At 31.2% G+C, this 57671-nt stretch carries 52 protein-coding genes, 2 pseudogenes and 1 riboswitch (1 of these 55 running past the window's edge); of the genes and pseudogenes, 33 read left to right on the top strand and 21 right to left on the bottom strand.

The window, feature by feature from the left end; translation table 11 throughout:
* From LQ598_RS11070 to LQ598_RS11085, 4 genes and pseudogenes are all read right to left on the bottom strand, one after another.
* Positions 1-2737, bottom strand: a pseudogene (locus LQ598_RS11070) (hypothetical protein); the annotation flags it as partial.
* A 116-nt stretch (positions 2738-2853) separates the two neighbouring features.
* Positions 2854-3279 carry a GNAT family N-acetyltransferase gene (locus LQ598_RS11075; protein WP_016911292.1) on the bottom strand — a complete coding sequence of 142 codons (426 nt, stop codon included), beginning with the start codon at positions 3277-3279 and terminating at the stop codon, positions 2854-2856.
* A gap of 191 nt (positions 3280-3470) precedes the next feature.
* Positions 3471-3947, bottom strand: coding sequence for a DUF2538 family protein (locus LQ598_RS11080; protein WP_239745527.1), 477 nt, complete (start codon positions 3945-3947; stop codon positions 3471-3473).
* Positions 3948-3965: 18 nt separating this feature from the next.
* Positions 3966-5192, bottom strand: a complete 1227-nt coding sequence (locus LQ598_RS11085) for an LCP family protein (protein WP_233709572.1) — start codon at positions 5190-5192, stop codon at positions 3966-3968.
* Positions 5193-5437: 245 nt separating this feature from the next.
* On the opposite strand from LQ598_RS11085, the gene LQ598_RS11090 reads away from it, so the two are divergent.
* The 5 genes from LQ598_RS11090 (at position 5438) to LQ598_RS11110 (ending at position 9511) form a co-directional block, all read left to right on the top strand.
* Entirely contained in the window at positions 5438-6286 is an 849-nt protein-coding gene (locus tag LQ598_RS11090; RefSeq protein ID WP_016911289.1) for a WecB/TagA/CpsF family glycosyltransferase, read from the top strand.
* 121 nt (positions 6287-6407) lie between these two features.
* Positions 6408-7781 carry an AMP-binding protein gene (locus LQ598_RS11095; RefSeq protein ID WP_192978296.1) on the top strand — a complete coding sequence of 458 codons (1374 nt, stop codon included), beginning with the start codon at positions 6408-6410 and terminating at the stop codon, positions 7779-7781.
* Positions 7763-8911: a thiolase family protein gene (locus LQ598_RS11100; RefSeq protein WP_192978295.1), complete on the top strand. Its 1149-nt coding sequence runs from the start codon at positions 7763-7765 to the stop codon at positions 8909-8911. The genes LQ598_RS11095 and LQ598_RS11100 overlap by 19 nt, the downstream gene beginning before the upstream one ends.
* On the top strand, positions 8874-9236 hold the full coding sequence (locus tag LQ598_RS11105; RefSeq protein ID WP_204197853.1) for a protein vraC: 363 nt from the start codon (positions 8874-8876) through the stop codon (positions 9234-9236). The genes LQ598_RS11100 and LQ598_RS11105 overlap by 38 nt, the downstream gene beginning before the upstream one ends.
* 8 nt (positions 9237-9244) lie before the next feature.
* Entirely contained in the window at positions 9245-9511 is a 267-nt protein-coding gene (locus LQ598_RS11110) for a hypothetical protein (RefSeq protein WP_239745508.1), read from the top strand.
* A 21-nt stretch (positions 9512-9532) separates the two neighbouring features.
* Here LQ598_RS11110 and tagH read toward each other — a convergent pair whose 3' ends face one another.
* Positions 9533-10327: a teichoic acids export ABC transporter ATP-binding subunit TagH gene (gene tagH, locus LQ598_RS11115; protein WP_016911284.1), complete on the bottom strand. Its 795-nt coding sequence runs from the start codon at positions 10325-10327 to the stop codon at positions 9533-9535.
* Between the two features lie 207 nt (positions 10328-10534).
* Between tagH and LQ598_RS11120 the strand changes: the two genes are divergently transcribed.
* From LQ598_RS11120 to LQ598_RS11130, 3 genes are all read left to right on the top strand, one after another.
* Complete coding sequence (locus tag LQ598_RS11120; protein ID WP_016911283.1) at positions 10535-11338, top strand: ABC transporter permease; 804 nt, start codon at positions 10535-10537, stop codon at positions 11336-11338.
* An 84-nt stretch (positions 11339-11422) separates the two neighbouring features.
* On the top strand, positions 11423-12478 hold the full coding sequence (locus LQ598_RS11125) for a CDP-glycerol glycerophosphotransferase family protein (RefSeq protein WP_239745509.1): 1056 nt from the start codon (positions 11423-11425) through the stop codon (positions 12476-12478).
* Positions 12479-12482: 4 nt separating this feature from the next.
* The gene (locus LQ598_RS11130) at positions 12483-13535 is read left to right on the top strand and encodes a glycosyltransferase family 2 protein (protein ID WP_239745510.1); all 1053 of its coding nucleotides are present in this window, start codon (positions 12483-12485) and stop codon (positions 13533-13535) included.
* A gap of 50 nt (positions 13536-13585) precedes the next feature.
* On the opposite strand, the gene LQ598_RS11135 is transcribed toward LQ598_RS11130, so the two are convergent.
* From LQ598_RS11135 to tagD, 3 genes are all read right to left on the bottom strand, one after another.
* Positions 13586-14473, bottom strand: coding sequence for a serine hydrolase domain-containing protein (locus tag LQ598_RS11135; protein ID WP_239745511.1), 888 nt, complete (start codon positions 14471-14473; stop codon positions 13586-13588).
* Positions 14474-14517: 44 nt separating this feature from the next.
* Complete coding sequence (locus LQ598_RS11140) at positions 14518-14739, bottom strand: hypothetical protein (protein ID WP_239745512.1); 222 nt, start codon at positions 14737-14739, stop codon at positions 14518-14520.
* 89 nt (positions 14740-14828) lie between these two features.
* Complete coding sequence (gene tagD, locus LQ598_RS11145) at positions 14829-15221, bottom strand: glycerol-3-phosphate cytidylyltransferase (RefSeq protein ID WP_016911279.1); 393 nt, start codon at positions 15219-15221, stop codon at positions 14829-14831.
* Positions 15222-15575: 354 nt separating this feature from the next.
* Between tagD and LQ598_RS11150 the strand changes: the two genes are divergently transcribed.
* The 12 genes from LQ598_RS11150 to LQ598_RS11205 all read left to right on the top strand — a co-directional run bounded on the left by LQ598_RS11150 (position 15576) and on the right by LQ598_RS11205 (position 32245).
* Complete coding sequence (locus LQ598_RS11150; RefSeq protein ID WP_239745513.1) at positions 15576-17249, top strand: CDP-glycerol glycerophosphotransferase family protein; 1674 nt, start codon at positions 15576-15578, stop codon at positions 17247-17249.
* A 14-nt stretch (positions 17250-17263) separates the two neighbouring features.
* Positions 17264-18430: a glycosyltransferase gene (locus LQ598_RS11155; RefSeq protein WP_239745514.1), complete on the top strand. Its 1167-nt coding sequence runs from the start codon at positions 17264-17266 to the stop codon at positions 18428-18430.
* Positions 18431-18627: 197 nt separating this feature from the next.
* Positions 18628-20613, top strand: coding sequence for an acyltransferase family protein (locus LQ598_RS11160; RefSeq protein WP_107559490.1), 1986 nt, complete (start codon positions 18628-18630; stop codon positions 20611-20613).
* A gap of 170 nt (positions 20614-20783) precedes the next feature.
* Positions 20784-22067 carry a nucleotide sugar dehydrogenase gene (locus LQ598_RS11165; RefSeq protein WP_192978030.1) on the top strand — a complete coding sequence of 428 codons (1284 nt, stop codon included), beginning with the start codon at positions 20784-20786 and terminating at the stop codon, positions 22065-22067.
* Between the two features lie 18 nt (positions 22068-22085).
* Complete coding sequence (locus tag LQ598_RS11170) at positions 22086-23030, top strand: hypothetical protein (protein ID WP_107592991.1); 945 nt, start codon at positions 22086-22088, stop codon at positions 23028-23030.
* Positions 23030-25660 carry a glycosyltransferase gene (locus tag LQ598_RS11175; RefSeq protein WP_107559552.1) on the top strand — a complete coding sequence of 877 codons (2631 nt, stop codon included), beginning with the start codon at positions 23030-23032 and terminating at the stop codon, positions 25658-25660. Before LQ598_RS11170 ends, LQ598_RS11175 begins: the two co-directional genes overlap by 1 nt.
* Before the next feature lie 33 nt (positions 25661-25693).
* Entirely contained in the window at positions 25694-27523 is a 1830-nt protein-coding gene (locus LQ598_RS11180) for a hypothetical protein (protein ID WP_239745515.1), read from the top strand.
* A 29-nt stretch (positions 27524-27552) separates the two neighbouring features.
* Entirely contained in the window at positions 27553-28365 is an 813-nt protein-coding gene (locus tag LQ598_RS11185) for an ABC transporter permease (RefSeq protein ID WP_239745516.1), read from the top strand.
* 12 nt (positions 28366-28377) lie between these two features.
* Positions 28378-29595, top strand: coding sequence for a glycosyltransferase family 4 protein (locus LQ598_RS11190; protein WP_107558990.1), 1218 nt, complete (start codon positions 28378-28380; stop codon positions 29593-29595).
* A gap of 52 nt (positions 29596-29647) precedes the next feature.
* Positions 29648-30490 (top strand): ABC transporter ATP-binding protein, encoded by an 843-nt coding sequence (locus LQ598_RS11195; RefSeq protein ID WP_371868269.1) that lies wholly within the window; start codon positions 29648-29650, stop codon positions 30488-30490.
* Between the two features lie 23 nt (positions 30491-30513).
* Positions 30514-31839 (top strand): glycosyltransferase, encoded by a 1326-nt coding sequence (locus LQ598_RS11200; RefSeq protein ID WP_239745518.1) that lies wholly within the window; start codon positions 30514-30516, stop codon positions 31837-31839.
* Positions 31840-31963: 124 nt separating this feature from the next.
* Positions 31964-32245 (top strand): hypothetical protein, encoded by a 282-nt coding sequence (locus LQ598_RS11205; protein WP_107558992.1) that lies wholly within the window; start codon positions 31964-31966, stop codon positions 32243-32245.
* 143 nt (positions 32246-32388) lie between these two features.
* Here the strand turns inward: LQ598_RS11205 and qoxD are convergent, their stop codons facing one another.
* The 8 genes and pseudogenes from qoxD to LQ598_RS11245 form a co-directional block, all read right to left on the bottom strand.
* A complete protein-coding gene (gene qoxD / locus LQ598_RS11210; RefSeq protein ID WP_016911266.1) occupies positions 32389-32682 on the bottom strand; it encodes a cytochrome aa3 quinol oxidase subunit IV in 294 nt (97 codons plus the stop codon).
* On the bottom strand, positions 32679-33287 hold the full coding sequence (gene qoxC, locus LQ598_RS11215; protein ID WP_016911265.1) for a cytochrome aa3 quinol oxidase subunit III: 609 nt from the start codon (positions 33285-33287) through the stop codon (positions 32679-32681). The genes qoxD and qoxC overlap by 4 nt, the downstream gene beginning before the upstream one ends.
* Positions 33280-35274 (bottom strand): cytochrome aa3 quinol oxidase subunit I, encoded by a 1995-nt coding sequence (gene qoxB, locus LQ598_RS11220; protein WP_016911264.1) that lies wholly within the window; start codon positions 35272-35274, stop codon positions 33280-33282. Before qoxB ends, qoxC begins: the two co-directional genes overlap by 8 nt.
* Entirely contained in the window at positions 35274-36389 is a 1116-nt protein-coding gene (qoxA, locus tag LQ598_RS11225; protein ID WP_107558993.1) for a cytochrome aa3 quinol oxidase subunit II, read from the bottom strand. Before qoxA ends, qoxB begins: the two co-directional genes overlap by 1 nt.
* A 282-nt stretch (positions 36390-36671) precedes the next feature.
* Positions 36672-38351 (bottom strand): IS1182 family transposase, encoded by a 1680-nt coding sequence (locus LQ598_RS11230; RefSeq protein ID WP_239745519.1) that lies wholly within the window; start codon positions 38349-38351, stop codon positions 36672-36674.
* 279 nt (positions 38352-38630) lie between these two features.
* Positions 38631-39101 carry an immunoglobulin-like domain-containing protein gene (locus tag LQ598_RS11235; RefSeq protein ID WP_226908915.1) on the bottom strand — a complete coding sequence of 157 codons (471 nt, stop codon included), beginning with the start codon at positions 39099-39101 and terminating at the stop codon, positions 38631-38633.
* Positions 39102-39215: 114 nt separating this feature from the next.
* Positions 39216-39527, bottom strand: a pseudogene (locus LQ598_RS11240) (immunoglobulin-like domain-containing protein); the annotation flags it as partial.
* Positions 39528-39657: 130 nt separating this feature from the next.
* The gene (locus LQ598_RS11245; protein WP_107556817.1) at positions 39658-40086 is read right to left on the bottom strand and encodes an RrF2 family transcriptional regulator; all 429 of its coding nucleotides are present in this window, start codon (positions 40084-40086) and stop codon (positions 39658-39660) included.
* A gap of 184 nt (positions 40087-40270) precedes the next feature.
* Between LQ598_RS11245 and LQ598_RS11250 the strand changes: the two genes are divergently transcribed.
* Positions 40271-41428 (top strand): globin domain-containing protein, encoded by a 1158-nt coding sequence (locus LQ598_RS11250; protein ID WP_239745520.1) that lies wholly within the window; start codon positions 40271-40273, stop codon positions 41426-41428.
* A gap of 157 nt (positions 41429-41585) precedes the next feature.
* Here LQ598_RS11250 and folD read toward each other — a convergent pair whose 3' ends face one another.
* Positions 41586-42443: a bifunctional methylenetetrahydrofolate dehydrogenase/methenyltetrahydrofolate cyclohydrolase FolD gene (folD, locus tag LQ598_RS11255; protein ID WP_239745521.1), complete on the bottom strand. Its 858-nt coding sequence runs from the start codon at positions 42441-42443 to the stop codon at positions 41586-41588.
* A gap of 208 nt (positions 42444-42651) precedes the next feature.
* On the opposite strand from folD, the gene purE reads away from it, so the two are divergent.
* Genes purE through purD form a run of 11 tightly spaced genes read left to right on the top strand, consistent with a single transcriptional unit; the run spans position 42652 to position 53875 of the window.
* A complete protein-coding gene (gene purE / locus LQ598_RS11260) occupies positions 42652-43134 on the top strand; it encodes a 5-(carboxyamino)imidazole ribonucleotide mutase (RefSeq protein ID WP_026023237.1) in 483 nt (160 codons plus the stop codon).
* Entirely contained in the window at positions 43121-44248 is a 1128-nt protein-coding gene (gene purK, locus LQ598_RS11265) for a 5-(carboxyamino)imidazole ribonucleotide synthase (protein ID WP_239745522.1), read from the top strand. The genes purE and purK overlap by 14 nt, the downstream gene beginning before the upstream one ends.
* A 1-nt stretch (position 44249) precedes the next feature.
* On the top strand, positions 44250-44951 hold the full coding sequence (gene purC, locus LQ598_RS11270) for a phosphoribosylaminoimidazolesuccinocarboxamide synthase (protein WP_107558998.1): 702 nt from the start codon (positions 44250-44252) through the stop codon (positions 44949-44951).
* Positions 44952-45212, top strand: coding sequence for a phosphoribosylformylglycinamidine synthase subunit PurS (purS, locus tag LQ598_RS11275; protein WP_016912086.1), 261 nt, complete (start codon positions 44952-44954; stop codon positions 45210-45212). It abuts the gene before it with no gap.
* Positions 45212-45883, top strand: a complete 672-nt coding sequence (gene purQ / locus LQ598_RS11280) for a phosphoribosylformylglycinamidine synthase subunit PurQ (protein ID WP_016912087.1) — start codon at positions 45212-45214, stop codon at positions 45881-45883. The genes purS and purQ overlap by 1 nt, the downstream gene beginning before the upstream one ends.
* Complete coding sequence (gene purL / locus LQ598_RS11285) at positions 45876-48065, top strand: phosphoribosylformylglycinamidine synthase subunit PurL (protein WP_016912088.1); 2190 nt, start codon at positions 45876-45878, stop codon at positions 48063-48065. Before purQ ends, purL begins: the two co-directional genes overlap by 8 nt.
* Positions 48044-49540 carry an amidophosphoribosyltransferase gene (purF, locus tag LQ598_RS11290; RefSeq protein ID WP_016912089.1) on the top strand — a complete coding sequence of 499 codons (1497 nt, stop codon included), beginning with the start codon at positions 48044-48046 and terminating at the stop codon, positions 49538-49540. The genes purL and purF overlap by 22 nt, the downstream gene beginning before the upstream one ends.
* Complete coding sequence (gene purM, locus LQ598_RS11295) at positions 49524-50558, top strand: phosphoribosylformylglycinamidine cyclo-ligase (protein ID WP_107536840.1); 1035 nt, start codon at positions 49524-49526, stop codon at positions 50556-50558. The genes purF and purM overlap by 17 nt, the downstream gene beginning before the upstream one ends.
* Positions 50555-51121 (top strand): phosphoribosylglycinamide formyltransferase, encoded by a 567-nt coding sequence (gene purN, locus LQ598_RS11300; RefSeq protein ID WP_016912091.1) that lies wholly within the window; start codon positions 50555-50557, stop codon positions 51119-51121. Before purM ends, purN begins: the two co-directional genes overlap by 4 nt.
* 15 nt (positions 51122-51136) lie before the next feature.
* Positions 51137-52615: a bifunctional phosphoribosylaminoimidazolecarboxamide formyltransferase/IMP cyclohydrolase gene (gene purH, locus LQ598_RS11305; RefSeq protein ID WP_239745523.1), complete on the top strand. Its 1479-nt coding sequence runs from the start codon at positions 51137-51139 to the stop codon at positions 52613-52615.
* Between the two features lie 9 nt (positions 52616-52624).
* A complete protein-coding gene (purD, locus tag LQ598_RS11310) occupies positions 52625-53875 on the top strand; it encodes a phosphoribosylamine--glycine ligase (protein ID WP_107536841.1) in 1251 nt (416 codons plus the stop codon).
* Positions 53876-53980: 105 nt separating this feature from the next.
* Here the strand turns inward: purD and LQ598_RS11315 are convergent, their stop codons facing one another.
* The 4 genes from LQ598_RS11315 to LQ598_RS13820 all read right to left on the bottom strand — a co-directional run bounded on the left by LQ598_RS11315 (position 53981) and on the right by LQ598_RS13820 (position 57245).
* Positions 53981-54772, bottom strand: coding sequence for an energy-coupling factor transporter transmembrane component T family protein (locus LQ598_RS11315; protein ID WP_103323335.1), 792 nt, complete (start codon positions 54770-54772; stop codon positions 53981-53983).
* Positions 54762-56165: an ABC transporter ATP-binding protein gene (locus LQ598_RS11320; protein WP_016912094.1), complete on the bottom strand. Its 1404-nt coding sequence runs from the start codon at positions 56163-56165 to the stop codon at positions 54762-54764. Before LQ598_RS11320 ends, LQ598_RS11315 begins: the two co-directional genes overlap by 11 nt.
* 11 nt (positions 56166-56176) lie before the next feature.
* Positions 56177-56752, bottom strand: coding sequence for an ECF transporter S component (locus LQ598_RS11325; RefSeq protein WP_239745524.1), 576 nt, complete (start codon positions 56750-56752; stop codon positions 56177-56179).
* 91 nt (positions 56753-56843) lie between these two features.
* Positions 56844-56948: riboswitch (TPP riboswitch) on the bottom strand.
* A gap of 171 nt (positions 56949-57119) precedes the next feature.
* On the bottom strand, positions 57120-57245 hold the full coding sequence (locus LQ598_RS13820) for a hypothetical protein (RefSeq protein ID WP_016912096.1): 126 nt from the start codon (positions 57243-57245) through the stop codon (positions 57120-57122).
* 147 nt (positions 57246-57392) lie between these two features.
* On the opposite strand from LQ598_RS13820, the gene auxA reads away from it, so the two are divergent.
* Positions 57393-57671 carry the 5' portion of a lipoteichoic acid stability factor AuxA gene (auxA, locus tag LQ598_RS11330; RefSeq protein WP_103323336.1) on the top strand. The gene runs 1020 nt beyond the window's last position, so 279 of the gene's 1299 nt are visible here — the first part of the coding sequence; the start codon lies at positions 57393-57395; its stop codon lies off the right edge, out of view.

Raw genomic sequence — 57671 nt, forward strand, 5'->3', positions numbered from 1 at the left:
GCTTAGCTACTGGTTTAGGCTTCACTGTATTAGAAGCAGCAGGCTTCGCCACAGGTTTAGGTTTCACTGTATTAGAAGCGGCAGGCTTAGCTACTGGTTTAGGCTTCACTGTATTAGAAGCAGCAGGCTTCGCCACAGGTTTAGGTTTCACTGTATTAGAAGCGGCAGGCTTAGCACTAGTTTGCAATTGAACGTCGCTAGATTTAACCCAACCTAATGGCGTACCGTTACTATCTTGTAATAAATAGAACACTTGATTATTATAAGTTGATTGTTTTCCTATATTGAATGTTTTACCAGCTTTATTAGTCGCTGATTTAGTTGTTGTATCATACACAGAACTGTAAACACCTGAAATATTTGGATTAACTGTACCTTTATAGTTAACGGCTACAGTTTTAGCTGGACTACTAACAGGTTTAGTTGGTTTAGTCACAACAGGCTTAGTCGGTTTAGGTTGAGACACAACAGTTTTAGTTGGTTTAGGTTTACTTACTACTGGTTTAGTAGGTGTAGTTGGTTTAGGTTTACTTACTACTGGTTTAGTAGGTGTAGCTGGTTTAGGATTAGATACAACAGGTTTAGATGGTGCAGTTAAATGACCTGTTTTATATGAATATTTCTCACGAACTAAATCAATAAGTTCGTTAAAAGTATAGTTATTTTCAGCAAACCATCCATAAGGATCACTATGATCAGTACCGCCTAAATATCTTGAAACAGCATCATGAGACCATAAAGTACCAGTACCATCATTTTCAGCGCTATCTAATGGCAAGCCATAATAAGCCAAGTTAGTGGCAATATAATCAGCATAGTTATTAATAGAACGTGCGAAACGATCACCACCATAAACACGAACAAGTTCTACATGTATGAAACGTTGGTTAGCAACACCACCAGCACCCCATGCAAGATAGTCAGTAGGCGCAACCTCAATAATGTTTTTGTCATCTACAAAAGAATGAACAAAGGCACTTTGATAGTTGTTTTTCATATATGCAATTTCACCTTGAATAGTTGAGTTAGGATTTGCCGTTTCATGTGCAATGATACCTTCAGGCTTACCAACACCATGACGATAAGGAATTTTAGGAATATGACTAGAAAAGTCCTCTACATATCTAGGAACCGCATAATTGTTACTTCTAATTTGGCTGTTTGTTCTTGAACTTACAGTTGGATTGTACGTTCTCGTAGTCGCAGCAGCTCTTCTAAAAGTAGGCGCACCACTAACAGATCTAAACGCAAAAGTACTAACTTGAGGTTTTTCATTAGTTGTTTCTAATTCAACATCTTTATTGCCGTCTTGTTCAGTTACATTATTAGTAGTTGTATCTTCATTAGTAGTTGTATCTTCTGAATCAGCAACGTTAGAAGTATCTTCAGTAGAATTATTTTCCACGTTTTTATTGTCATCTTGATCAGCTACGTTATTAGTAGTTGTATCTTCAGAATTAGCAACATTAGAAGTGTCTTCAGTAGTGTTATTTTTAACATCTTTATTGCTTTCTTGATCAGCTACGTTATTAGTAGTTGTATCTTCAGAATCCACAGTGTTAGAAGTGTCTTCAGTAGTATTATTTTTAACATCTTTATTGCCGTCTTGTTCAGCTACGTTGTTAGTAGGTGTATCTTCAGAATCCACAGCGTTAGAAGTATCTTCAGTAGAGTTATGTTCAATATCTTTATTGCTTTCTTGATCAGCTACTTTATTAGAAGTTGTATCTTCAGAATCAATAACATTAGAAGTGTCTTCAGTAGTGCTATTCTCAACATCTTTATTGTCGTCTTGTTCAGTTACGTTATTAGAAGTTGTATCTTCAGAATCAACAACATTAGAAGTGTCTTCAGTAGTACTGTTCTCAACATCTTTATTGTTGTCTTGTTCAGCTACGTTATTAGAAGCTGGTTCTTCCGAATTAGCAACGTTAGAAGTGTCTTCAGTAGTACTGTTCTCAACATCTTTATTGTTGTCTTGTTCAGCTACGTTATTAGAATCTGGTTCTTCCGAATTAGCAACGTTAGAAGTATCTTCAGTAGTACTGTTCTCAACATCTTTATTGCTTTCTTGATCAGCTACGTTATTAGAAGTTGTATCTACAGAATCCACAGTGTTAGAAGTGTCTTTAGTAGTGTTATTTTCAACATCTTTATTGTTGTCTTGTTCAGCTACGTTGTTAGAAGTTGTATCTACAGAATCCACAGCGTTAGAAGTGTCTACAGTAGTGCTATTTTCAACATCTTTATTGCTGTCTTGATCAGCTACGTTATTAGAAGTTGTATCTACAGAATCCACAGTGTTAGAAGTGTCTTCAGTAGTATTATTCTCAACATCTTTATTACTGTCTTGTTCAGCTACATTTTTAGAAGCTGGTTCTTCTGAATTAGCAACATTAGAAGTGTCTTGAGTAGCGTTGAGTTCAGTATCTTGTGCATTTTCAGTGCTGGCTAAATCTAATGTTGAGTCATTAGATTTAGTTGTATCTTCATTTTTACTTGGCTCATCTATAATAGATGGGTCTTTATACGCTTTGCTACCTGAAACGCTTAAAGATTGGTTTTTTAATTCCTTTTGCTCACCTTGAATTTGACTAGCATTGTTATGTTGCTCAATGATGTTTTTGTTATCATTGTTAGTTGTTTGTTCTGCATTCACTTGATGAGAAACAAGTGTCGTACCTGCTAGAGTCATTGCAACAAGTGCGGGGGTTTTGTAATAGAATTTTTTATCCATAAACAATCTCCTTTGAATAGGTATTTTATTTAATAACAGTATAAGGCTTTTTATCTATGAAGAACGAAAATTGTCTGATTTGTAATGTAAGTTTAATATTTGAGATATATAATATTTTAGTCAAAAGATAATGTCATATGATAGTGGGGGATGTTTTCTTCTAAGAATTCTGCACCTTCAGCTACATATCCTAATTTTTCATAAAATCCTTTTGCATGAGATTGTCCATTTAAAACAGTACCTAAATATCCATCTTCTTTAGCTTTAAGATTTATAAAATTCATCACTTTTTTGCCATACCCATATTTTCTATAGGGCTTTAACACTGCTACGCGTTCAACTTTTGCGTAGCCATTATTATATGTTCTATATCGTCCAACTGCAGCTGGTTCTGAATCATGATATAGAATGATATGTTTAGAAATATCTTCATATTCATCTATTTCAGCATCTAATGGCACACCTTGTTCTTCTACGAAAACAGTTTTTCTAATACTAAATGCATCTTGTTTTTCTATATCATTTTCAACTATTTTTATCATTGTGATACCTCCATAAAATTGATTCATTTTATTATACATTAATATGATTATTAATGGCGTAAGTAAGAATTAAACCGCTTCACATAAGTAATGAAAAGTATAAGCACAAGTGGTTTATATACGTCTCATTATAAAAAAACTGTCACAAAGGTAATTTCATAACTTTGTGACAGTCTATAGTCGTGCGTATTTTAATTTTGAATGGCTTCTCTTCTAACAATTGCTGTATATTGCCAAAATAATCTAAGTTGGTGAAGATTCCAATTTGTGATTCCCATTGTATAACCGCTTGGTGTAAATATTTGAATTTGACTTGTTTCTAATGCAGCGGCAACGAGATATTGTAAGTGGACACTTAATGATTTCATTTCTTCTGTTAGTCCTGTTTCTGTGTATACCCACGAGAATGGTAGGGGATTATCGAAAATATTAATAGCATTGAATATTTCTGGTATTGCTATGATATAACATGCACCATCTACTATTGGATCATGGTTTGCTTGATTATAGTAAAGAAACAACGCTTCGTAATTTTCATGATGTTCATGATTTACATAATATAAATTTTTTCTAAAGTTAGATAAATCTCCAGAATGGATGATTTGATTTTCTAAAGCATCAAACATCGTATTGATTTGTTCATACTTTTCATAAGTTTTACGTTCAATCATATTATCCCTCCTTCACTAGTATACTTCTGGACTTGGTTGCTGTGTATTAGGATCTACGCCTTGGTTATATTGTTCAGGAGCTTGTTGTGGTGCTTCTTGTGGTATTTCCTGAGATGGCACTTCCTCTGAAGGAGCTTGTTCTACAGGAGCCTGTTCACTAGGTTGTTCTACAGGTTGTTCTACCGATTCTTCTGTATCAGGTTCTATTGCTGGCTCAACTGTTTCAGCGGAATCGTCAGGATTAGCTGGATTACCACTTTTCAGACTTTTTTTCGAAACTTCAACATAAGGCATTAAATCTCCATACGCTTGAGTCATAAGGTAATTCATCATTTCTGTTTTCTTAGTTTGTGGTAATTTTAAATCTTTTCTAAGTTTGTTAGACAACTCTAATAAGTTATCTAAATCTGGATTGAAGAAATAAACACCATTATAATTAGCATCTGTACCAGATAATTGCTCTGTTTTAATTTTGACTTTACTAGAAGAGTACGTAGTCGCTAAATTTTGAATATCTTCAAATGAGAAATTATGTTTAGCATTTTTACCTACAATTTTAACTAAATCATCTAGCTTATTAATTGAATTCGTTTTTTGTGCTTTTTTGATAATCGCTTTTATCATTTCCATTTGTCTCTTACCACGCTCTAAATCTGAATCTTGTTTTCTTGAACGTACAACGGCAAGTGCTTCATCACCAGTTAAATTCTGTTTACCTTTTTTAACTTTAATTCTGCCCTTATCTTCTGTGTTAGGTTCATTTAAGTTGAATGGAACATCATATTCAATGCCACCCAGTTCATCAACTACTTCAACAAAAGCTTCCATATTGATACGTGCATAGTAGTCAACTGGAACATTTAATGTAGATTCAACACTTTCCATTGAACCTTCTGGACCATCTATTGCATGAGCATGTGTAATCTTGTCATAGTATTTAACGGCAGGTATATAGCTTAATGTATCTCTTGGAATACTTACCATACGGATTTGCTTTTTATCTCTATTAAATGTTGTGTAAATCATTGCATCTGTACGAGATTGGTCAGCTTTTTGGCCGCCTTCACGTCTCGACTTGCTATCATCTACACCTAAGAATAGGACTGATATATGATCCAAACTCGGATCTACAGGTCTATCCCTTAAAGATGATTTGCTTTTTTTAGAATCAAGAAAAGAATCATTTATAGCACCTTTAGTTTCAAGATAAAGCATAAGACCAAATACTACGGGTAGAATCATGAGAATTATTGACATCAAAAGTAAACCGATCTTTGAGAATCTTTTCATATTTTATATTTACCCTTCTATTCGTATTGTGATTTTAAATATCTATTTTTGCATATTATACATCATATATGATTATACAAGTAAAATTCAACAATTTAAATGAATTACGTTTATGGATTAATAAATGTATAATGTAAATTTCTTGTAAAATTTATGGAAATGGTGTAAATTATAGTGAAGAATGTGAGGTGAAACAAATGGCAAAAGTACTAGAAAAAGATTTGAATAGCATAAGTGAACAAATTGAATTGAATAGAGAGAATTCGTTTGATGTCATTAAGCCACAGACAATTAATGTACTAGGTTTGCCATTTGCAAACTTAACAGCATATGAGATGGTTGAGCGAATTAAATATTTTGTCAATCAAGAAACGAATGATAATTTATTTATCGTAACCGCAAATCCTGAAATAGCACATTATGCTTATAACAATAATCATTACCAAAGACGTATTAAGCATGCAGATTATATTGTACCAGATGGTATTGGTATCGTTAAAGCAGCTAAATATTTGAATACACCTTTGAAAGAACGTATTCCTGGTATAGAGTTGATGGAAGAAATGTTGAACATTGCGAATGCTAGTAGTAAAAGAGTCTTCTTGTTAGGTTCATCTAAAGAAGGCGTGAAAGCTACTAGAAAAATTTTAGAAGCGCAATATCCTAATATCACATTCGACCATAAACATGGTTATAAGCATGTTCTGGATTATAAAGTCACTAAGAAGATTAAAAAATTCGATCCTGACTTTATTTTTGCAGCAATGGGATTTCCTAAACAAGAAGACTGGATTTACTATAACCGACATCACTTTAAACATACCGTGATGATGGGTGTAGGTGGATCATTTGATGTAATAAGCGGAAATGTTAAACGTGCACCTAAAATGTTTATTAAACTTAACTTAGAATGGTTATATAGAATTATAACAGATTTAAAACGTGTTAATCGTGCATTTAAGATTCCAATGTTTTTAAAAGAAGTACAGTTTCAAAAATCAAGCAGACCTAAAAAGAATAAATATGATTATATGAAAAATAGATAATTTTTAATAGAGCATCTTGTTATTGTGGGCTATGGCTTACATCAACAAGATGCTTTTTTATTAATTTTATTGTTAACTAAATGATATTATAGAGTTAACAATAAAAGTAGGTGAACAATTTATGGAAATATTAGATTTAATTAAAGAACAAGTAAGTTTAAAACAAACAGAGAACGCAATTTTTATAGAAGACGAGCCAATCTCATATAAAGAATTGTGGGAGGAATCTGAAATTTTAGCGAATAAGTTAAGTTATTATCCTGAGAAAGTGATGATAGGTATTGCGATTCATCATCCACTACAATTTATAAAATGGTATATTGCGGCATTAATGAATAAGCAAATTCCATGTGTAGTCGATGCTAATCTAACAAATGAAAAATTAAATGAATTGGCACATATTTATAGTATACAAGTATTTGTAAATGATGCTAATGACATCACATATATGAAACATTCTAAACTTAATAATGTTCCTGATGATATTTTACATATTGGTTTTACTTCAGGTACTACAGGTACTCCAAAAGCTTATATGCGTAATCATGATTCTTGGATTAAGTCTTTTGAGTATAATGAACAGTTAATGAACGCTTATAGCCAAATTATAGTAGCGCCTGGTCCTCATGCGCATTCTTTATCTTTGTATGCTCTCATTTTTGCTTTAAGTAGCGGGCGAGGATTTATAGGTCAACGTAATTTTAATGCGCAATCACTTGAAAAAGTGATGAACAATATCAACCAGCCTAAAGCACTGTTTATTGTGCCGACGATATTATATAGTTTGATAAATTATAAAGTGAATTTAAACAATGTTAATAGCATATTCTCATCAGGTGCCAAATTATCTCCTAATATATTTCAAACATTTAAAAATCAATATCCATATGTAGATATTATTGAATTTTTTGGTAGTTCAGAAGCGAGCTTTATTAGCTATAATATTAATGGAGATGCACCATGTGGTTCAGTTGGTAAACTATTTCCAAGTGTTAAAGTTAAAATAGAAGACCAAGATAAAGATAATGTTGGAAGATTGTATGTTAAAAGTGACATGACCTTCAGTGGTTATTTAAATGAGGAAATGAGAGAAGATTGGATTAAAATAGGTGATTGGGCTTCCATCACAGAACAAAATGAATTGTATTTATATGGTAGAGAAAGTGACCGATTAATTATAGGCGGCAAAAACATTTATCCTGAAATCATTGAACAAAATCTGTTGAAATGTGATGAAATTGAAGAGTTGATCATCATAAGTGAAAAACATGAAAAATTTGGTGAAATAGCTGTCTTAATTTACAAAGGACAAGTAGAACTAACGTATTTAAAAGTCAAAAATTTCTTGTTGAATTGTGGTTTAAGTCGTTATGAAATACCATCTAAATTAATAAAAGTTAACAAAATGTTATATACATCTAGTGGAAAGATAGCTAGGCATAAGATGAAATCTACATACGATTTAGGAGGAGAACGATGGAACCAGTTATTGTAGCTGCAAAAAGAACACCATTTGGTAAATATGGTGGGATATTTAAACATTTAGAACCTGAAATGTTATTAAATCCTTTATATGAATATTTATTGAATGAACATAGTGATGCTTTAGAAAATTTATCAGAAGTCGTGTTAGGGAATGTCGTAGGAAATGGTGGAAATATAGCAAGAAAGTCATTGTTAGAATCTAAATTATCCAAACATATACCTGGTGTAACAATTGATAGACAGTGCGGTTCTGGACTTGAAGCTGTTACGTATGCTTGCAGAATGATACAAGCAAACGCTGGAGAGATCTATATTGCAGGTGGTGTAGAAAGTACGAGCAGATCACCATGGAAAATAAAAAGACCACAGTCAGTTTATGAATCCGATGTTCCAAACCTTTTTGAAAGGGCTTCTTTTGCACCTGATGGAGAAGATCCATCAATGATTGAAGCGGCTGAAAATGTTGCTCAAGTTTATCAAGTTTCAAGAGAAGCTCAAGATGAGTTTGCATATTCTAGTCATCAAAAAACGATAGCTGCTATAGAACAAGGGCATATATCTCATGAAATATTACCAGTTAAAGTGAGGAATGAGTGGATTGATCGTGATGAAAGCATTAAACCAAGGTTGAATTTAAAGACATTGTCTCGCTTAAAGCCATTAATTAAAGATGGCACTGTGACTGTCGGTAATAGTTGTATGAAAAATGATGGTGCAGTTTTACTTTTGATTATGAGTAAAGAAAAAGCCGTTTCATTAGGATATGATGAAGGTTTAGAATTTGTAGATAGTGTTGTGAAAGGTGTAGATCCAAATATATTAGGTATCGGTCCTGTGCCCGCAATTGAGCAATTGTTAAAAAAGCGTGATTTAAGTATTAACCAAATTGATGGTATTGAATTTAACGAAGCGTTCAGCTCACAAGTATTAGCATCTAAAGAGATGTTAAACATCCCTGATGATAAGTTTAATATTTATGGAGGTGCATTAGCTATAGGTCATCCATACAGTGCAAGTGGCGCTCAGCTTATAACGCGATTATTTCATATGAAGCATATCGACACATCGATCGCTACAATGGGAATAGGAGGAGGAATGGGGCATGCAGCACTATTCAAAAGATGGAATGGAAGTCATTAATATACTTTTTAATAAAGAAGAAGTAGATGCATATAAAACGATCGTGCAAACGAATGATCAATCTGAATTTATTCCTGTTCTATTTTTAGCAAGTGTATGGTCGAAATTTCAAATATTCGAGCATTTTCTCAAAAAAGAAATATATTTAAGAGAAACTTCTGTCGATAAGTTAAAAGATTTAAGTGTAGATACAACGTACGAAGCGGTTTTAAGAAAAGAAAAACAATATAAAATAAAATCATACAACATTTATCAATTTAGTCTAACAATAAAAAAAGATTCGATAACATATGTAACAATTAAACAAATGTTTATAGAAAAGTGAGGTAAGGTATGAAATTCGATAAAGAAGTCGTTGAAACATATTTAAAAATAATTAATGACAATAATCCTATTCATAGTGAAATTGTACCAGGCCAGCTCGTATGTGAATGGTTATTAAATGAAGTTAGCTGGCGAAAATATACAGTGCAATATAAGAAACCCATATATATAAACGAATTTTTGAAAAAAGAAATTACGAAAGACAAGATATACTGTACCAATGAACATGGAATCGTGAAAATAGTAGTAAAAAAAGAAAAGGTTGAAACAAATTAATTGTCTCAACCTGAAATGCTATTATTTAATATAAAAACGTGTAGCATCTAATTCATCTTTAAACGCTTTTTTATCATTAGCAGACTTTTTATTAAATTCTTTTAAGAATGATTGGTATTTCGGTAATACTTCATCAGTAGAACCAAAATCTTTTAGCTTTCCGCCTTCAATCCAAGCTATTTTAGTACAAAAATCTTTAACTTGACCGATGTTATGGCTGACAAAGAATATTGTTTTTCCTGCCTCTTTAAATTGATTCATTTTATCTAAACTTTTTTTAGTGAAAGTTTGATCGCCTACAGATAAGGCTTCATCAATAACTAGGATATCCGGATTTACAGTAACATTAATTGCAAAGCCTAATTTCGATTTCATACCACTAGAATATTTTTTAACTGGTTGATATATGAATTCTCCTAACTCTGAGAATTCTATAATTTCAGGTGTTAGTTCTTTAATTTGTTTTTTATTAAATCCTAAAAGAAGCATCTTATATTCAATATTATCTATACCGTTTAATTGTGTATTTAATCCAGTATTAATTGCTATAACATTCACGTCACCATGACGTTCTATTTCGCCGCTCGTAGGTTGTAAAGAACCACCTATAATATTGCTTAATGTAGATTTACCAGACCCGTTTATACCAACTAGGCCAATAATGTCTCCTTCATAAGCAGAGAAAGTAATATCTTGTAAGGCAGAAAATCGTTTAGACTTATGCTTCGGTATAAATACATCCTTTAATCTTTCTTTATTGCTACGGAAAATTTTATATTCTTTTGTTAGATTATTAATGATAACTGATTCATTCATATGTACTTCATTCCTTATAATTATTAACAACTCTATTATGCATTATTTTTTGAGTTTAGTAAATTTATTGTAAATTTTGTGAGAATCATGTAAATTAAATATGTTCTGTATTTATGAGAATAACCTAAAGATAAATATATCATCTAATGGCAATTGATGCTATATTATTGATTAAGTAATAAATGTCTAAGCGAGAGAGTGATATTCATGCATGCTGTATTTACAGTGATAAAAGAACACGTTAAAAACTTTTATTTAATACAACGATTAGCACAATTTCAATTGAAAATTTCCAATCATGACAACTATCTAGGACTAGTGTGGGAATTAATTAATCCTATCCTACAAATATTTGTTTATTGGTTTGCATTTGGATTTGGTATTCGACAGAATGGTCCAGTTGATGGTGTACCATTTATCTTATATTTATTAGTCGGTATTAGTATGTGGTTCTTCGTGAACCAAGGTATACTTGAAGGAACAAAATCAATAGGCTCAAGGTTCAATCAAGTAGCAAAAATGAACTTTCCGTTATCAGCAATTCCGGCATATATTTTAACAAGTAAATTTTATGGTCATATAATCTTAGTTGCTGTAATAGTCTTACTTTGTATTCCAGCGGGAATAGTTCCTTCTATATACATTTTACAACTATTTATATATTTACCTTTAGTTTATTTATTTGCATTTTCAGTATCATTGCTGACTTCAACATTAGGTGTGCTTATACGTGATACTCAAATGGCGATGCAAGCTATATTAAGAATGTTATTCTATATGTCACCGATATTATGGATACCAGATAAAGGGTCTGTTATCGAAATGATTATGAAATTTAACCCAGTGTTTTTCTTTGCAGAAGGCTATAGAGCTGCAATTCTTTATGATAATTGGTACTTAATAGAACATTGGCAACTAGCACTTTATAACATATGTGTAACGCTATTATTCTTTGTTGTAGGTGCAATTTTACATGTTAAATTCAGACAAAGGTTTGCTGATTTTATTTAAAATATTAATAATTAAAATAAGGATTGCTCATAAGAGTAATCCTTATTTTATAAAGTTACTTAATAAATGTTAGGAAGTGTCAACGTGATTAGAAGTGTGATTAAACAAATTTATCTTTCAGCATTACTTATATTTAATCGATTTTTTAAACATAATATAAAAAGTAGAAATGCTGTCGTGTTTATGACATTTAAAGAAGACGTGCTGCCAATAATTGAAGCATTAAAAAATGAAAATTATCATATTACTATAATTGCCCATCCACAATGGATAGAATTTGCAAATAACTTAGAAGTTGATAAAGTGATAAACTTAAGAAACAAATATGTATTGCAACAATTAAAGGCTATTAAAAATAGTAAGACGATTATTATCGATACATATTATTTATTACTAGGCAGAATAAGTAAATCAGCTGAACAAAATGTTTTTCAAACTTGGCATGCTGCTGGAGCATTGAAAAAATTTGGGCTTGAAGATAATAGTATTAATAAAAAAAATAAGCAGTTAATTAAAAATTATTTAGCGGTTTATCATTTTACTGATTATTATCTTGTAAGTTCAGACATTATGAAAGAAGTGTTTATAAAAAGTTTAGATGCTAAAGCAGAACAGATGTTACCATTTGGATTACCAAGATTAGATCACTATAAAAACAAACATATAAGTCATGAGCATTCTAAAAAAATGGCTTTATATGTGCCAACATATAGAGACTATACGACTGACATCCATACAATAGATAAAAATGAATTTGAACAGATGTGTCCTAACTATGAACTTATAACTAAATTACATCCGAGCATTAAAAACTATGATTCAGACGAAAGAGATATACAAGAATTGGTTGAAATGGCAGATGTTATTATTACAGATTATAGTTCACTAAGTATTGAAGCTTCTATATTAAATAAACCGATTGTATTTTATTGTTATGATGAAGAAAAGTATGATGAAATGAGAGGTTTAAATAAACATTATTATGAAATGACAAAAGAGAATAAAGCATATGATCTAGACACACTTTATAAACTGGTCAATCAAAGTAAGCTTAATAATGAAATTAAACCGATGTGGCATCAATATACGAACTTTGATGCTACAAAAAAACTAATTGATTTTATAAACAAAGGAGCTTAACCCTATGGAAGTAAGTGTCATTATACCCATTTATAACGCCGAAAAAACAATAGAAGAAACAATTCATTCTATAAAAAGTAACTATGAACATGAAATCATTTGTATTAATGATGGCTCTAAAGACAAAAGTGCAGATGTTATTAGTAAAATAGATAATCCTAATATCGTTTTAGTAAACAGAGAGAATAAAGGCGCAGCAGCAACGAGAAATGAAGGAATTAGCATTGCTAAAGGCAAGTACATTATGTTTTGTGATGCTGATGATAAATTAGGCGATGGAATAATTGATAAAATGGTAGATGCGATAAAAGAAAACAACACAGATATCGTTGTAGGGAAAGTATTACATTTAATTGGTGAAGAAGTTCGACCAATTAAAACTTATAACGAACTATCAGCTATCGAACATACTTCATTAAATAGGACACCTGAGATTACTCAGTCAATAGGACCATATGGTAAATTATATAAAAATGAAATTATAAGAGATATTAGATTTGATGAAGATATAACTTTTTGTGAAGAACATACATTTAATTTAAAAGCGTGGTCAAACAGTAAAATTACAATAATAGACGACCAAGCATATTTATATAATATTGGTATTGAAGATTCGATTGTTGCAACAAGCTATAAACATATTGAAAAGTATTTAAATGATGCAACAGAAGTAAGAAAGAGAACTTTGGATATTTTGAGTGGTTTAAAAGAAAAGGTGAGTAATTATTATAGCTATAGAATGGACTATTTAATAATTTACTTTTTAATCCGCAATAATTTCATGAAAGTAGACGATCTAAATCACTTATTAAATCCAGCCGTCAATTATTTGAATGTTGTTGAGACGATTGAAACGGATAGTGTTCATGACTTAAAAGAATTGGTTTTAACAATTTCTACTGGTGCTCATTACAATAAGTATGTAGAAGTATCGAAAGGATTGAAAGTAAACTTTGACAAGAAAACTTATAGAAATTACCAAATGAAACTTTTAAAACTTAAAACGAAAATGAATTTAAGAAATATAAGAAATAAAAGTAAAAAAATAGCTCATTAAATATATGTAAAAAGTATTTAAAAAAGTAGAGACAATCATCACGATTGTCTCTACTTTTTCTTTATTAATTTTTGCTTAAGAATGTCATTACAAATATGCTTTAATGCTTTTTCAGTTTCTTGATGATAAGGTTCGTTTAGCTTATTGCTTGCTATAGATACAATGTATCGATCATTTGAATAAGAAATAATATCATTTTGATAAAATATACCTCTATATCTCTGATAATTTAAATAACTATAAAAGCCATATCTATAGCTACCTGGATAGATATTCTTATTACCAGTTGATAGCAAGTTTGCAGTGGATGAACTAGAAAGCATTTGTCCCGATTTAAATTTATTGATGAGTTTAGCCATATCATCTGTAGAGGTATATATATTGCCGGCTCCATCATATTTATCTAAATTCTTTGGTTGAGTATATATGTAGAGATTATTGATAGATTTATATCCATTAACCATATATTTACTATGTTTAGCTGATGTATATCTAGCTGTATATTTTAAATGGGCTTTCTTAATAATCAGTTCATTAAGGTTTTCTTCAAAAGATTTTTTAGTAGCTTTTTCTATTACCTTAGCTATTGTTATGTAATTGGCATCACTGTAGTGATATTGATGATAATGACTAGGTACAACGCCTCTTAATTTAATACTTTCAATAGCGCCATCTAAACCATTGTAGTATGGAATTAAATTAACTTTAGCTAATCCACTACGGTGTAACATTAAATCTTTAATAGTTATTGGGTATTTATTTTGAAAGTTAGGTATATATTTATTTACATTATCATTTAAATTGATTATTCCTTTTTCTTCTAATTGTCTTAACATTAAACCAGTGATGAATTTATTAGCAGAACCTATTAAATACATGGACTTAGAGTCATTTTTTATGCCATTATCAAAATCTCTATACCCGTAGCCATTGCTCATAACTAACTTATTATCTTTATATACTGAGATATTTCCATTGAAATTTATTTTTTTAAATATCGATCAATATCTTTATATTTAGAAAAAGATTTTGTATGTTGTTTATCAATAGCTTGCTTATTTATAGGCTTTTGGCCTTTATAAGACTGGTTGTTTTCTTTTGTTGTAGTACCTTTCTTATCATGTAAATTTTTAAGTTGCGTTATACCAAATATAATGACAAATCCTACTATAATACATATCAAATATTTATATGATTTTTTCATCTGTCTCTCCTGATGTTTTTTTACTCTATATTACCATAATTGCTAAAAATTGACATTTATTGTTATAAAAAAGAACACAGCCAAGTGTTCTATTCGTTACCATATAACTCTTTTTTAATTTGAGTTGTTGAGATGCCTTCAGTTCTTTTAAGGTAAATAACTTCACAATGATCTTTTAAGAAGTCAAATTCACCTTCCCAATCATGTCCCATTAAGAATGTATCAACTTTGTAATTTAAAACGTCATCTGTTTTTTGTTCCCAGTTGTTTTCAGGTACTACAAGGTCTACATATCTAATTGATTCTAACATCATTTTTCTTTGTTCATAATTATAATATGATTTTTTATTTTTCAGCTTATTAAATTCATCCGTCGAAAGTGCTACGATTAAATAGTCACCATGTTGTTTTGCTCTTCTTAAAAGCTCAATATGACCATAATGTAATAAATCATAAGTTCCATAAGTAATTACTCTGCGCATTTTTTCACCCCATTATTTTATATACTTAAGCTTAATATATATATGGATTATTGTAAACTATTTGTATGTATTGTAAACTATTTGTTAAGTAAGTATGAAGTATTTGTTATCATTAATTTGAAGGGAAATAAAATGACGAATTTAGAGAAAGTATAATTATTTTCAATTTATTGTTATTAGGCGTTATAATAATTTGGAAACGAATTTAGCTGGAATGTATCATAGTAGCATTTCATTTCTATTTTCAGATTAAATATAATACAGAGATTTCATATTACATTATTAATATAATGTAATATGTATAGTTAATGAAGTCAATTTATTGTATTAATTTAATGATATACGAGGTGTAAAATGATTAAAGTTATAGATTTTCATGAGCAATTGGATTTAAAAAGCTTTATAAATTCATATTGTCGTGAAGCGAGTCATATTATTTTAAAAGATAAAAATACTCAAGTTAGAGATGAAGCAGTAAATTATACAGAATTGGATGACCATTCTTTTATAGTTGACTATACGAACAATGGTTATTATACAAATGATAGTAGATATATGGGGAAGACATTTATAACAGTTAATGACTGGTTTAATAATATAACGCTTCAACCAAATATAATCTTTCGGAAAGAAGATTTAAAGTGGCTAATTTCAAACGTTGAATGGGAAAACATTTTCGATATTACATTAAATGCTTTGATTTATTTAGATGAAATTAAAATAGATTCACATGTTGTATTTAATTTTAATCATCAAAATAAACCTAGTGCACAGTGTTTGAAGTCTTTCAAAGGACAAAACATTGATTCAGAGTCGAAATTTTATATTAATAAATTGGCAATGTTAAGCTCTATAAATCCTGTGTTTGATACGAAAGAAATAAACTTACCATATAATGCAAGAACGATAGACAAGATTATGTTGAAAACAAAATTCAAATTACCAAAAAGTGCTTATCAAAATTTAAATAAGAAAGCTGTCCAAAAACAAATGCAATCTATCAATATTTATGAAAAAGATAAATCACAATTAAAGCCTCATATTGTATTTTTAGGTTTTGATTTTGGATATAGAGGTAATTCGAAATATTTGTTTGAATATATAACTGAGCAACATTCTAAATACACAGTGTACTTCGTTACTAAGGATAAAAAAGGTGATCATTTTATTTCACCAGATCATGCTTCTATAAATGACGTGATAGAAAAAGCTAGCGTCGTGATACTAGAAAGTTATTTACCAGATCATATTAAACCTAATGGTACGATTATACAATTATGGCATGGTACACCATTGAAACGATTATTCTTAGATAGTAAAGAACCGAAACAGAATAATGATATTTATAATTATAGAGCACGTAAATACAATAAGTTGATTAAGCAAGATTATTTTATTACAGATGTGGCATCAATCAATTATGTGTTTGAATCAGCTTTTCCAATGCATGAAACTAAGATAGTGTCATGTGGATATCCTAGAAATCAATATTTATTAGAATATCAAACTAATTCGAATGAAGTAGATCGTATAAAGCAACTGTTAAACTTAGATAAGGATAAAGAAACGATTTTATATACACCTACATGGAGAGATAATAAAGAAAATGATTTTTTACTAGTATTTCCTGAAGAAATAAAGTTTAAATATAATATCATATACAAATATCATGAAGAAGATCAATCGAATAAATATAAAAATGATATCGATATTAACCAATTTGAAACTCAGCAGCTTATATTAGCATCTGACATTGTCATTAGTGATTATTCTTCTATTATTTTTGATGCATTAACGATTGATAAAAAGGTATACTTATATACACCTGACTTTAAAGATTATGATTATCATCGCGGTCTTTATAAACATGTATATGAATCAATTAACCAGAATCAATATTTTGAAAAAGCGCTTTTATTCAAAGCTATAATGGATAATCAATATAATATGATTAATGATAAATATATCAACAAAAATAATGATTCATACGAAGCTATCACTCAATTGATAGAAGATGCTATGATCTGAAATAGGGGATTGTTATGAAGTCTTTTACATTTTTAGTTCACAATATATATCATATGGGCGGTACAACGAAATCAATTTCAAATTTGGCGAACATATTAAGTGAAAAAGGTCATCCTGTAAAAATTATTTCAGTTTTTAAAGCGAGACAAAAACCATACTTTGACTTGAATGAAAAAATTGAAATAACATCGATAATTGAATATAACAAAACGTTTAAAGGATTAACTAATATATTGATGAATAGAATCAATAAATATACGCCTATGCTTAAACTGAAAATCATTCATCCATCTGAACCAGGATTACATCAATTTTCAAGCTATATAGAAAAACAAATTGTTCGAGAGATAAATAATGTTGATACAGAAATTATTGTAGGTACTCGTGCAAGTTATAATTTACTCATTGCTGAATATGCACCTAATGATGTTTTTAAAATTGGTATGGAACATATGTATTTGCATGCCCATGATGAACAATATCAAAAAGATATTTTGCGCACTTATAATAAGCTAGACTTAGTTACAACATTAACAAACGAAGATCAGCAAGATTATCAACAAGGTTTGTCTCATACAAAAGTTATAATCGTGCCAAATATACTTAATGAAATTAAATATGATGTTGAAAAGCACAATGTTATTGTGGCGGCTGGACGTTTTGAACAAGAAAAAGGATTTGATTTGTTAATTGAAAGTATTAACTATATACAAGAAACAATGAGGGAAAATCAATATCATGTAGAATTATATGGGGATGGACAAGAAAAAGAAAACTATATCCAAATGATTCAACAATATGGCATTAGCGATCTCATCGAATTAAAACCAACCACAAATCAACTTTCTAAAATACTAGCCAAAAGTAAAATCACTGCAGTTCCTTCAAAAGTTGAAGGATTTGGTTTAGTCATTTTAGAAGCAATGTACCAAAGCAATATTGTCGTAAGTTATAAAGGGTGTTATGGTCCAGAATATTTAATAGAAAATGAACGCAATGGCTATTTAATTGAACAACAAAATGTAAAATATTATGGCAATCAATTGGCATATATAATGGAAAATTATAATACTGATGAAATACAAAAAATGATTGAACAAGCTCAAATAAGAAGTATGCAATTTGATGGTGAAGCTATATATCATCAATTCATTGAAAATATTAATCAGTATATTCAATAGGAATATACTTTAGACTGTCGACAAATTTTCATATTTTGTTGGCAGTTTTCTTTATATTATAGGAATCCTTAACAATTCAATTGTTAGGGATTCTTTAATTGAGTATTAAGATATTGTAAATATCATATATTTATCTTTCTAATAAATATTTAGATAGATATACTAAAATCTGTATTATATTAAAAGGAGTTTTTCATATGCAGACAAAGACAATCAATATAGAAAGAAAATTCAGACCAGAGATTGAAGGTTTAAGGGTCGTTGCTGCACTGTTAGTAGCAATTTATCATATATGGTTTGGGAAAGTATCGGGAGGGGTCGATGTATTCTTCGTAGTCTCAGGCTTTCTCATAACGACATCAATCATTTCCAAATATAATAAGGAAGGCTCTTTTAAATTCTTACCTTATATTAAAGGTTTAATAAAACGATTGTTTCCTTCAGTTATAACGGTGTTGCTCACGACGGTTGTATTGAGCTTTTTCTTATTACCACAATCCATATTAGGTAAAACGATAAAAGAAGTGATAGCATCATTGTTTTATTATCAAAATTGGCAATTAGCTTTATCGAGCACTGATTACTTAAATAAAGATCAAATGAAAACACCCGTAGAACATTTCTGGGCAATGTCTATACAAGGACAGTTTTATATCATTTGGTTCTTATTATTTAGTTTAATATTTGTCATATTTAAAAAGAAACAAAATTTAAAAATTATTAATGTCATGAATTTATTTTTAGGTACTTTATTTATTGTATCTTTGATCTATTCCATATATTTAACACAAGTAAATCAACCATGGGCATATTTCCATACATTTACAAGAGTTTGGGAATTTTCTTTAGGCGGATTGTTAGCAATTAATTTATCGAAAATTAAAATAACGAGTTTAATGGCTAGTATTATAGGTTGGCTTGGACTCATTGGCTTAATTTTAACGGGCATTATTTTCAACGTATCAACAATGTTCCCTGGATACATAGCATTATGGCCAATGCTGTGTGCAGTATTTATTCTCGTATCAGGAAATCATGAAACTAAGTTTGGTGTTAAGAAATTTTTAGGATCATCATTTATGGTTAAATTTGGTGGGTTATCCTTTGGATTATACTTGTGGCATTGGGTTATCCTTTCATTTTATCAATATCACAACAATGAAAGACCTGGACTAGTAATAGGTGTTGGTATGATATTATTATCATGGTTATTATCATATTTAATGACTAAATATATCGAAAAACCGATACGAACTGCATCTTCTGATAAAATATCATTTAAAAAGTTAGGTATAGGATTAGCTATTAATTTATTTGCAGTAATGGCATTATATTTCATAGTGTTTAATAATCCGTTAGAGAAAGAAAAAGTTGCGCTTAGTAATGATTACCCAGGTGCAATGGCTGCAGAAAAACAACTCAACGTAAAAGATGATGTGGACGTCATACCAGAATTTTCGGAAATTAGAAATGAATCACCAGACTCATCTAAAGACAAAGTTCACCAAAAAATTGGAGAATCAAAAGTTTTAGTGGGGGAATATGGCAAAAAAGAAAATTATGATAAGACGATAGCATTAGTTGGTAGTTCTCATGCACAACATTGGCTTGGCGCTTTACAAACAGCTGCAAAAGAAGGCAATTATAGAGTGTTAAATATGACTAAGAGTGGTTGTGTACTCACAACGCAAGATAGTGATAAAGATTGTGAAGATTGGAATAAAAACTTAATCAAAGAAATTGAAAAACAAGATATAGATTTAGTTGTTACGACAGCGGATTCCAGTACAGATGTAAAAGGAAAAGTAGATCCATTACAGATTAAACAATTTGATAACATAACAGCAACAAAAACACCGATAATGGCGATAAGAGATAATCCACGTTATGAATTTAATGTTCCAGAGACATTAGACAAATTCGGTGAAGAAGAAACAATCAAAAAAATGAATGCAAAACAACGATTACCTAAAGTATCTAAATGGAATAAACTTGAAGAAAAGCCTACAAACACAAAATATATAGACTATACACCATACTTTAAAGAAAATGGTAAGTTTGTACCGATTATAGGAAATGTTATTGTTTATATGGATAAGGGGCATATCTCAAATAGCTATTCGAAAACATTTGGACCTAAATTAAAAGAAGATATTGAAAAATACTTTAAAGAACTCAATTAACTTTGAGTTCTTTTTTATTTATTGATTAATTGTAAACATTGATAAAAGAATGTAAACCCTTCCTTAAGTATCTGTTAATCAACTGTATATTGCTTTAATAATAGTTACAATATATTTAACATTACAAAAGTAATAGCTTAACAATTTAATTATAAAAGGATGGATATAATATGAAATTAACTACTATTGGTTTAGGATACATTGGATTACCAACCTCAATTATGTTTGCGAAACATGGTGTAGACGTTGTAGGTGTAGATATAAATAAAGAAGCAGTAGATAAATTAAATAATGGTCAAATTCATATTGAAGAGCCAGGTTTACAAGAAGCATATGAGGAAGTACTATCTCAAAATAAATTTAAAGCAAGTTTATCACCTGAAAAAGCTGATGCATTTATTATTGCAGTACCAACTCCAAATAATGATGATCAATATGAATCATGTGATATTTCATTAGTTATGGGTGCAGTAGAATCTATCGTTCCATTTTTAGAAAAAGGAAATACTGTAATTGTTGAATCGACAATTGCACCAAGAACTACAGATGATCATGTTAAACCATATCTTGAGAGCCAAGGTTTTGAAATTGGGAAAGATATATTCTTAGTACATTGTCCTGAAAGAGTGTTGCCAGGAAAAATATTACATGAACTGATTCATAATAATAGAATTATTGGTGGTATTACTCCGGCATGTGTCGAAGCTGGTAAAGAAGTTTATGGCACATTTGTTCAAGGCGAAATGATTGAAACAAACGCTAAGACAGCTGAAATGAGTAAGCTTATGGAAAATACTTATCGAGATTTAAATATAGCACTAGCGAATGAATTAGCTATGGTATGTAATCAATTAGATATCAATGTACTAGAAGTGATTAAAATGGCGAATAAACATCCTCGTGTAAACATTCATTTACCAGGCCCAGGTGTTGGTGGTCATTGTCTAGCAGTTGATCCATACTTTATTATTGCAAAAGCGCCAGAGACTACGACATTAATTCAAGAAGGCAGACGTATTAATCGCTCAATGCCTCAATATGTTATTGAAGAATCTAAAAAAATATTAGAAACATTAAATGGCAATAAAATAGTCGTATTTGGTTTAACTTACAAAGGAGATGTAGATGATGTAAGAGAGTCACCTGCATTCGATATTTATAATGATTTGAGAAAAGAAGAAAATCTGATTATTGAAGCTTATGATCCACACGTTGAATTAGGTTTTGTTGAAAAAGATGTTAAGAAAGCAGTTAAAGATGCCTCACTTGTCTTAATATTAAGCGACCATTCAGAATTTAAAACGTTAGTTGATCAAGACTTTGATGGCATGAAAGATAAAATTATATTTGATACTAAAAATGTTGTTCAAACTAAATTTGAACAAGTTAAGTATTATAACTACGGTAATTTATATACATTCGGAAAAGAAGTAGCGTATTCATTTAATAAGTAAAGATTGAGGGGTCTTCGTATGATTGACGTAAAAAATCCATTTATTCAAAGCGGATTAAGCTTTCAAATTATTTTAATAGAACCAGAAAATCAAGAGATTTGTGATGTGGATAATGATGAAATTACAGTAGGACACGCTTCTGATTATTTAAACAAAGCTTTAAAAGTTATTTCAGTTAAAGAAATTGAAAGCGAACTTTACGGTCTGATTGTGAGAGGTTCGAATATTATTGGATGGACTAAATTAAATAACTCTATCAAATTAATTTCAAAACCTATCGATACAATAAGAGTAGATTTAACAAACTTTACAACGCCACAAATAAATAGAGCGTTAGGTTTTAAAGTAGACTATAACTTGTTATTCCAAGAAAAAAACTTTTCATCTAGAGCTTTATATTTATATGAGGGTGAAATTTTAGAAGCCATATTTAATAAAGGTACATTTACTGGATTTGTGCACACAAAAGATATTGATAGAGCTGTCATGGTAAACACTAAAGCAGCTATAGAAGATTCTACTATTTTTTATCAAGACAGTGCGAAGAATAAAACGATTGAACTTTCTTTAGATGAAGAACAGTTCGATTTTAATAACGTGAGTATCGATATGGTATTTTTAAAAGCGCGTTCAGCAAGAGTCATCATCAAAAAGAAAAAATATTGGATAAATTTTTCTGATTTAATGGATAGTCAATTTATTGATGCTTTAGAAAGCAGTAGTTATGAGGATTATAATGAGTTAGAACTGGAACAATTAGATATGATTACTAACTTTCAAGAGGAAAGAAAAGAATCTAAATCCGCTATTGTGCGTTTAATAAATGAGAATATTACATTACAAAAAAGTAATAAAAAAGAAGATAAATTGCAGTATGAAAGATTATATCATAATTTGAGAAATTCTAAATTAGGAAAAATCCAAACAAAATACTGGGGTTGGAGAAATAGGAGGAAATCGTAATGTCTTCAAATAAACCAACAAAGCTTGAAAACAACAATGCACTTCAAACAACGAAAGAAGAATTAGTTAACTTTGATGATAAAACTAAAGTTGAACAACTAGAAGAAGTGTTGGATATTGTGGAACAAGATTATATGTATGGATTATACAAATTGAAAAAAGTGAAAGATTATACGAATCATCATAACTATTATAAAAAAGTTGCTGATGAATCGAAATTAGATTTCCTTGATAATCATCAACAACACATCTCGAAATTAAACGATTCTAATGAATCGAGATCATTTGTGAAAAACAAATATAAAGTTGGATTAATCGCTGATGAATTTTTATATAACTCGTTTAAAGATATAGGTAATATCGTGTATATAGATAGTGAATTCACTTCGCTCAGTAACGATATGGATGTATTAATTGTTGCAACTGCTTGGAGAGGCATAGATGGCAGTTGGACAGGTCTAGCATCTGTTAATAGTGAGAAGAGAAGAATGCTAATAGAAGGTATTCAAAAGGCTAAAAAGCTAAATATTCCAATTGTATTTTATTCAAAAGAAGATCCGGTTAATTTCCATTTATACAAAGATATTGCAACGGAATGTGATATTATTTTAACTTCTGCTGAAGAGGTTGTAGATGATTACAAAGCATATTGTCAAAATGACAACGTTCATGTCCTTCAGTTTGGTATTAATCCTCATTATCATAATCCGGTTGGTTCTAGAAGCCAATATAATAAATCGTTTAAAAATGATGTTATATTTGCAGGAAGTTGGACTGAAAAATATCCAGTCAGAAACCAAGAATCAGCAAGGATTTTTGATGAGTTAATTAATAATGAAAATGATTTAACGATAATTGATAGAAATTTACCGTTAAGAAGATCCCGTTATCAGTTTCCAATGAAATATATTCCATTTTTAACAATGCCAATTGATCATAATGAGCTAATGAGATTACATAAAGTATATCGATGGGCAGTAAATGTAAATTCAGTTAAATATTCAGAAACAATGTTTGCTAACAGAATTTTTGAATTACAAGCTTTTGGTAATTTAATATTATCTAATTATTCAGTAGGTGTTAATAATCAATTTCCTAACGTATTCATGATTAATCATAAAAGTGATGTCGCTCCAATTATGAATCAATATAAAGAATATGAAATTGAAGATATGCAGGCGAAGAGCATTAGAAGTGTCATGAGAGACAGCACAACTTATCATAGATTAGATGAAGTCTTGGCGCATATAGATATTAAACCAACTCAACAAGAACAAAAAGTATTAGTCATTGTAGATCAATTAACAGATAAAATGAATGATATATTGAATCGCCAACTATACGTACAGTTTGATGTTATTGAAGATAAACAAAAAGTAGATGACATAAGCCAATATGAATTCGTTACTTTCATGAAAGATTCTATTGAATATGAAGAATACTATTTAGAAGATTTATTATCCGCTTTTAAATATGTTGATGTCGATTTTGTTACTAAAGATCAACAACACGAGGCGCACCAATATATCGAGGAAGCAAAAGATAAATATTTAACTATGTATCATAAAAATATTGTAGATGAAAATTTAAATGTATCTCATTCAAATAATGGATACAATTTAGATCAATCCGAAATTTACCAAGATAATTTATATGGTCAAAATCATCAAAAGAAAAAATTAAGTGTTATCATTCCTATTCATAATAATGGGACATACTTAGAAGACAAATGTATGCGTAGTTTAAGAAGGTCATCAATTTTTGATGAAATGGAAATTATTTTTGTTAATGATGGCAGTACGGATTCAGAAACAATTTCTATTATTAACAGATTGAGAAGAAGGTTCCCGGATATTGTGTATTACGCTTATGATCAAGGATCAGGCAGTGCATCAAGACCAAGAAATAAAGGGGCGGAACTTGCAACGACTGAATATATGACTTATCTTGATCCTGACAATGAAGCTACAGGTGATGGTTATGCAACATTATTAGAAGAAATTGAGACGAATAAAGATGTAGATATGGTTGTCGGAAATATTATTAAAGAAGACAACAAGCGTAGAGCGTTGTTTAATTATGCTGGAACAGTAATGAAATATAATGATGGAAATTTATTAATTGAAGATCCAAAGAAATACATGAAAAAATGTGGATTACGTGCACAAAGTATTCAAGCTTTAGTGATTAAATCGAATATTATTAAAGATAATGAAATACAAATGATTGAAGGTGCAGCAGGTCAGGATACGCTATTCTTCCAAGAATTGATGATTAATTCTAAAAAAGTAAAAGCAGTTACGGATGTCATTCACATGTATTATGCAGCAGTGTCAGGTTCTGTAACGAATTCAATTTCTAAAAAATTATTTGATAAGTATTATGCATTAGAAATTGAAAGAATTCCATTTTATGAAAAACATGGACTGCTTAATTCATATTTAGAACATAGATTTAACTTCTATGTGAAAGGTTGGTATTTACCAAGACTTGAGAAAGTTAAGGCTGATGAAAGAAAAGAAGCGGTTGAAAGATTTTTAGAAATTTATAGTTTATATGATCAATATAAACGTCCAGATGATCACGATTTAATTCAATATATTGAAAATCTGAAAAAAGAAGTTCAGTAAACGATTCGTGTATGAAAATAAGGGGGGAATATGATGAATCATGTACTAACAAAGTTTCATAAAGCATATATGGTGTATCCCAATCAATTCTCGGTTAACCATGAATACTATCAAAAAAATGTAGAATTCCATGATTATAAAGTATATTTTTCTGATGACTTAGATGATTACCAAGATTCGATGAGTGGAGCAAAAGTTGTGATGTTTGGTCATTTAGTTCACACTAAAAATAGTGAATTGAATTATGATGAAATATTCTCTCAATTATTATCACACGAAATAGATTCATATGAATTTCTAGAAGAGATGAGTTTTTATAATGGTAGATATGCATTGTTTTTAGAATGCGATGAACAATTATACATTTATAATGATGCAACATCATTTTTATCACTGTATTATCACGCTGACTTGCCTGTATATGCTAGTCATTCAGAGCTATTAAAACAATTGATTGAACAGCTTTATAACATTGATTGTGAACAAATTGCTTATAAATCAAATGGCTTTTTAGACTATAGTAAATACAAAAACATTTATAAATTTAATGCAAATACAAGGTTGAACATGACGCAGCAAAAAATTAAAAGAATTTATCCGATTAAATCTTATGAAGAAAAATCGGCTGAAGATGTATACAGTTTAATAGACAATGAGATAAAAGAATCGGTTAAATATTTATTTGGGCTAGATAAGAAGGTATTGTGCTCTGTCACTGCTGGTCATGACTCAAAAGTATCATTGTCTTATATTAAAGATCATACGGATAGGGTCAATTTTTTCACTTATACGAAAAATATAGAAGAATTAGAAAATAATGCAGTAGCTCAAATATATCGTATAGATGAATTAATAGCACAAAAGCTTGCATCTAATTTAAATTTAAACCATACATTATTTAATATGGACAACTTACCGATAAAACCTAAGTTAAATGAAGATTATGATTTATATGAAACGAGCCACAGTATAAAACTTATTAATTACTATAGTGAAAATAATGACTTTAAAAATGTCATACATTTAAAATCGACAATTTTTGAATTGGCTAAAGGTATTATTCCAAAAAACATTCAAAATCGAGATTCTTTTTTCCCTTATAAGAGTGCTATAAAAAAATGGGCAAAAGATTTTCCGATTGATGATGAGCTGGTGACGAAATATTTGTCGGACTTCATCGTTAGAAACGATTTGGATAAAACAATACAATCTGGTTATCATCCATTTGAAATTTTATATTACGAATCAAGAATGAATGGATGGCACAGTGGCATCATTCAAGAAAGTGACGGTTATTTAGATGTATTTAGTTTAATAAACACAAGGCATATTCTGTTTGAATTACTTAATATAAATGACTCAGATAAACAAGATCAACAGCTACATAAATTAATTGTTCAAAACAATTGGCCAATCTTAAATTATTTTCAAGTAAACAATAGTGACACTTTAGAAGATAAAGTGATTCATTTAAAAGAACAATTAGATGAGCGGATAAGTAACTTAGAAAATATTGTAATAGAAAGTAAGGATTTTTATCAATATATTAAATTAAATGAAACTAGGTTCAGGGCACTTTCAAATGAATTTAGTAAAGTTGATAAAAAACAGCTAGTATTAACAAATAAATCAAATAACATTCGAAAAATTGAAATTAAAACTTTTTATAACAATACAAATGGTAGAGGCATAATCTACTTTGATGTAGAAAATGATACGATCGATTTAGTAGATTTAAGCTTAAATGGATATGATTTAACGTTCAGTCCTCAAGAGACAAAAATAATTTCAGTATATGCAAGTAAAAATTTTGAAAAGTCATCGTGGATCAATGCTTCAGAATTTGAAATTATAGAAAAATAAAAAATCAAAATCAAGTAGGTCGTTATAATATGAAGATAGTTACTGAAATCTTTAAAGAACAATTTAATAATTTACCTAAAATTTTCAAACTTGCAATTTATAATATGAAAAGTCAATACGCCAATCATTATCTTGGCGTGTTTTGGAATATATTACAACCGATTTTACAAGTGACCGTTTATTATCTTGTGTTTGGTTTAGGTTTAAGAGGAGATGCTCATGCACAAGTAGTGGGTGTACCATTTTTAGTACATTTAATATCAGGTCTCTTCCCTTGGTTATTTATTTCACAAGGAATTAATACTGGTGCAGCTGCCATACAAGGTAATGTGGGGCTTTTATCGAAGATGAGGTTTCCATCCTCAATATTTATCTCGATAGCATTAACGAACAATATGATTAATCTGATGATTACTTCATCAATACTATTTGTCATTTCACTTGTTAATGGTTATGTACCATGGTGGCACTATTTCTGGTTCATTTACTTTTTAATTGCATCTTATGCGATTATTTTCGGTATATCACTCATAATGAGTACTTTAATAATTGTCATTAGAGATACTAAAAATTTACTTCAAAATGTTATAAGAATGTTATTCTTTATGACACCTATTTTTTGGGCCATGGAAGAGGCGCATGGTATTTTGCAAAAATTAGCGAGCTTAAATCCATTTGCTTATTTAGTAGGTGTATATAGAACAGCATTTGTTCATGGAAATGTATCAATATATGGACAATGGCATGATCATTTATACTTTTGGTTAATTACAATTATATTATTGTTAATTGGTTCATTGATTCATTCAAGATTCAAAAGGAAATTACTAGACTACTTATAGGGTGTTCATAATATGACTAAGAAATTATTAATGATTTCACAAAACTTTTATCCAGAACTCGGATCTGCAGCAAACAGAATGAAAATGATGTTTAAAGCTTTTAAACTGAAAGGCTCAGATCCGACAATGTTAACAACTGAACCAACATACCCGAACCAAAACTTATTTGATGATGATACATATTTTACTGATCATTCTTTAAATGAGTTAGAAAAAAGTAAAATTATACGCATGAAAATGCATGGAAATAAACAAAATAGTAATTTTGTAATGAGATTAGTTTACTATATGGAACAATATATAAGATTAAAAGTGTTTCTTAAAATGCATAAGGAAGATTATGATATTGTATATGTTTCAAGTCCAAATATATTTCTTGCTTGGGCAACACTTTTTTTCAAACAAGCAAAGCGCCCGACATACGTGTTAGAAATTAGAGATTTATGGCCAGACAGTGTAAATGGATTGAAACATATTAACATTAGTTTATTTATGCCACTTTTAAAATTTTTAGAAAAGAAAATGTATAATTCTGCCGATAAAATTGTCATAAACAACGAAGCATTTAGAGCACATATTCAAAATAGATTAGAAAATAAAACGCCCATTTTTTACTTGCCTAATGGGATTTCAAAAAGTGAATTAGTTATTGAAGAAAAATGTGATGATTTTAGCGTAATATATACAGGAAATATAGGATATGCACAAGATGTCGATAAATTAATATCCATATGTAAAGCTTTGAATGACAAACAAATATATGTAACAGCAATCGTATATGGCGTACAAGCTGCTAAATTTAGACAAGCTGTAAAAGATTGTGCATATATTCAAATAAGAAAGCCAATGGATCGTATAGACTGTTTAACTGAAATAGCTAAACACCACGTATCACTTTCAATATTGGAATCTTCAGATGTTTTTATGAATGTGATGCCTGGTAAAATTATAGATTCTATAGGTGTAGGAACACCGCCAATATCCAATATAAGCGGTCCTACTGAAGCTATTATTCAAAAATACGATTTAGGGTTTGCTCGAAAACAAGCTTCAATTACAACAATTGTTAATGAGATAGAGACTTTAAAAAATGATAAACAATCTTTATTGAATAAAGAAAATAATGCAAAGAAATATCGAGATGAACATTTAATTTGGGAAGATAATATTGAAAAGCTAATTACGTTTTTAAGAAAAGGTGATGAAGATGACAAAAACATACAAAATTAAATGTGAAAATGTCTCGAAAGTTTATGACTTGAATGTAAATAAAAAAGATAAATTGTTATCGTTATTTACTTTTGGCTTAAGTTATAAATCAAAGCCTTATTATGCTTTACACGATATAACGTTTGAAGTAGAAGAAGGTACTTCAGTAGGTATTATTGGATTAAATGGTTCTGGAAAGTCGACGCTGTCTAATATTTTAGGTGGAGTGATTGAGCCTTCATCTGGTAATGTATATACTAACGGAAAACCATCTTTAATTGCTATCGGCGCTGGATTGAACCCTGATTTTACAGGTGAGGAAAACATTCATTATAAATGTCTAATGCACGGTATGCCCCAAAAAGAAATCAATGAAAAATTTAATGATATCGTGCAATTTAGTGAGTTAGATGAATTTATATATCAACCTTTAAAATCTTATTCTAGTGGTATGAAATCTAGATTAGGGTTTGCTATAGCAATTCATACAGATCCAGATATCTTAATAGTAGATGAAGCTTTATCAGTAGGAGACGAAACTTTTTCAAACAAATGTATCGATAAAATGCATGAACTGCAAGAACAAGGCAAAACGATATTTTTTGTATCTCATTCTGCTGGTCAAATTAAAAAAATGTGTAAAAAAGCGATTTGGATACATTATGGGGAAATGGTTGCTTACGGTGAAGTGAATGAAATTATTGAAAGATATGTTCAATTAATTCAGAAAGTCAAAAAGAAATCTAAAAACGAACAATTAGATTATAAACGAATTAAAATTCAACAACAACGTGAAAAAGTAGTGGATGATTCAATTATTCATAAAGAGAAAAGGCCAACTGGCTTATTGGCAATGATTGGTTTAATGAGTGTAGCATGGTTATATATACTATTGTTCCAAGTAGGTATACTATAAATCATATAGAATGAGGTTGGAAAATGAAAAAAGTCACAATGTTTGTATGGAATCATTTCACAAATGATGCAAGAGTTAATAGAGAATGTACAACTTTAGCTGAACGTGGTTATGAAGTAGATTTAATAGCAATTGATGATCCTAAGAATCCAGTAATCTCTGCCTATGAAGAAATTTCAAAATCATTTAGAGTACATAGAGTTAAAAGGTATCCTTGGATGTTGCAAGCTTATCAAGATCACGGAAAGAAATTTTCACTAGTAGTAGCTGGCGTTCAAGTAGCAATTATCCCAAGTTTATTTTTTATTAGTTTTACTTTAATGGCTGCATATTTCATGTCGCTCGTTCTTGCAGCTGGAATGATAAAAATTAAAAAAATGAGAAAATGGTTTATCAACGGTGCGATTATTACTCGAATGATTGTCAAAGGCTATATACAAAATGCTGATATTTATCATGCAAATGATTTAAATACATTACCACAAGCAATTGTTTGTTCGAAATTACGATTAAAACCTAAACCACTTATATATGATAGTCATGAAGTACAATCTGATAGAACAGGTTATAATAAAGAACGCATCAAAAGAATCGAATCATTTATGTTAAAATTTGTTGATCAAATGATTGTAGAAAATCATACAAGAGCATCATATAACGAAGAAATTTATGGTTTTTATCCTAAAACGCTGTATAACTACTCTGAAAAATATGATATACACACTAAACCGAAAATTAATTTACATCATAAAATCGGTATAAATGAAGATGAAAAAATATTGTTATATCAAGGTGGACTACAACAAGGTAGAGGACTGGAATTAGTGATTAAAGCAATGGATGATATTGAAGAAGGACACTTATTATTTATAGGTGGCGGAAAATTAACACAAGAATTAAAAAACCTTAGCAAAAATTCTTCCGAAGCTCATAGAATACACTTTTTAGATAAAGTGCCATTTCAAGAATTACCGTCCTATACAAGAGAAGCTTATTTAGGCTTTCAAGTATTGCAAAATATATGTTTCAATCATTATTCCGCCAGTTCAAATAAATTATTTGAATATATGATGGCACATGTTCCTGTAATAAGTTGTGACTTTCCAGAAATTAAAAAAGTTGTAAATGAAACAAAAACAGGAGTAGTAGTTGATCCTCACAATGCAGCTGACATTGCACGAGCAGTTAATAAGTTGGTAAAAGATGAGGCATTGAGAAATAGTTTGAGTGAGAATACTAAGCATGCTAAAGAAATATATAATTGGAATAATGAAAAAGCAAAGCTAATTGATATTTATGACGAATTTGCCCCTTTAACGAGTAAAGCCATTCAACTAAATGTTAATTAATTTAAACTGTCTACAAAACTCTATGCTTGTAGACAGTTTTTATTTAGTTAACTTGTATTTAGTAAACATAGATATTACAATGATATAGCTAATATAGATAGGGATAAAAGGAGTTTAGTTTAAGATGTACATAAATAATGGCATTAATCGCGTGAGCAATTTTATAGAAGCAGGTAATGATTATGAAGCAATGATGTTACTAAGAGACCTGGAAGCTAACGTAATGAGATATGATTTTGAAATTATGGGTGAAGGATTTAACAACTTTGCAGATTTATATGTTTCATTAAAAAATAGAAAGAAAGCAATTGAAATGTATCAAAAAGCCATTCTATACTTTAGAGAAGTAGGGAATCAAAATAAAGTAGGCGAGGTTAGTCGTAAGTTCGAAAATCTAATTTTATAGAATTAAAGAGCTTAGGACATAAACGTTCTAGAAACTTACAAAATTAGAAATATAAAAAACACCCAATCCGTAAATGAATCCAACGGATTGGGTGTTTTATTTTGAGAAAGGGAATGATATCCCAAGCTCTTAATATATAGATATTACATATGGGCGCTGTGTCCGCCAACCATAACCCAATAAGTACCGATTACTACTAATAAAGTAATAATGACTGCGAAGAGTACTTTGAAGGCTGTTGCGCGTCCATCTGGTCCTTCTGTTAAATGCATAAACATTAATAATTGAACGATTGCTTGTATAAATGCAAAACCTATAATGATTGATGTTCTTACTTGTAATGACATGCCAGTGTATAACATGACATAAACAGCTAACAACGTAAGTACAATTGAGAAAATTAAACCGACTGTATGCGAAACGACTGTTTTATTCATGATCCACTCACCATCCCTACAAGATAAACTAGTGTAAAGATAAAGATCCATACAACATCAAGGAAATGCCAATACAAACTTCCGATAAATACTTTTGGTGCGTTATGTTCATTTAATCCACGAGTAGCAATTTGAATTAAAACGCCTGATATCCAGAATATACCTACAGTTACATGGAGACCATGTGTTCCTAATAGGATAAAGAATGAAGACCAGAATGATCCTAGTTGTGGTGTAACACCTTCATGAACGTAATGTGTGAACTCGTAAACTTCAAATCCAACGAATCCTGCACCTAATAATATTGTGATAATCATCCATACCATCATCATTTTGACATTTTGTTTACGCATGTAATAAACTGCGATACCACAAGTGTAACTACTTACTAATAATAAGAATGTCATAATCATAACTAATGGTAATTCAAATAGTTCAGGTGTAGTGAATCCACCATATGAACCACTTTTTTGTAATACTAAGAATGTAGCAAATAATGTACCGAATAACGCAACTTCCGCAGTAAGAAAGACCCAAAATCCGAGTTTATTTAATTGCCCTGTTTCATTAACAGTATCAATTGTATTATGTTGTTCATTACTCATCTTTATTGTCCTCCTTTTCCTGCAATTCTTGTTTGCGTAATTCACGTAGTTTTGCTTCATTTTCTTCTAATTCTTCAGCATGAATATGGTAACCATAGTCTTTTTCAAAACTTCTCCATATCATACATGCAAATATACCTGCACCAAAGATGATTGCTGGAATATAAGTTTCGAATATGAGGAAGAATCCACCAAATAGGAAGCAGACTGCCATCCAGAAACCAACATGTGTATTGTTAGGCATGTGTATATCTTTATAATCTTGATCATCAAGATAGTGTTTACCATTTTCTTTCATTTCTACAAATGTTTCAGTGTCATACCATTTTGGTGTAATCGCAAAGTTGTAGTGAGGTGGCATAGCTGAAGCAGTAGCCCATTCTAATGTTCTACCTAAGCCATTCCAGTTGTCACCAGTTGCTTCGCGTTTAGCTTTACCAAAGCTATATACGACGTTCCATACTAAAGCTAAGAATCCTATACCCATCAAGAATGCACCCATCGTTGAGATGAAGTTTAATGTGAACCATCCATCTGCTTGAGTGTATTTGTATAAACGACGAGGCATACCATCTAAGCCTAATAAGAATTGTGGTAAGAAACAAAGGTTAAATCCTAAAGTAAATGTCCAGAATAACCATTGATTAATTTTTTCATTCAATTTGTAACCAAACATTTTTGGATACCAGAAAATTAAACCTGCGAAACATGCGAATACAACACCAGCAATAATAACATAGTGGAAATGTGCCACTAAGAAATAAGTATTGTGGTACTGATAGTCTGCAGCTGCCATGGCAAGCATGACACCTGTAACACCACCTAAAGTAAAGTTAGGGATGAATGCTAATGAGAATAGCATTGGTGATTCAAATGTAATTCGGCCTTTATACAAGGTGAATAGCCAGTTGAATATTTTAACACCGGTTGGTATTGCGATCAACATAGTTGAGATTGAGAAGAATGAGTTTACTAATGCACCATTACCCATAGTGAAGAAATGGTGAACCCATACTAAGAAACTTAGGAACGCAATACCACTAGTTGCCCAGACCATACTTTGATGTCCGAATAAACGTTTTCTTGCAAATGTTGGGATAATTTCTGAATAAATACCGAATGCTGGCAATACAAGTATATATACTTCAGGGTGACCCCAAACCCAGAAGAAGTTAGCCCATAGCATTGGCATACCACCATTAGCTATTTCAAAGAAGCTTGTGCCCATTAAACGGTCGAAAGTCATTAAAGCAAGTGCGACAGTTAAAATAGGGAAGGCTAATATGATTAATAATGATGTTATTAATGTTGTCATAGAGAACATTGGGATTTGCATAAATTTCATAGATTTAGTACGCAATTTTAAGATAGTAACAAAGAAGTTAATACCAGTCATTAATGTACCAATACCTGAAATTTGAATAGCAACTAAATAATAATTAATACCTGTACCTGGACTGAAATCAGTTGCTAGTGGAGCATAGTTTGTCCAACCAGCAGCTGGAGCGCCACCAAGTACGAATGAAATATTGAATAGACCCATACCTGCAGCAAATAACCAGAAACTCAAGTTATTTAACATAGGGAATGCAACATCTCGAGCACCTAATTGTAATGGTACAACGACGTTCATTAAACCAATTAAGAACGGCATAGCCATGAAGATAATCATAATAACACCATGTGTTGTAAAGATTTCATTATAGTGCTGAGATTCGAGTAATTTACTATCTGGTGCCATTAATTGTAGACGGATAAGAAGTGCATCCATACCACCACGGAAAAACATAATGATCGCAGATATAATGTACATTACACCGATTTTTTTATGGTCTACTGATGTTAACCATTCAGTATACAACCATTTCCATTTTTTGTAATAAGTCAATCCACCAACAACAGCTATACCTGTTAATACAAGCATAACTTGCGCTATTGTGATCATCCAGTCATTTTGTATGATTAATTCATTCCATGGAAAATTCATTACTTGTCACCTCCATGGTTATTGTTAGAAGACTGCTTATCTTGTTTTTCATCTTCAGATTTAGCGTCTTCTTGGATTTTTTCCATTTCATCCATATGATGTTCTTCTTCTTTTTTGAAGTCACTGTCATATTTTTCATTATTTTTAAGAATCGTAGGTTTCATTCCATGACGTTCGTAGTTTGGATTAGTAACAGTTACTTTACGAGCTGGTAATACTGGTTTATCTGTTACGCCTTCACTTTCGTCATAGAAGTTTGGATCTTTCGGCTCATAACGGTAACGTTTAAATGCATGGAAGATATATTCCGGATCCGCGGCTGGATCAACATATGCTAAATGTGTACCACTATAAGTAAGTTCCTGATTCTTAGTTGTAGGTAAAAGTTGGTGATCAAATGTGTCTTGATCTATTGTTTTACGTTTCTGTGATTTTGAAACCCATTTATCGTAATCTTTAGAGCTTACTGAGTTTACGTTAAATGTCTGTCTAGAGAAACCTTCACCATTAAAGTTTGAATTTCTTCCTTTAAAAGTACCAGTTTCATTGGCTTGTAATGTCCAATCCATTGTCATGCTTGTCATAGCATATTTCTGACCACCTAATTGTGGAATCCAGAAACTTGTCATCATATCCATAGATTGTAGTTTGAATAAAACTGGACGACCTTCTGGAATTGTTACATGATTTACTGTTTCAACTTTTTCATCTGGATAACTAAAGAACCATTTATAACCAGCACTTGTTGCATAAATAACTACTGGATCTTCATCAGATTTAGGTGGTTCCTCATAAGAATACAGAGATTTAATCGTTGGTACAGCTAAAATCACAAGTATGATAACAGGAATTGTAAACCATACTGCTTCTAAGATGACGTTGTGATGCATAGTACCTGATGTTTCATTTTTTGTTTTTCTATATTTTACAATAAATATTAAAAACAAAATTGAGACCACTATAACAATAAAGACCATCATGATAATTGAAAAGATAATTAAGAAATGTTGATCTTCTGCCATAGGGCCTTTGGGGTTTAATACTTCTAAATTTGAACAACCACTAAGTAAAATACCTAATGTTGACATGAGAAGTATTGATTTTAACTTTGCCACGTTTTTTACCTCCCAATTTTCTATATACCTATATATATGGCTAGACCTCAATTTTAAAGGATTTGAACATATTTACAAGGCTAGTAAAAGGGATGTAAGCGTTATAATTTGAAAATGTATGAGAATAACTTTGATATGACGGCTTTTTATCTAAATGTTAAATTTTTGTGTACATTTAAAAAGATAATAAAATAAGCAAAATATTAGTAAAAACATTGATTTTTCAGCATATTAAGAAAATTGAAAGGTGAAAAAATTTGTAAATTGATACTATAATTTTGCTCATAAATAAAAAGAGGCTGGGACATTAACATCCCAGATTAACTTAAAAGAGCGTAAATTCTTTAAAAAATAAGAATTTACGCTCTTTTTACTATAGTTTTTAATTTTGGTAGCTCTAAGAGCTACCATTTTTCTTATGTTTGTTGCCATTAAGGCAATCCCTAATTCACGTTTCACTTTTGTTTTCCCTCTAAGAGAAACTCGAGTGAAACCCAAAATAGCCTTCAAATATCCAAAAACTGGCTCTACATCAATCTTTCTTTGTTTGTAGATTTTTTCAGTTTCAGGTTTTGAAAGCAACTTTTGTGTCATATGTTTAAAGTATTCCCACACATTGTTTTTCATTATCTTTTTATTTGTACTCTGGTATGCATTTTTTCTACATAAATCAAATAGTTCGCAGTTATTACAATTATCACTTTCATATAACTTGAAATCTCGTTTATATTTATACTTATCGATTCGATAAGTGTATCGTTTGAATGGCAATCTGCGATTGCTTGGACATATGATTTCATCTCTAAGTTCATCATACTTCCAATTTTGTGTGTTATATATGTTTTCTTTATATTTCTTGGTTTGTTCTTTTAAGTACATAGTATAAGTTATCAATGGTGTTCTGTTAAATTCAACTAGAATCGTTTTATAATTTTCCTCACTGCCGTAGCCAGCATCTGCGACAATATAGTTTGGTAGATTAAAATAGTTATTTCTAATATTATTTAAAAATGGTGTAAGTGTTCTAGTATCAGTTGGATTAGGAAATATGTCATAAGATAAAACGAATTGTGAATTTGTTGCGATTTGTAAATTGTATCCTGGTTTTAATTGTCCGTTCATCATGTGGTCATCTTTCATTCTCATAAAAGTTGCATCATGATCTGTTTTAGAATAGCTATTTCTTTCACCTAATATATCCAATTGTTTTTTATACTTTATTTGCCTATTGATATTTTCACTTAACAATTTTTTAGTCTTTTTTATTTCCGTTCTTTCTGAACGCATCATTTTTCGTTCTGCTACATCTTTAGAGTTGCTAATATCATTGTTTAAATCTTCGATTTTTTCTTCTAATCTGTTTTTGAATTCGTAAAGTGTTTCAAGTGTAATATCTTGGGTCTCATCTTTTAACTCAGGTATTACTTCATTTACAATGGCTTCACGATAGATTTCTCTCGATTGTTCAACTACTTTTTTATTAAATCTTTCTGTGTTTTTTCTCCAAACAAAAGTGTATTTATTGGCATTTGCTTCAATCTTAGTACCGTCTATATAAATACTTTCCTCATCAATAAGGTTTTGTTCTATGAGTTGTGTTCTAAAATTTATAAATAGAGATTGTAATAATCGATCAATTATAGGATTAACTCTGAAACGATTTATCGTTCGATAAGAAGGTGTTTGATTCTGTGACAACCACATCATACGAACACTGTCTTTAAGAAGACTTTCAATTCTTCTTCCGGAAAAAACAGATTGTGTATATGAATAAAGTATAATCTTTAACATTAATTTAGGGTGATATGAGGATGCACCACGAACGTGAGTAAATTCGTAGAATTCTTCATTAGGTATCGTTTCTACGATTTGATTTACAAAATGAGCAATATCATTTTCTGGAATTAAGACTTCAATATCTAGTGGTAGAGTTAATTGAGACATGTTATAATTTTTATACATAGAGCACCTCGTTAATTTAGTTTTTGTTGTGATTAATTAAATTATACGAAAGTGCTTTATTTTTTGAATAAGAATGGATATTTTGTCACGATTTTGTAAAGTGCTGACGCGCGGGGGAATAGTATGCGTGAGAGACTACAGGCTCGAGCCACACCCCCAGGCAAGCATGCACGCACAAAATCGTAGATTTTATAAATAAAGGAAAGAGAGCTAATCCGAAAATTATGGATTAGCTCTCTTTATTTGAGGTTAGGACATTTATGTCCCAACCTCTTTGTGTTATTTCACTGTTATTGTTCTACCTTGAGCAGTAATATGGCCATCAGCATCTGATACTGCATATCCTACTTTATACTTACCAGGTTTATCTGTATTTACTTCACCACTAGTTACAATGTCTGAAGATAAATCTTTACCTGAGTTGTCTTTAGCTTTTACATCTTTTAATAGATCGAAATCTTTACCTTTTTTCACTGTTATATCTTTTATACCCGTTATTTCTGGTTTAGGTGCTAATTCAGCATCGTTTACATAAACGCCACGTTTATAAGTGTAGTAATAACCATCTGAATCTTTAACGTGATACGTGATATATTGCAAACCAGTTTTCGAAGTATCAATATTACCTTTAACAGTAACTTTATCAGTGATGTCGCCATCTTTCTTATCTAAAGCTTTAACACCTTTCATTGTGTCAAAATGATCGCCTTGATAAACTAAATGTTTAGTTGGTACTGTAATAAGAGGCATGTTATCGTCTAAGTTTTTAGTTGAAGTTTTTTTGTTAGAAGCAACTTCTGCTTTTGATTTATCTTTATCATGAGTCGTTTTATCTTTAGATCCGTTTAAAGAACCTTCTTTGACTACATAAACATAGTGCCACTTAGTTCTATATGCCCCATCAGAATCAGTAACTTTATACTGTACTTTATATTTACCTAATTTAGAAGTATCAACATCTCCACTAACTTTAATTTTGTTAGTTAAGTCGCCATCTTCTTTATCATAAGCTTTAATGCCTTTTAATGAATCATAGTCAGCGCCTTTTTCAACAACGTCTCCTTCAACACCTTTAATTTGTGGAAGACTGTTACCAGTAGCACTAGCAGTTAATGAAGGTGTAACTAACGATGCCGACACACCAAGAACTGTTAATGACTGTATTATTTTGTTCATCATAATTATGTACTCCTTTGTTGTAAGCTATAAGGAAAGAATAACATGACTCGTGCATCAATTCCTTATTAATTTAAATATTATCGCAATCTTGTCACATTTACATCGACCTTAAGACCGATTTAAACATTTAAGGTGTATAAAGTGTTTCTTTTAGAGTATTTTTAGGGATAATATCACTCAAATAATATTTATCTAAAGTAAGTAAGTATTCATTTAAAGCATGATTAAGTGCACCTTTTAATCCACAGTTTAATGCAATGGGGCATGTGTTTGTCTCCATATTAAAACATTCTACTAATTCGAAGTGATCTTCAGTTTGTCTGACAAGCTTTCCGATATTTATTTCAGAAGGAGTTTGATTAAGAATTATGCCACCATTTCTTCCACGAATAGATTTTAAGTAGCCTAATTTTACAAGTTGATGTACGACTTTAGTTAAATGATTTTTGGAAATGCCATAAAATGTCGCAATCTCTTCTATTTGAGATTGTTTATTCTGTTGAGCAAGGTACATAAGTACGCGCAACGAATAATCCGTATATTGGGTGAGCTTCATAAAGTTCATCCTCCTTATAATATATTAATTATACTTAAAACTAAGTCTAAAAAACAATGATTGAAATTGAAAATCATGAAATATTGACAATTTTGTAAACAAACACAAATTATATTGAAATACATTGTGAAATTATTTACAATTAAACATGTATTTAAAATATATCTTTAAGAGGGGGATTCTGATGTTATCAGAACAAACTAAAGAAATCGTTAAACAAACAGTACCAGTATTAGAACAATACGGAAATGAAATTACTAAAGTATTTTATGAAAGATTATTTGAAGCACACCCAGAATTATTAAATATCTTTAATAAATCAAACCAAAAACAAGGGAAACAACAAACAGCATTAGCACAAACTGTATTAGCAGCAGCTAAACATATCGATCAGTTAGAAGCAATTGTGCCTAATGTTAACCAAATTGCTCATAAACACCGTGCGTTACAAGTAAAAGAAGAACACTATCCAATAGTTGGAGAGTATTTATTAAAAGCGATTAAAGAAGTATTAGGCGACGCAGCTACAGACGATATTATGAATGCTTGGGAAGAAGCATATGGTGAAATCGCGAGCGTATTCATTCAAATGGAAAAAGCAATGTATGAACAAGCTGCTTGGGACGATTTCAAATCATTTAAAATTACTAATATTGAAGACCAAGGTACTTCAATGAAATCATTCGAAGTTGAACCAGAAGAAAATATTAAAGTACCAGAACTTGTAGCTGGTCAATATATTACAGTACGTATTAAACCAACAAATGATGAAAACTTAGCGTTAAGACACTATTCAATTTATTCAGTTAAAAATGATGGAAAAATCAGATTTGCTGTTAAAAGAGAAGGTGCAGGCGAGACAAAAGGACTTGTATCACATGACCTACATGATAGTTACTCAGTAGGAGATACTTTAGAAATCTCAGCTCCAGCAGGTGATTTCAAAGTAGAATCACCTGAAGACAAAAAATTATTGCTATTATCTTCAGGAGCTGGTGTAACACCAATGTTAGCTATGTTAGAAGATGAAGGTTATAAAGGTAGAGATGTTCATTTCGTACATGTTAACGAATCAGAAGCAGATGTACCATTCAAAAAAGAAATAGATGCATTAAATGTAATGAACAATAATGTTGAAGTTACTTACCACTTAAGAGAAAGAGACGGTTACTTAACAAGTGACGAACTAAAAGCATGGATAAATGAAGATGTAGAAATTTATTTATGTGGTGGTATAACATTTATGGATACAATTTTTGAAGAATTAGACAAATTAAACATTGATCAATCAGGTGTGCACTTCGAACCATTTGGTCCAAAAATGAGTATTACAAACGTATAATTCCGATACACGCAAAAAACCAATCCGTTGAATTCATTTCAATTAGCGGATTGGTTTTTTTATTAATCAACTTATAAAAAAACATAAAAAAACAGAGCCAACATTGGATAACATGTGTTGGCTCTGTTTTCATTTTAGTCTAGAGACTATTATATGTTTATTCTATTCCATTTTTCCATTTTTCAGCTAATAGTGTGTTGTTCAAGACCATTGTGATTGTGAGTGGGCCGACACCGCCTGGTACTGGTGTGATTGCTCCGGCAACTTCTTTAACCGCTTCGAAATCTACGTCACCTTTAAGTTTACCGTCTTCGCCTGGTGTGTTACCAACGTCAACAATGACTGCACCTGGTTTTACTAAATCTTTTGTTACGAGGTGTACGCGTCCTACTGCACTTACTATTACATCTGCTTGTTTTAAAACTTCTTCTGTATTTGTCGATTTAGAATGCAATAGCGTTACAGTTGCATCTTGATCTGTTAATAATTTACTTACAGGTTGACCGACGATATGACTTCTACCGATTACAGCCACGTTTTTACCTTTTAAGTCGATATCAGCATGTTTGAGTATTTCCATAATGCCTAATGGTGTACATGGAATAAACGTACGTTCACCAGTATATAATCTACCAATATTAATAGGGTTAAAACCGTCTACGTCTTTATCTGGATTAATTGTTTCTAATACTTTAGCTTCAGAAACTTGTTTAGGAAGTGGTACTTGCACTAGAATACCGCTCACAGAATTATCGTTGTTTAATCTTTCTAATTCATTAAGAACTTCTTCTTCTGTAGATGATTCGTCCATATGTATGATTTCAGATATCATACCGATCTTCTCAGCTGCTTTCTTTTTAGAATTAACATAACTTTGGCTCGCACCGTCATTACCTACAAGAATGACAGATAGTTTTGGTACGATGTTGTGTGTCTTTAATCTTTCTACTTCACTTTGAAGACCAACTCTGTAAGCCTTCGCTATTTCTCTACCGTCTAATATCTTAGCTACCATGAAAATTGCCTCCTAAATAATAAATCGAACTTTAGTGTTGGTTACACTGTAAATTATCTCTTTAATACGAACATAAATCAATTATTTTTGTAAAAAAGATATAAAATGTTCGTTTTTCCATTGAAAATAGCATTATCAATTGTTATGCTATATCTGTAATATACACAATAAAAGTTAAATATTTCAACTATTTGAAAGGGTGACTTACATGAAAGTGGCAGTAATAATGGGTAGTTCATCAGATTGGCCTATCATGAAAGAAGCATGTGACATGCTTGATTATTTTGGAATTCAATATGATAAGAAGGTTGTATCTGCACATAGAACACCATTAGAAATGGTTGATTTTGCAAAAAATGCTACTAGTCAAAACATCGATATTATTATCGCTGGAGCAGGAGGCGCAGCGCACTTACCAGGAATGGTTGCTTCGCTAACGACAGTTCCAGTTATAGGTGTACCAATTGAATCGAAAAGTTTAAAAGGCATGGATTCTTTACTATCTATAGTACAAATGCCAGGTGGAATTCCTGTCGCAACTACTGCTATAGGAAAAGCAGGATCTAAGAATGCTGGTATTTTAGCAGCGAGAATGATTGGTATGACTGATGAAAATGTAAGAAATCAATTAGTGAATTATGAAAAAAGTTTACGCGATAAAGTGGAGGAAATGCAAAATGACTTATTATAACCTTGAATCAGGTGACATGATAGGTATTGTGGGCGGCGGTCAATTAGGCAAAATGATGGCACAATCTGCACAAAAAATGGGATTTAAAGTCGCAATCCTAGATCCTGATGAAAATTGTCCTGCACAATTTGTAGCACATGAATTTATAAATGCTGATTACTCTAATGAAAAGGCACTTAATCAATTAGGTAATATCTCAAAAGTTGTTACTTATGAATTTGAAAATATAGATGCACAACAATTAGAAACACTTTCCAATAAATATAATATACCTCAAGGAAGTGAAACAGTTGCTTTATTACAAGATAGATTAACTGAAAAGCAAACTCTAGAAAGCGCTCATGTAAATATAGTGCCGTTTTTAGAAGTGAAGCAATCTCAAGACTTGGATGAAGCGATTGAAACAATAGGCTTTCCATTTATTATAAAAACACGTTTTGGTGGTTATGACGGAAAAGGACAACTTGTCATTCGGTCTAACGATGACTTGGATGAAGCAAGAGAACTTATTGCCGATACACCATGCGTAGTTGAAAAATATCTCCCTCTATATAAAGAAGTATCCATAACAGCTACACGTGACATTTATGATCAAACAGTTTATTTTCCACTACAAGAAAATGAACATAGAGATCAAATATTATATAAAACAATCGTTCCAGCTCGTTTAGATTTTGAAGAACAAGCTATAAATGAAGTTGAAAAAATCATGTCTAAAGTTCATTTCATTGGTACTTTTACTGTGGAATTTTTCGTGACTGATGATTATAAGCTATTTGTAAATGAAATTGCACCTAGACCTCATAATTCTGGACATTATTCTATAGAAGCTTGTGATTATTCTCAATTTGATACACACATACTTGCTGTAGCAGGGTGGCACTTGCCAGGAAAAATTCATTTATTACAACCAGCTATTATGATGAATTTATTAGGTCAAGATGTATCGAACTTGAAGCATGAATTTTATAAGCATCCAGATTGGCATGTTCATATATACGGCAAAAAGATTAATAAAGTTAACCGTAAGATGGGACATATTACTAAACTATCAACAGATTTAGATAAGGATGAACAACAATTTAATCAAATTTTTGAAGGGCGGAACAAGTAACATGTCACTACTTTATGAAGGTAAAGCTAAAAGAGTATTCAATACAGAACAAGAAGATATTTTAAGAATTGAATATAAAGATGAAGTAACAGCAGGTAACGGAGCTAAAAAAGATGAAATGTTAGGAAAAGGTAGATTAAACAATTTAATTACATCTAAAATTTTTGGAATATTGAAACAAAAAGGTGTTCCGAGCCACTTTATAGAACAAATATCTGAAACAGAACAACTTGTTAAAGCTGTAGAAATCTTTCCATTAGAAGTCGTTGTTCGTAACGTAGCTGCAGGATCTATTTGTAAAAGGCTTGGCTTTGAAAAAGGTCATACATTTGAAGAACCATTATTAGAATTATTTTATAAAAAAGATGAGTTAAATGATCCTCTAATTACAGACGATCACGTGGTATTACTTAATATTGCTACACTTGATGAACTATCTACTATTAAAAATGAAGCTTTAAAAGTTAATGCTGTATTAAGTGAAGTAATGAATGAAATGAACTTGATATTAGTAGATTATAAAATCGAGTTTGGTATTACGAAAGATGGTCAAATTTTATTAGCTGATGAAATATCTCCAGATACTTGCAGAATTTGGGATAAAGAGACACAAGAAAACTTTGATAAAGATGTATACAGAGAAGATACTGGCTCATTAATCGATACTTATGAAACTTTTTACAAAAAATTGGAGGAACTATAAATGAAGAAGATTGAATTGCACATCACATTACAAGGTCAGGTTTTAGATACTCAAGGTCAAGCATTAAACAGAGCAGTACATGATTTAGGATACGAGCAAGTAAATGATATTAGAGTAGGTAAAGTTATATATATGACAGTTGATGAAACAGATGAAAATACAATCAAAAATGTTGTCAATACGTTAAGTGAAAAGTTATTTGCTAATACTGTAATTGAAGAATATAGTTTCAAAATCTTAGAAGACGAGGAGAACGCGTAATGAAATTAGCTGTATTAGTATTTCCGGGATCTAATTGCGATCGTGATATGTTTAATGCTGCTAAACATTCTGGTGTTGAAGCGGCATATGTAGATTATAGAGAAACTTCACTTGAAGGTTTTGATGGTGTCTTAATACCTGGTGGGTTCTCTTTTGGTGACTATTTAAGATCTGGCGCGATGGCTCGCGTTGCGCCGATTATTAGTGAAGTAAAAAGACTTGCTCGTGAAGGAAAACCAGTATTGGGCGTTTGTAATGGATTCCAAATCTTAACTGAAGTTGGATTGTTACCAGGTGCTTTATTGCATAATGATAGTCATTTATTTGTTAGTAGAAATGAACAATTAACAATTGTAAATAATAAAACGAAATTTACACATCAATATGATAAAGATGAAACAGTCGTTTATCCTGTTGCACATGGTGAAGGAAATTATTATTGTACAGATGACATTTATGATGACCTTGTAAAAAACAATCAAATTATTTTAACTTATAATGACAATCCAAATGGTTCATATAAAGATATAGCTGGTATAACAAATAAGGAAGGTAATGTTTGTGGAATGATGCCACATCCAGAACGTGCAATGGAAACATTACTTGGCTCAGATAGCGGTGTTAAATTATTTCAATCTATGATCGAAAGTTGGAGGGAACAACATGTCTAAGTTTTTAGAACCTAGTATAGAAGAAATAGAAAAAGAATATTTATATAGAGATATGGGCTTAACAGATAAAGAATATCAAAAAGTAATCAGTATTTTAGGCAGAAAACCTAATTTTACTGAGATTGGTATTTTTTCAGTAATGTGGAGTGAACATTGTTCTTATAAGCATTCTAAGCCATTTTTAAAGCAATTCCCTACTTCTGGCGAACATGTATTGATGGGACCAGGTGAAGGTGCTGGTGTTGTCGATATCGGCGATAACCAAGCGGTTGTATTCAAAGTAGAATCTCACAATCACCCTTCAGCGATAGAACCTTACCAAGGTGCTGCAACTGGTGTCGGCGGCATTATTCGTGACATCGTTTCAATTGGTGCAAGACCAATTTCATTATTAAATAGTTTGAGATTTGGTGAATTAACAAATAAAACTAATCGTAGGTTATTTAGTGGTGTCGTAAAAGGTATTGGTGGCTATGGTAACTGTATTGGTATCCCTACAGTTGCTGGTGAAATTGAATTTGATGGCCGTTATGATGGTAATCCACTTGTAAACGCAATGTGTGTCGGCATTATTGATCATGACAAAATTCAAAAAGGTACTGCTAAAGGTATAGGTAATCCAGTTATTTATGTTGGATTAAAAACAGGTAGAGACGGTATTCATGGTGCTACTTTTGCTTCAGAAGAATTAAGTGAAGCATCTGAAAGTAAGAGACCATCTGTACAAATAGGTGATCCTTTCGTCGGTAAAAAATTAATGGAAGCTACTTTAGAAGCGATAACATATCCAGAATTAGTCGGAATTCAAGATATGGGTGCTGCTGGTTTAACGTCATCATCATCAGAAATGGCTGCTAAAGGTGAAGGTGGTATACATCTACATTTAGAAAAAGTCCCTACACGAGAAGAAGGTATTTCTCCATATGAAATGATGTTATCAGAAACGCAAGAACGTATGTTATTAGTAGTAGAAAAAGGAACAGAACAAAAATTCTTAGATTTATTTGAACATCACGAATTAGATTCTGCAGTAATTGGTGAAGTAACTGATACAAATAGATTTGTATTATCGTACGAAGACGAAGTTTATGCAGATATTCCAGTTGAACCATTAGCTGACGAAGCACCAGTATATATTTTAGAAGGTGAAGCGAAAGAGCATAATGAAGATGCGCATGAATACGACAATATCGATGTTAAAGATGTATTTGCTAAGCTGATTAATCATCCTACAATTGCTTCAAAACATTATGCATATGACCAATATGATCAACAAGTTGGTGCGAATACAATTATTAAACCAGGTATTAGCGCCGGTGTCGTTAGAGTTGAAGGTACTAAAAAAGCAATTGCTTCAACGATAGATGGTGAAGCAAGATATGTTTATAACAACCCATATGAAGGCGGAAAAATGGTTGTAGCTGAAGCATATAGAAACCTAATATCTGTAGGTGCTAAACCTTTAGCAATGACAGATTGCTTAAATTATGGATCTCCTGAGAAGAAAGAAATATATCAACAATTAACTGATTCTACACGAGGCATGGCAGAAGCATGTGAAGCTTTAAATACACCAGTCGTATCTGGAAATGTTTCTTTATACAATGAAACTAAAGGAACTTCAATCTTCCCAACGCCTGTAGTAGGAATGGTCGGCTTAATTGAAGATGTAAGTTATTTAAATGATTTTGAACCAAAAGTTAACGAACGTATTTATATCGTTGGAGAAACAAAAAATGATTTCGGTGGAAGTCAAATCGAAAAATTATTATATAAAGAAGTTAACCATGAACCAAGTTCAATAGACTTAAACGCAGAAGTTCAACGTGGCGAACAAATTAAAGAAGCGATTCATGCTCAAACTGTTTCTCACGTCCAAGCAATAGGTAAGGGCGGTATTGCAATAAGTCTTGCAAAAGTATCATCACACTTTAATTTAGGATTAGATGTTACAGTACCACTTTCAAATGCACAATTATTCAGTGAAACACAAGGTAGATATATTTTAGTTGCTAAAGAAGGTCAAACTGTAGAAGTAGATGGTGCAGTTGAGATAGGTAAAATAACTGACGACGGTGAATTTACATTAACTAATGAATCATCACAAATTAAATACCATGTATCTGATTTGGATGAACAGTTGAAAGGGGCAATCGCTCAATGCATGAAATCAAGAGTTTAAATGAAGAATGTGGTGTATTTGGCATATGGAACCATCCAGATTCTGCACAATTAACTTATATGGGACTTCATAGTTTACAACATAGAGGTCAAGAAGGTGCAGGTATAGTTTCTTCAAATGGATTTGAGCTTAAAGGTGAAAGAGGTTTAGGATTGTTGACTGATGCAATTTCTGATGTTCAATTAGAAGGATTTAAAGGTAATCAACATGCAATTGGTCACGTAAGATATGCAACATCTGGAAATCAAGGTATTGAAAATATCCAACCTTTTTTATATCACTTTTATGATATGAGTGTAGGTGTTTGTCATAACGGAAATTTAGTTAATGCACAAAGTTTGAGAAAAGATTTAGAAAAAGACGGTGCTATTTTCCATTCTTCTTCAGATACAGAAGTGATTATGCATCTTATTAGAAGAAGTAAAGCATCAACTTTTGAAGAAGCATTAAAAGAAAGTTTGAATATAATAAAAGGCGGATTTACATTCGCTTTATTAACTAAAGATGCGCTATATGGTGCTGTAGATCCAAATGCAATTAGACCGTTAGCAGTAGGAAGAATGAAAACGGGTGCTTATATAATCGCTAGTGAAACATGTGCAATTGATGTTCTTGGCGCAGAGTTTATTAGAGATATTCATGCAGGAGAATTTATAGTCATTAATGATGATGGTATTAGAGTAGAATCATATACAACAGATACGACAACAGCAATTTCAGCTATGGAATATATTTATTTCGCTAGACCAGATTCCACAATTGCAGGTAAAAATGTACATGCTGTGCGTAAAGAATCAGGAAAAAGATTAGCACAAGAAAGCCCTGCTATTAATGCTGATATGGTTATAGGTGTGCCGAATTCATCACTTTCAGCAGCGTCTGGATTTGCTGAAGAAAGCCATTTACCGTATGAGATGGGACTTGTTAAAAATCAATATGTCGCTAGAACATTTATACAACCTACTCAAGAGTTACGTGAACAAGGTGTACGCGTCAAATTATCAGCTGTAAAAGATATTGTACATGGAAAAAATATTGTACTCGTAGATGACTCAATTGTGAGAGGTACAACAAGTAAAAGAATCGTGAAAATGTTGAAAGACGCTGGAGCAAATGAAATTCATGTTCGCATTGCTTCTCCTGAATTTATGTTCCCTAGCTTTTATGGTATCGATGTATCAACATCATCAGAATTAATATCTGCAAATAAATCACCTGAAGAAATTAGAGACTATATTGGTGCAGATTCTTTATCTTATTTATCAGTTGATGGATTAATTAATTCTATTGGTTTAGATAAAGAGGTACCATATCACGGTCTTTGTGTTGAAAGCTTTACGGGTGACTATCCTGCAGGACTGTATGATTATGAAGAACGATATTATGAAAATTTAAGTCCACGTCAAAAGGCTTATTTAGCAAATAACAAACAATACTTTGATAAAGAGGGTAATCTTAATGTCGAAAGCATATAAAGCATCTGGTGTAGATATAGAAGCAGGTTATGAAGCGGTAAATAGAATGAAGTCTCATGTGCAAAGTACGATGAGAAAAGAAGTTTTAGGTGGATTAGGTGGATTTGGTGCAGCCTTTGATCTATCTCAATTAAATATGAAAAAACCAGTATTAGTATCAGGTACTGATGGCGTTGGAACTAAATTAAAACTCGCTATTGATTATAATAAGCATGACACAATAGGTATTGATGCAGTTGCAATGTGTGTTAATGATATTTTAACAACAGGTGCAGAGCCTTTGTATTTCCTAGATTATATTGCGACAAACAAAGTGGACCCAGAAACAATTGAAGCAATTGTTTCTGGTGTGTCTGTTGGTTGTAAGGAGACAAACTGTGCATTAATAGGTGGAGAAACTGCTGAAATGGGCGAAATGTATCATCAAGGTGAATATGATATTGCAGGATTTTGTGTAGGTGCAGTTGAAAAAGACGCGTATATCGATGGCAGTACCGTTGACGACGGTGACATATTAATCGGTATAAAATCAAGCGGTATACATTCTAACGGATACAGTTTAGTAAGAAATTTAATTAAAGAAAGTGAAATTGATTTAAATGATCAATTTGATGAAAATAGAACGTATTTAGAAGCGTTTCTTGAACCAACTAAATTATACGTTAAACCGGTCCTTTCAGTATTAGAAAAAGTGAAAGTGAAAGGTATGTCACATATAACTGGTGGTGGCTTTATAGAGAATATCCCTAGAGCCATTCCTGAAGATAAAGACGCTGATATAGATGTGAGTTCATATGAAGTGCCTAAAATCTTTGATTGGTTAAAAGAACAAGGCAAGATTGAAGCAACAGAAATGTATAATGTCTTTAATATGGGTATTGGTTTTGTACTGATTGTTAATAAAGAAGATCAAGAGGAAACGCTGAATATTCTAAAAGGTCATAATGAAGAAGCTTTCGTTATTGGTAAAATTTCTAATGGAACAGGAAATGTCAATTTGTCGGGGGTTCAATCATGACAAAAATTGCTGTATTCGCATCAGGAAACGGATCAAACTTCGAAAAGATAATGGAAAATATTGAAGCAGGTTATTTAGATCATATTGAAGTGACAGCTTTATATACAGATAATCCAAATGCTTTTTGTATTGAAAGAGCAAGACGTTTTAATTTGCCGGTATATATTATCGATCCAAGAACATACGATAATAAAAAAGATTACGAAGAAGCGCTTTTAACAAAATTATCTCAAGATAGAGTCAGTTGGATTATTTTAGCAGGTTATATGAAAATTGTAGGTCCAACATTACTGAAGCAATATGAAGGAAAAATGTTAAACATTCATCCTTCTATTTTACCGAGCTTTCCAGGTAAAGATGCAGTTGGACAAGCACTTGATTATGGTGTTCGAGTGACAGGTGCAACAGTACACTATGTTGATAGTGGCATGGATACAGGTGAGATTATTGATCAATTAAGTTGCTCAGTACATCCAGATGACACAAGAGAAACATTGCAATTAAGAATACAAAACTTAGAATATGAATTATATCCACGTGTCATAAAAGAAATTATTCAATAAAGGAGTCTTTACAAAATGAAGAATGCAATATTAAGTGTTTCAGACAAAACCAACATAGTAGAATTTGCAAGCAAACTTATAGAAAATGGTTATAAAGTATATTCGACTGGCGGTACTAAAAAAGCATTAGAAGAGGCGAATATTGAAGTGTATTCTGTCTCTGATTTAACAAATTTCCCTGAAATAATGGATGGAAGAGTAAAAACATTACATCCAGGTGTACACGGCGGGATCCTTGCCAATCGTTCTATACCTGAACATTTATCAGCATTGAAAGAACAAGATATCGATTTAATTGATTTAGTTGTCGTAAACTTATATCCATTTAAAGAAACAATCAAAAAAGAAAATGTTACTGAAGATGAAGCAATCGAAAATATAGATATTGGTGGACCAACTATGTTAAGAGCTGCTGCCAAAAACTATAAATTTGTGACGACTATTGTTGACCCAACTGATTACAATGAGGTTATTAATCGCATAGAAAATAATGAGTTAGATGAAGCATATCGTAAATCTTTAATGGTTAAAGTATTTAAACATACAAATGACTATGATAAAACGATTGTTGAATTTTTCGCAAATGAATCAGAACAATTGAGATATGGCGAGAATCCACAACAAAATGCAACGTTTGTCAAAACGTCAAACGAATCAAATACTTTAGCGGGTGCTAAACAATTGCATGGTAAAGCGTTAAGTTTTAATAATATTAAAGATGCGGACGCAACTTTATCTCTTATTAAAAAATTCGAACAACCAGCTGCCGTAGCTGTTAAACATATGAATCCATGTGGTGTAGGTGTGGGCGAAACAATTGAAGAAGCATACGATTACGCTTATGAAGCAGATTCTCAATCTATATTTGGAGGCATCGTTGCTTTAAACAGACCCGTTACTAAAAAATTAGCTGAATCACTACATGCAATATTCTTAGAAGTCGTGATTGCACCAATCTTTGAAGAAGAAGCTTTAGAAGTATTAACGACTAAGAAAAATATTAGATTGTTAGAAGTTGACATGACAGAAACGAAAGATGAACAAGAATTTGTTTCAGTGTCTGGTGGATACTTAGTACAAGATAAAGATAATGCTATGATATCTAGAGAAGATATGAAAGTTGTAACTGACGTTGAACCTACTGAAGCACAATGGAAAGCATTAGAATTATCATGGAAAGTTGTACGTTCAGTTAAAAGTAATGCCATTGTACTTGCTAATGACCATCAAACTGTTGGTGTAGGAGCTGGTCAAATGAATAGAGTTGGTTCTGCAAAAATAGCAATTGATAGAGCAATTGAAATGAATGAAAATGTAGCTTTAGCATCTGATGGCTTTTTCCCAATGGGAGATTCTGTAGAAACAGCTGCCAAAGCAGGTATCAAGACAATTATCCAACCAGGTGGTTCTATTAAAGACCAAGATTCAATTGATATGGCTAATAAATATGGCATCAGTATGGTATTTACTGGTATGAGACACTTTAAACATTAGGAGGTCACTATGAAAGTACTTGTGATAGGATCAGGTGGAAGAGAACACGTATTAGCTCAAAAATGTAGTCATTCAAAGTTAGTTGATGAAGTATTTGTTATTCCTGGAAACGATGCGATGAGCAAAGTAGCTACAATTGTTTCTGAAATTCAAGAGTCAGATCATGAATTAATTAAAGATTTTGTTGTCGAGCATGAAATTGAATGGGTTATTATTGGCCCAGAACAACCTTTAATTGACGGTTTAACAGATGCATTAGAACAAACGAATGCAAAAGTGTTTGGACCTAATAAAGCAGCAGCACAATTAGAAGGTTCTAAAGAATTCGCAAAGAAAATTATGGAAAAATATAATATTCCTACTGCAGAATATCAAACCATTACTAATAAAGATGAAGCGGCTGAATATGTTGAACAATGCAAAATTCCAATTGTACTTAAAAAAGACGGCTTAGCTGCTGGTAAAGGTGTTATCGTTGCTTTAACGCGTGACGAAGCGAGAGAAGGTATTGAAACATTATACGAAACACAAAATGAAAAAGTCGTTTTCGAAGAATTTCTTGATGGTGAAGAATATTCTGTGATGACTTTTGTTAATAATGAGTTTGCTGTTCCATTCGATTGTATTGCGCAAGATCATAAGAGAGCTTTTGATGGTGATCAAGGACCAAATACAGGTGGAATGGGGGCATATTGTCCAGTCCCTCATATTTCTGAAGAAGTATTACAAGAAACGAACCAAAAAATAGCACAACCTATAGCGGATGCTTTAGTAAGTGAAGGTATAAATTATTTCGGCTTAATTTATATTGGCGCAATCTTAACTGAGAATGGGCCGAAAGTAATAGAATTTAATGCGAGATTTGGTGATCCCGAAGCTCAAGTACTACTTACTCGATTAGACTCTGACTTTGTCGAGCTTTTAGAAAAAGTATATAAAAAAGAACCTATAACATTAGAGTGGAAAAATGAAAGTGTGGTAGGTGTAGTGCTTGCTTCTAAAGGCTATCCTGGTTCTTATGAAAAAGGGTATGTAGTTGAAGGATTAGAAGAACTGGATCAATATTTTGTTAGTGCTCTGAAAAAGAATGACAATGGGCAATTTGAGAACAATGGCGGTCGCGTTATGATTGCAATTGGTACTGGAGATCATATCGAATCAGCTCAAAAAAATGCTTATGAACAAGTTAGTAAAATTAAAAGTGATATATTGTTTTATAGAAATGATATAGGGCATAAAGCTTTAAAAGCTCAAAAATAATCAAAAGGTCGATTCAAATTTATGGAAAATAAATTTGAATCGACCTTTTTCATTGCGCTATATTTCAATCTTTTTGGGAAAGGTATGGTCAAATATAACGCAATGTTATCTAATATCTGCAATATTTGTAATCGGTATATAAATACTTAATAAATATGCAATAACGACTAGCAATATCGTTAATAGTACAAAATATAAATCATTTATTGTAAAAGGAACTTTATAATAGTATGTTCTTTTTTGATTAGTGAAACCTTTAGCTTCCATGGCAACAGCTAATCGATGAGACTTTCTAATGCTTTGACTTAAAGTAGGTATGAGTAGATGATTGATCCATTTCAAACCTTTGCGATTACTTTTATCGATAACGGCGTAACGCATCTTTAAAGCTTGTCTTAACTGCATAAAAGAACTAAACATTATTGGAATCATTCGTATTGAAGCCATAAAAGCATATGCTATTTTAGGTTTTAATTTTAAATGTTGCATGAAACTGTAAAATACAAAAATTATTTGAGAGGTAAAAGGGATTACCATGCCATAAAATGAAATGACGAGTGTACGCATAGTAACATGCAAACCTCTTAGCAAACTTTCATTTGTTATATGAATAATGCCGAATTTTAGTAATGTACGTTCTCCTTCACCGTAAAAAATCATAAATAACGATGAGGTGATTCCAAAGAACATTGTAATGGCTATTACGATAAGAAGTGGTAACCATCTAACGCCACTCATTACAATTAAATATATAAACATAATGATTGTTAAATAAATCATGAAGTCAAATTGGTGAATAAATATCGCATAGAAAAATAACATTATACCTAATAACAGTTTCGTTAAAATATTCACATGATCAATAAAAGTAGAGTATTTCTTCCAGTTAGTTAACATGTGATTCACCACCGTTAACGGTTAATTGCGCGTCATTTATGGTAAATGTCCTTGTCGCATATCGATTTATAATTTCCTGTTCATGTGTAATCATTAAAATGGTTTGACCGTTACGAACTCTATCGTGGAATAATTTAATGAGCTCGAATGTATTGTGACTATCTAAACCAAATGTTGGCTCATCTAGAAGTATAATTTCTGAGTTCGTACTTAACGCTGTAGCGACACTTAAACGTTTCTTTTGTCCTATGGATAGTTCAAATGGATGTTGATCTTTAACGTGATCTAGTTTTAATAAATTCAACATTTCATTAGTTTTTTCGTAAGCGGTATTTTTATCTTGATGTGAGAAATTAATCATAATTTCATTGAAAACAGATATTTCTATAAATTGTAATTCTGGATTTTGGTACACAAAGTACATATGTTTGGATGCATCTTTCACTTTCTTAATGTGCTCATCTTTATATTTAATTTGTCCCTTATACTTTATAAGCTGCATAAGTGACTCTAAAAAGGTGGTCTTTCCAGCACCATTTTCTCCTGTAAGCGCAATCCACTCGCCTCTATATATAGACAAGTTATCTACATGGAATAAGTTCTTGTGCTTGCGCAGTATATCTAAATGATTAATATTTAATAATGTTTCTTGTGTAGAAGGTATTTCACTTAACTTTGGCGCGTAATGCCAAGAGTTTGGATGCCACACACCATAGTCATTTAGAACATCCGTATGATTACGTAATATATCATCAGGTGTACTATCGTGTGTGATTTCTCCGTGCTCGTTCATCACAATTACTCTGTCTACATAATTCCAAATATAGTCTACTTTATGCTCTACAATCACTACAGTTTGATTTTGCCAATTTTGCATAATTAAATCCCATAGCTGCGTTGTAGATTGATGGTCAAGCATAGCAGTAGGTTCATCTAGAAATAATGTACTCGTATCTTGTAACAATATAGAAGCAATGGCTAATTTTTGTTTCATGCCTCCGCTTAAACGGTTGATTTTCAAAGAAGGATCAGCATTTAAATTTACTTTATTCATTGCTTCAATAATTAACTTATCCATCTCAGTAGGTGGAATATTCATGTTTTCCAACACGAAGGCTAATTCTTCTTTAATTTCTGGCATACAAAATTGTGTATCGGGATCTTGGAATATAACGCCAGGAAGGGTATCTATTTTTTTAGAATCGACTTTCATTGGAATATCCATTGATCTCGGAATAATGCCACTTAAAACATTTAATAACGTGCTTTTTCCTGAACCACTAGGTCCTAATAAAAGTACTTTTTCTTTATCGTTAATTTGAATATCTAAATTTTTGAAAATAATGCGTTTATCGTCAGGATACTTAAGTCTTAAATTTTTTAGTGATAACAATTGGCTAACTCCTATAATAAGTCATAATCTTTTTTAGATGCTGGTCTAAACAACTTAGTGACACCAGTTTGGTCAAGTGCTCTTACAATCGCATATCCTAATGCGCCACCTACAATCGCGCCACTCAATATTCTAATTGCGAACATTAAGATTACATTCCATAATGCAACATCACTTAAATAATTATAGAACCAATCAATAGGTAGTGTGATAATGCCAGCAGTCATCCCAGCTACAACAGCAACAGATAACTTTCTCGTTTTATAACGAACTGCCAAAAAGACAATTTCGCAAGCTAAACCTTGAAGTAATGCATAGATAAATGTAGGGATATCAAATTGTCCCATTACAATTGTTTCACCAGCACCTGCAGCAAATTCAGCAAGTAATGCGACACCTGGTTTTTGAATTATTAAATACGTTACAATTGCTGCAATAAACCAAAGGCCATATACTGATTGTTCTAAATGTAATCCTAAAGGTTTTAAAATTTCATATGGAACCCATAAAAATTTATAAATGATTGCAAATAACGCACCAATCAATACCGTAACTAGAATATCAGACAAAGTTAATCTTTTTGACATGTTATATATCTCCTTTTTTATAAAAAAATGTGCACTCCTATATCTAAATAGAAGCGCACAAAAATATTGTTATCATTTAAAATGAATATTATATGATTTACGAACACTTTCCTACGCTAGTATCATCTAGATCAGGTACAAAGGGTTCAGACCTTTTCATGTCTGTCTCAGTTTTTAAACACCCCTAGTGCAGTTATTAAATTGTTAACACTACGATAAGTCTTATCATACCTTTTGTCAATAGGTTATAATAAACGTGAAATCTATTTTTTTAAAAGAATGAGTTGATTATAAGCATAATAAAATCCTCCATGAAATGAAGTATTCATTTACGATGGAGGATTATTATACAGATGAGGGAAATAGATTATTCGAAAGTATCTTGAATATTATCTTTTGTTTCGTCTTGTCCTTTTTTATCATCTTTTTTATGATCTTGTTCCTTTTTCTTAGCTTTTTCTGCTTCGTCTTTATGTTTATCGTTTTGAGTCATGATAACACTCCTTTAAAATGTATGATATTATTATATACCCAACTACGTATGAGTTTTAAACTTCTTGCTAGTACTTGGGACCGATTTTCAATATAATTAAAGACAATTGAAAACGAAACAATTATAATGTTCAATGAGGTGAAGAACATGTCTATAAAGAAAAAAAGCTGGGAAGTTCATTTTAGTCGTATTATAGGTATATTCATTTTAATTACAGGATTACTTATATTATTTAATGCGCCACGTATTAAAGATTATAATATCAAAGATTCAAATGATATCCATATAAGAAATATTTGGGACTTTTTTGTAGCTTTTTTTGATGAACTGGTTAGAATAATGCACCATTATATTGGTGGTTTTCCAGTGATAGCAGCAATCATAATTTTATTGATTGGTATTTTTGTTTTACTTATTGGACGTACT

Origin of the sequence: Mammaliicoccus sp. F-M27 (assembly GCF_022387115.1) — a bacterium.
Taxonomy (GTDB): Bacteria; Bacillota; Bacilli; order Staphylococcales; family Staphylococcaceae; genus Mammaliicoccus; species Mammaliicoccus vitulinus.

Bases quoted from the DNA above. Each gene is read 5' to 3' on its own strand.
- LQ598_RS11120 (WP_016911283.1), top strand. From the start codon at position 10,535: ATGCATGCTGTATTTACAGTGATAAAAGAACACGTTAAAAACTTTTAT.
- purS (WP_016912086.1), top strand. From the start codon at position 44,952: ATGAAGAAGATTGAATTGCACATCACATTACAAGGTCAGGTTTTAGAT.
- LQ598_RS11105 (WP_204197853.1), top strand. From the start codon at position 8,874: ATGCAGCACTATTCAAAAGATGGAATGGAAGTCATTAATATACTTTTT.
- purM (WP_107536840.1), top strand. From the start codon at position 49,524: ATGTCGAAAGCATATAAAGCATCTGGTGTAGATATAGAAGCAGGTTAT.
- LQ598_RS11165 (WP_192978030.1), top strand. From the start codon at position 20,784: ATGAAATTAACTACTATTGGTTTAGGATACATTGGATTACCAACCTCA.
- purQ (WP_016912087.1), top strand. From the start codon at position 45,212: ATGAAATTAGCTGTATTAGTATTTCCGGGATCTAATTGCGATCGTGAT.
- purF (WP_016912089.1), top strand. From the start codon at position 48,044: ATGCATGAAATCAAGAGTTTAAATGAAGAATGTGGTGTATTTGGCATA.
- LQ598_RS11155 (WP_239745514.1), top strand. From the start codon at position 17,264: ATGAAGTCTTTTACATTTTTAGTTCACAATATATATCATATGGGCGGT.
- LQ598_RS11250 (WP_239745520.1), top strand. From the start codon at position 40,271: ATGTTATCAGAACAAACTAAAGAAATCGTTAAACAAACAGTACCAGTA.
- LQ598_RS11180 (WP_239745515.1), top strand. From the start codon at position 25,694: ATGAATCATGTACTAACAAAGTTTCATAAAGCATATATGGTGTATCCC.
- LQ598_RS11185 (WP_239745516.1), top strand. From the start codon at position 27,553: ATGAAGATAGTTACTGAAATCTTTAAAGAACAATTTAATAATTTACCT.
- LQ598_RS11085 (WP_233709572.1), bottom strand. From the start codon at position 5,192: ATGATTCTACCCGTAGTATTTGGTCTTATGCTTTATCTTGAAACTAAA.
- purK (WP_239745522.1), top strand. From the start codon at position 43,121: ATGACTTATTATAACCTTGAATCAGGTGACATGATAGGTATTGTGGGC.
- LQ598_RS11140 (WP_239745512.1), bottom strand. From the start codon at position 14,739: ATGAAAAAATCATATAAATATTTGATATGTATTATAGTAGGATTTGTC.
- LQ598_RS11090 (WP_016911289.1), top strand. From the start codon at position 5,438: ATGGCAAAAGTACTAGAAAAAGATTTGAATAGCATAAGTGAACAAATT.
- purD (WP_107536841.1), top strand. From the start codon at position 52,625: ATGAAAGTACTTGTGATAGGATCAGGTGGAAGAGAACACGTATTAGCT.
- LQ598_RS11230 (WP_239745519.1), bottom strand. From the start codon at position 38,351: ATGTATAAAAATTATAACATGTCTCAATTAACTCTACCACTAGATATT.
- folD (WP_239745521.1), bottom strand. From the start codon at position 42,443: ATGGTAGCTAAGATATTAGACGGTAGAGAAATAGCGAAGGCTTACAGA.
- LQ598_RS11205 (WP_107558992.1), top strand. From the start codon at position 31,964: ATGTACATAAATAATGGCATTAATCGCGTGAGCAATTTTATAGAAGCA.
- LQ598_RS11245 (WP_107556817.1), bottom strand. From the start codon at position 40,086: ATGAAGCTCACCCAATATACGGATTATTCGTTGCGCGTACTTATGTAC.
- qoxB (WP_016911264.1), bottom strand. From the start codon at position 35,274: ATGAATTTTCCATGGAATGAATTAATCATACAAAATGACTGGATGATC.
- purH (WP_239745523.1), top strand. From the start codon at position 51,137: ATGAAGAATGCAATATTAAGTGTTTCAGACAAAACCAACATAGTAGAA.
- LQ598_RS11150 (WP_239745513.1), top strand. From the start codon at position 15,576: ATGATTAAAGTTATAGATTTTCATGAGCAATTGGATTTAAAAAGCTTT.
- purC (WP_107558998.1), top strand. From the start codon at position 44,250: ATGTCACTACTTTATGAAGGTAAAGCTAAAAGAGTATTCAATACAGAA.
- LQ598_RS11190 (WP_107558990.1), top strand. From the start codon at position 28,378: ATGACTAAGAAATTATTAATGATTTCACAAAACTTTTATCCAGAACTC.
- LQ598_RS11110 (WP_239745508.1), top strand. From the start codon at position 9,245: ATGAAATTCGATAAAGAAGTCGTTGAAACATATTTAAAAATAATTAAT.
- LQ598_RS11130 (WP_239745510.1), top strand. From the start codon at position 12,483: ATGGAAGTAAGTGTCATTATACCCATTTATAACGCCGAAAAAACAATA.
- qoxD (WP_016911266.1), bottom strand. From the start codon at position 32,682: ATGAATAAAACAGTCGTTTCGCATACAGTCGGTTTAATTTTCTCAATT.
- purL (WP_016912088.1), top strand. From the start codon at position 45,876: ATGTCTAAGTTTTTAGAACCTAGTATAGAAGAAATAGAAAAAGAATAT.
- LQ598_RS11100 (WP_192978295.1), top strand. From the start codon at position 7,763: ATGGAACCAGTTATTGTAGCTGCAAAAAGAACACCATTTGGTAAATAT.
- LQ598_RS11160 (WP_107559490.1), top strand. From the start codon at position 18,628: ATGCAGACAAAGACAATCAATATAGAAAGAAAATTCAGACCAGAGATT.
- tagD (WP_016911279.1), bottom strand. From the start codon at position 15,221: ATGCGCAGAGTAATTACTTATGGAACTTATGATTTATTACATTATGGT.
- LQ598_RS11235 (WP_226908915.1), bottom strand. From the start codon at position 39,101: ATGCCTCTTATTACAGTACCAACTAAACATTTAGTTTATCAAGGCGAT.
- LQ598_RS11315 (WP_103323335.1), bottom strand. From the start codon at position 54,772: ATGTTAACTAACTGGAAGAAATACTCTACTTTTATTGATCATGTGAAT.
- LQ598_RS11175 (WP_107559552.1), top strand. From the start codon at position 23,030: ATGTCTTCAAATAAACCAACAAAGCTTGAAAACAACAATGCACTTCAA.
- LQ598_RS11095 (WP_192978296.1), top strand. From the start codon at position 6,408: ATGGAAATATTAGATTTAATTAAAGAACAAGTAAGTTTAAAACAAACA.
- LQ598_RS11135 (WP_239745511.1), bottom strand. From the start codon at position 14,473: ATGAGCAATGGCTACGGGTATAGAGATTTTGATAATGGCATAAAAAAT.
- purN (WP_016912091.1), top strand. From the start codon at position 50,555: ATGACAAAAATTGCTGTATTCGCATCAGGAAACGGATCAAACTTCGAA.
- purE (WP_026023237.1), top strand. From the start codon at position 42,652: ATGAAAGTGGCAGTAATAATGGGTAGTTCATCAGATTGGCCTATCATG.
- LQ598_RS11075 (WP_016911292.1), bottom strand. From the start codon at position 3,279: ATGATAAAAATAGTTGAAAATGATATAGAAAAACAAGATGCATTTAGT.
- LQ598_RS11170 (WP_107592991.1), top strand. From the start codon at position 22,086: ATGATTGACGTAAAAAATCCATTTATTCAAAGCGGATTAAGCTTTCAA.
- LQ598_RS11325 (WP_239745524.1), bottom strand. From the start codon at position 56,752: ATGTCAAAAAGATTAACTTTGTCTGATATTCTAGTTACGGTATTGATT.
- qoxC (WP_016911265.1), bottom strand. From the start codon at position 33,287: ATGAGTAATGAACAACATAATACAATTGATACTGTTAATGAAACAGGG.
- tagH (WP_016911284.1), bottom strand. From the start codon at position 10,327: ATGAATGAATCAGTTATCATTAATAATCTAACAAAAGAATATAAAATT.
- LQ598_RS11200 (WP_239745518.1), top strand. From the start codon at position 30,514: ATGAAAAAAGTCACAATGTTTGTATGGAATCATTTCACAAATGATGCA.
- LQ598_RS13820 (WP_016912096.1), bottom strand. From the start codon at position 57,245: ATGACTCAAAACGATAAACATAAAGACGAAGCAGAAAAAGCTAAGAAA.